Here is a 57,671-nt window from a genome sequence, read left to right on the forward strand (position 1 = left end):
ACAGGACTACGTAACGATGATGGTAGAAAAAATTTATTTTCATCAGAAAAAGATGAAAAGATAAAAAGTTTAATGCGATCAATTGATAATACTAATTATAGATATGGGAGATCCACATTAAGCCTTGCGAGTGCAGGTGTTCATAAAAAATGGAACATGAGAAGACAATACTCTTCTAAAATAGATACAGCAGATTTTTATTGCCTCCCGACAATTAGAGCTATTTAGTAAAATGACAATTAGGTTCAACAACTGTCCAAGAAGCTGAACCAAAAGGTCTTTTTCCAATTTTTAAATAATGATGAACTATATCCCACTGATAACTATTAAGATTACTTTTATCTTGAGACCATTTTTTTAGTCTTTGAACATTTTCGTGATCAGGAAATCTTGAAGCATAAGCGTATAACCATCCCCAGTTACTGCTCGACCTACTATTAAGATCTTGTCTCTTATAATTTTTAGCAGGTCCTGGATGCTTCATGCTTTTTGCATACTTGAAAACGATTTCATTATTTTCAGTAAAATCTATAAAAAATTTAACAATGTTATGATAATTTTTACCTTTATGCTCATAATTCCAAACATTGTAACCTTGATTTTCAGCTATTATAGCAATGACAGCTAATGCATTCATTGCTCTTGCTTGATAAAACATTGCCCTTCCACCCCTTCTTGTTTCTATAGGCATGCTTCCATCTTTTCTTTGGTATCTTATGGCTGCTTCAAAATTTTTAAATGCGGTTCTAAATAACTTACTATCATTTAACAAAATTCCTAATTGCATATGGCTCACTGCAGATGATAAAGCATGATTGTGGGCTCTTTTAGGAGTGCCATTTGCACCTGATCCAGTTTTATAATTAGAATATTCATACATTAAATGTTTATTTTTTCTGACAATTCTTTTAAACCAATCTTTAATTATTTTGTCTTCAGCTTTTGGAATATTTATTACTTGTTTAGCAAATGAGTAAGCTGCTATCATTGGTGAAGCTATATATAAATTTACGGTTAAGGTATCATTCCAATGTCTTCCTTCCCCATCAGAGGGGCCAGTTCTTTTTGCAGCATCGGCTTTTGCCCATTCTAAAATTACTCTTTTAACATTTTGACATGCCTCTACATTTCCACCACTACATGGAAAACTAAAATCCTCGAATTTACTTTTAGCATTATCGAATCTGTTATCGAGACCATATCCTGAAGGCGCTTCAACTTTTAATATGGGCTTAATGTAGTTAATATCAGGGCTGATATACATATCAGTAATACATTTTTTTTTATCTTTTTTAATTGGAAAAATAATTTCTGGTTTATTGACTGTTGCTTTTTTTTTTATTTCTTTAAAATCACCATAAGAAAAATTGGTAAAGATGAATGATAATGAAATAAAAAAAATAACTATTTTTAGTCTCATCCAGTATTTTTCATTGCTGCAGAAATTCCAGCTATAGAAGTCAACAATGCATCCTCTAAATCTTTTCTATTTTTTTTATTTTTATTTTTTTTAAGTTTAGAGATAACAATTGGTTGAATAATATTTAAAACTTCTGAATAAATATTTCTTACAATAGCTGCAGACCTAAATTGTTTTCTTATTTTAAGAATTTCTTTTGGTGCAATCTTTTTATTCAATTTTTTAATCGTATCAAATTGAAATCTTAGTTTTTTTCCAACTCTCTTAAGTTTTTTATCTGCAAGAAATTCTTCATAAATTTTTGATATCTCTGGATCTGCTTTTGATATTACCATATCTAACATGTCGAGCATGGAATTGAAAAAAGGCCAGTTTTTTTCCATATCATATAAAATCTTCCTAAATTTTTTAATATATGAATACCTCAAAGCCTCTGCACTTCCTAACCAAGCAGGAAGCATTAATCTAATTTGTGTCCAAGCAAAGACCCATGGAATAGCTCTTAGACTTTTGATGTTATCAACATTTTTTCTTTTTGACGGCCTTGAACCAATGAATAGTTTACCCAATGCTTTGTGTGGAGTAACAGTTTTGAAATATTCTATAAAATCAGAGCTTTGATTAATATTTTTTCGATAAGAATTTTTAGATATATCAGACATCTTTTCAATTAGATTTCTCCATTCTTTTTTTGGGATTGGTGGTGGGTTTAATGTGGCTTCAGTAACCGCACCTATATAACTACATAAATTATAATTAGCCAAAGGTTCATATCCATATTTTTGTTGAATTACTTCGCCTTGATCTGTAATTCTAATATTACCATTCACAGAATTTGGAGGTTGAGATCTTAAAGTAGCTTGTATTGGACCTCCTCCTCTACCAGCTGATCCTCCTCTGCCATGGAAAAATGTTATTTTGATTTTAAATTTTTTTGCTAGCTTTATAATTTCCTCTTGTGCTTTGTACTGATGCCAGCTTGCACATATTTTTCCTGCATCCTTACTCGAATCTGAGTATCCTATCATTACTTCCTGATTATGATTTATTAATTTTCTATACCAGCTCTGGGAGAATAAAGTTTGCATTATAGATTTTGCATTAATTAAATCATCCAAAGTTTCAAACAAAGGAACTACTCTTAATTTGTCTTTTATTTCTGCCTCTTTTTGTAAGAAAGAAACAGATAAGATATCAGAGGCAGATGTAGTCATCGAAATTACATATGCGCCTAAACACTCTGGTGGTTCTTTGGATAGAGTTTTAAATGTAGACCAAACTTCTTTATTTTCTTTATTTCTAAATTGAAAATTTCCTATTTTCTTAGATTTAGAAATAATTGATAATCTTAAAAAATTTAACTTTTCCTTCTCACTAAAACTTAAATAATTCTTTTTATACTTAGCTTTAACTAATTCAGAAATTAATTGCTTATGTCTTGATGACTCTTGTCTTATGTCTAGTCTTGCAAGGTTAATTCCAAAACATTTAGCTCGCCTCATTAAATCTAATAAATCCCCACTAGCTATATTTTCATTTTGATTTTCCTCTAAAGATTCTCTTACGACCCTAAGTGGTCTAAGTATTTCCTCTCGAGAGCTCAATAACTTTTTTTGATCCAATGGTTTTTTTTGAACTAGGTGTTGTTCTATCAACCTATGTGTTATTCGCATTTTATCTCTAAGAGGTCTTAAAAAAACTCTATAGGGCTCAAATGAATTTCCAACTTTATTCAAAATTTTTTTAGAGCACTTTTCCATAGAATAAGATCTTATTATTTTGGTTAAGGCTTTTTCATATAATTTTGCTGCTTCCCATCTAGATAATAAAATTACTTCTCTTGTTACTTCAGCAGTCACATTTGGATTTCCATCTCGATCCCCTCCCATCCATGAACCAAATACTATTGGATTAAAATTTTTAGGTAAATTCTTGTTCATATTTTTTACGAATATAGAATTTAATTTTCTATAAACTTTTGGAACAGTATCCCATAAACTATCTTCTATAATTGCAAGACCCCATCTTGCTTCATCAAAAGGAGATGGTTTTGTTCTTTTCAAATCATCCGTGTTCCAAATAATTGTTAATTCATCAAAAAGTTGTTTATTTAGAAGTTTTAGTTTTGAAGGAAAATTCTTTAGTAACTCCCTTTGTTCAAGTATCTCTATTATTTTGTGATATTTTTGAATTAAAGTTCTTCTTTTGACCTCCGTTGGATGAGCAGTCAAAACTATACCTATATTTAAGTTTTTAGCTAAATCATAAATCTTATTATTTGAAATATTTTTTTTTTTAAATAAATCCTCAAAAATTTCCTCAATAAATAAATTTTTTTTACTTATTTTTTTTTTATTGTTTTCGTATTCATTTAAACTTCTAGAAGCATCAACTAATTCAGCTAAATTCATAAAATTCATAAAATGGGAAAATGCTCTTGTAAGCTTAAATGTATTTTTAGGATCAAGACTTTTTATGGCCTTTAATACTTTGTTATTTAATTTCTTTTCATTTGGATTTTTTTTATTCGCTTTTGATAATTTTCGAATTTTTTCTACTAAAATGAAAAACTTTTCACTCTCTTGAGACTTAATAACTTTTCCAAGTATATTACCCAAATGTCTAACATCTTCCCTTAAAAGTTTTGTGGGAATTCTTTCATAATAAAGATCTTTTTTTTTCATTGAATTTCATCAATATTTTTAATTTGATTTAGTGAATTTTTAAACTCATCCATATTCTCTCTTAAAGCTAAATTTGAAACAGAATAAACGGCTATTAGTAATATTATTAAAGGTATAGAAGTAATTATAGAGGCATTATTTTTTATCATTAAGATATAAATAATTATAAAAAGTCCTGATCGAATTAAAAATGTTTTTCTAAAGACACTTATAATAGAAAGAGAATGTTTTATTAAATTAGTAAAACTCATTTGTGAAGGGCCGTAATATCTTGAACCTCTTCTAGAAGGTATAGAAATAAGATTATTTTCAGTTTTTTTTAAAGATCCTGAAAAACTATTCCAAGTGGCTTTTTCCTTAATCAATTTTTCTACAGTTAATTTTGGTAAACATGTATAGTTACCAAATTTAATTGATTTACCAGTAAAAACAAAAGTAATTATTTTATGTAATTGATAACAAATCTTAAAGATCATGTTTTCGGATCTTTTCAATCTTTCACCTACAATAGGTTTTTCATGAGAATCTTTTATTTTTTTTAAAAATTCTTTAATTTCGTCAGGGTTGTCTTCTCCATCTCCATCCATAGGAATAACATAATCAAATTGATCTTTCTCAAAAATATACTTTAGACCGGTTGCTATACACCTTGTATGACCAAGATTTTTTTCCATATTCAATATCTTAATTGAATTAATATTTTCAAAAGATTTTTCAATTTCCTGACGATCAAAATTTGATGCATCATTAACTATTATTACAGAAAGTTGAAACTCATCTTCCAAAGATAAATCATTTATCTCATCTAATAATTTGAAAACTGATTTCCAATCATTGTACACTGGGATTAAAACTATAATTTTCATAAAGTTTTTTAATTTAGTATCTTCCTAAACATACATCATTAATACAAATAAATTGTGAGGAGTTTTTCAATATATTATCGTTTGAGTAACCTTCCCATTTGGGTCTCGATTTTAAGTGATATGAAAGATTCCCTGCTTTCCACTCATCACCAGTCACAAACTGAATTTCTTCGTTAAAATCTTGATTCCAGATAGATTGAGTTTCTGAAGCAATTTCTTTTCCAGGATAATCTGTGCGTTTGTCTTTTTGAGTTAAAGACACATATGAATAAATCATTGGAGATAAAAAGAACAAGAATAAAAACCCCATTAAAAAAGATTTGATCTTTTTTAAATTTACTTGAGATTTAAAAAGATAAACTAATAATACTCCAAAAAATAAATAAAAGGGCGTCATCCACATTGTTCTAATTTTTGATCCAGTCATTATTGATGTTAATAGCATCAATAAAATTGGTAAGATATTTATTGCAATTAAAAAAATTAAATTTTTATCTTTAAAATTAAATTTAAATTTAAACTTTTTTATCAATAACCAAGTTAAAAAGAATAATGGAATTAATATCCCTATTTGTTTAATCAAAAATATTAATGGTTGATTTATGTGATTTAGTGTAATGCTATTTTCTAAACCTGTTCTTTTTAAACCATATAAAATCGAAATAAAATCATTGTTATAAAGCCAAACCAAATGAGGTATTAGTAAAACAATAAATACTTCTAAAGTAATCAGATATTTAAAATCAAATTTTTTTGATTTTTTATAAAAAATTAAATAAATAAAAAGCAAATCAATTGATATTAGCAAATATACGAATAGGTATTTTGATAGAAAGCCCAAGGCACCAAATAACCCAACTAAAACACAGTCTAAAAAACTGATTTTTTTGGAATTATATATTTTCCAAGAATAATAAACCACTAATGACCAGAAGGGTAATTGACAAACATTCACATTAAATTCTGGAGTTGTGAAATTATAAAAATAAATTGATACTAACAAGAGTACCGAAATCAAACTTAATTTTGTATCTCTTAAAATTTCGCTGGAAAACTTAAATACATAGTAAAAAGAAATCACAACAAAAATTTGGCTTAAAAGATAATATGACCAATCTTGTGGTCCAAAAATTTTAAAAAAAACTTCTGAAAAAAATGCACTCATTGGTGGATGTTTGTTAAATCCCCAATCTAAGTTACTACCCCATGCTAAAGCTTCGATTGTATCTAAAGGCAAATTATTATTGGTTAAAGAGGGTACCAATGTCCAAATTATTAAATGTGATAACGCAAAAATTAAAAATATATTATTTATATTTCTTTTTGAAACATTCATAAGTAAATAATTACAATAATTAACGTTACTTGACACCCATATTTTGCTGAATATACTCCCTCGAATTCAATTTGAAATTATGGCTAAAACTAGCAAAGTAAAAAAAAAAGTAATCAAATCCAAAAAAAAGTCTGCTCATAAAACAAAATCTAAAGCAGTAATCAAAACAAAAGAGATTAATAAAGGCCCAATAAAAATTTCAAAAACTTATATTCCAAAAGAGACTGAAAAATATATGTGCGAAAAGCACCGCGTTTTTTTTAGAATGAAATTACAAGAATGGAGAAAAGAATTAGTCAAAGCAAATAATGAAGCTCTTTACAATGGAAGTATGGACGATAATAGTATTTCTGCAGACATTGTAGATCAAGCAAGTTCATATACCGATAAAAATGTAGAAATGAAAGCGATCAATAGACAAATAAAATTAATATCTGAAATAGATAAAGCTTTAATGAGAATTAAAGATGACACTTATGGTTTCTGTCTTGATACTGCAGAGCCAATTGGGCTAAAAAGACTCATGGCAAGACCTGTCGCTAAGTATACAATTGCTGCTCAAGAAAAACATGAAAAGGATGAGAAAGTTCACGCAGATGACTAAAAAAAAGAAAAAAACTAAAAAAGTTCACAATCCAGTTACTTATTATTTTACTAAAAAGTATATATATTATTATTATGGTCTATTTTGGATAATTTTGTTATTTATTGTATTTAGTTAATGGATACAAAAATACTTTTGATAATCATCATTGTCCTTGCCATAGAAGTTTCAGGTCATGGAATTTTTGCTTCTTTGTTTAGATTGCTTAGCTCAATGAACTAATATGGTCCGGGAGGAAACTCATTTTTATCAATAAAAGCAAATCCTTTTTTTACACCATCTCTTTTTGAAATTTCCTCATACCATCTTGTAAGATTTTTAAAACTTTTAAGGCCAATATCATGCCATTCGTGTCTTGCTATCCAAGGGAATGTACCAATATCTGCAATTGTGTAATTATCACCTGATAAATATTTTGATTTAGATAATCTCTCGTCTAATTCCTTGTATATTCGTTTAGAAATTTTAAAATACCTTTCCTCACCAAATTTACTTTTTCCAGGATTATAATGATGGAATTGATGGTGTTGACCTAACATTGGACCAACATAACCCATTTGAGCCATCAACCACTGATTAATTTCTAATCTTTCTTCAGAATTATAAAATTTTCCACTTAACTCTGCCAAATAAATCAGGATTGCTCCAGATTCAAAAACAGTTTTTTTATTTTTATGATCAATAATTACTGGAATTTTACTTAATGGACTTATTTTTTTGAACTCATCTTTAAATTGTTCACCGTTATTAATATCAACTTTAATTACTTTATAATCAAATCCAATTTCCTCAAGCATAATACTAATTTTTTTGCCATTAGGTGTATTAGCTGAGTAAAGATCTATCACTCTTTTTTTCCAAGTCTTTTCAATAAGTTTGATGAGGTTGTAGTGAATTCAAATCTATATTTTTCGTTTGGTCTTGCTAATTTAAAGCATGCCCTTGCTGCTAAAGCTCCTTCATGGAAACCAGACAAAATCAGTTTTAATTTACCAGGATAAGTACAAATATCACCTACTGCATAAATCCCTTTTTGATTAGTTTCAAATTTTTCTGTATCAACTTCTATGGTTTTTTTATCTAAATTAAGTCCCCAATTAGCGATGGGTCCTAGCTGCATAATTAAGCCAAAAAACCCCAAAGCATAATCAGCTTTTATATTCTTAATTTCATCATCATCATTTTTTATTTCTATGCTTTCTAATTGACCATTGCCTTTGACCGATGTCATTTGATATTTTGTAAAAAGATTTATTTTACCTTCTTTTGCTAAAGTATGCATTTTGCTAACAGTAGCTTGTGCACCTCTAAATTCATCTCTTCTGTGTATCAAATTTACTTTAGACTTTTTCGATAATTCAACTGCCCAATCTAAAGCACTATCTCCACCACCAAAAATTGCTACTGTTTTTCCCTCAAAAATTTTTTTATCTTTTACTGAATAAAATATAGATTTATTTTCAAATTTTTCACATTCCTTTACAGGAAATTTTCTTGGTTCGAATGAACCAACTCCTCCTGCTATAATTACATTTGGAGTAGAAAATATTTTTCCGTTGTTTGTCTTTACAATCCAGTTAATATCATCTTTTTTTACTTCCTCTACTCTTTCACCTAAATGAAATTTGATATCAAAAGGTTTTAACTGATTAATTAAATTTTTTGTTAACTCCTCTCCTGTGCATTCAGGCACCGCAGGTATATCATATATTGGTTTATCAGGATAAAGCTCGATACATTGACCGCCAATCTTATCTAAGTTGTCAACTACTTCACAGCTTAGTCCAATCAAATTTAGTTGATGTGCAGTAAATAATCCTGTTGGACCTGCTCCAATAATTAATGCATCAGTTTTATTCATCTATGCTTGTTTTGTTGGAATGTTAACAACCAAGCCGTCTAATTCATCTGAAACAATTAGCTGACAACTTAATCTACTATTTTTTTTTGGTTCAAATGCCATATCCAACATATCTTCCTCTCCATCTTCTTTCTTAGGAATTTTATTAAACCAATCATCTTGGACATAAACATGGCAAGTCGCACATGCCATTCCACCTCCGCAGTCAGCATCTATACCAGGTATATTGTTTTGAACAGCGCCTTCCATAACAGTGAGACCATTTTGAACCTCAATTTCATGAACTTTAGCATCAGATGTTATGTATATGATTTTGGCCATCAAGTATATATAGACTTAAAAAAAAATAGGGCAAGTATGTAAAACATACTCGCCCTATAAATTTACTTTAAATAGTAATTATCTTGCTCTTGAGCCAGCTCCTGAACTCATTGCAGCAGCCCAGATTACTAGACCGAATGCAATTTTGTTAATGAAGTCAGCTAAGTTGTAAACAACGTTTAATGAGTTAGCATCTACACCACCTGTTAGGTAACCAAATACATAACCTAATGGATAAATAGCCCAACCTACAGTTACAATCATTCTCATTGCACCGAACGCAGTTACAAGAGCTTTGTTACCGCTTTTAGCAGCAGCTCTTCCAGCTTCACCAGAGAATATTTCATATAGAATGTAAATCCATCCAGCCATACCGATTACAAAACCAAGTGTAGCGTTGATGTATCCAGCTTCTCCTAAGTATCCTCCGATTAACATTACTAATGAACCGATTAACAATCTCCAGAACATTCCAGAGTTTGCTTTTCTTACTGCTACTAGAATTAAGTAGAATTCTACCATCTGTAATGGCACAGTAATTAACCAGTCGATATATCTGTATACTGTTGGTGAGTCACCTGTAGCAACCCATACTTCTCTCATGTACATGTAGTGAATGAAAGCAATACCAGTTACAAGACCTGCAACAGTTACTGATGTTTTCCACGCAGGGTTAACAGTGCCTCTCTCCATGAAGAAGAAAGCTGTAGCTGCTAACATACCCATTGAAATTATCCAAAAAGATATTCCAACAAAGTCATCCTGAGCTAACATCGTTGCGTCTGCTGCATTAGCAACACCTGCATAACCCACTAGGGCTAACGCTGCTAGAGCAAACAGTTTAAGTTTTTTCATAAAAAACTCCCTCTTTAGTTAGTTTTTACTTTAGTTTATATAAACTAAGCTTAGGCTTCCCTAAGCAAAAGTTGTGGTTAAATACCAAATAAAAACACTTAATAGAAGACCTAATTGTCATTAATTTACATTGATTTTACTCGTTTTTTAAAATTAAATACAATTTGTGATTTAAAAACCACAATAAATTAACTAACGAATCAAAAGAATTATGTCAGATAAATTTAAAGAAATTTATAAAAAATCAATCGAAGACCCTGAAAATTTCTGGAGAAAGGCATCTGACGATATTTTTTGGTTTAAAAAACCATCAAAAATTTTAAACAAATCTAACCCCCCTTTTTATAAATGGTTTGAAGATGGGGTAACAAATACTTGCTACAATGCATTGGATATTCATATAGATAACGGACAAGGTCAAAAAACTGCACTAATCTACGATAGTCCCATCACAGGTAAAAAAAGTAAACTTACATATGAAGAATTAAAATCAAAAGTCTCTAAATTTGCAGGGGCATTAACAAATCAAGGCGTCAATAAGGGCGACAGAGTAATAATTTATATGCCAATGATACCTGAAGCAGTCATTGCAATGCTTGCTTGTGGAAGAATTGGAGCGATACACTCCGTTGTTTTTGGTGGATTTGCATCAAATGAATTGGCCAGCAGAATAGATGACAGCAAAGCTAAAATTCTAGTAACTGCCTCGTGTGGTTTTGAGCCAGGTAGAACGGTTGAATACAAGCCATTGGTAGATGAAGCTGTTAAACTAGCAAGTCATAAGATTAGTAAGATGATTTTATTTCAAAGAAAAGGTCATGAGGCTAAATTAAATGGACCTAATGAAATTAGTTGGGATGAGGCACTTGCTGATGCAAAAGATACTGACTGTGTGGAGATGAATTCAAATGAGTTTGCTTACATACTCTATACCTCAGGCACCACAGGAACACCCAAAGGTATTGTAAGAGACATTGGAGGTCACATTGTAGCTTTAAAATGGACAATGAAAAATATCTATAACATAGATGAAGGAGATATCTGGTGGTCAGCAAGTGATATTGGCTGGATTGTTGGTCATTCTTACATAGTCTATGCCCCTTTATTTAAAGGATGCACAACAGTTTTGTTTGAAGGTAAACCTGTAGGCACACCTGATGCAGGGGCTTTCTGGAAAATCATATCTGATTATAAAGTGAAATCTTTATTTACAGCTCCCACTGCATTTAGAGCAATTAAAAAAGAAGATCCTGATGGAAAATTCTTCTCTAAATATGATCTTAGTGGTTTTGAAAGTTTATTTCTTGCTGGTGAGAGAGCAGATCCAGACACGATCAAATGGGCAGAAAATTTATTAAAAGTTCCAGTGATAGATCATTGGTGGCAAACTGAAACAAGTTGGGCAATAAGCTCAAATTGTACAGGAATAGAAATGATGAAAACAAAATATGGTTCAGCCTGTAAAGCAGTACCAGGTTATGATGTAAAAATTATTAAGTCAGATCAAACTTTAGCTAAACCAAACGAAATGGGAGATATTGTAGTAAAATTGCCTTTACCTCCTGGTACATTTCCAACTCTTTGGAATGCAGATCAAAGATATAAAGAAAATTATATGTCGAACTATGATGGTTACTATCAAACTTATGATGCAGGTCATATTGATGAGGATGGCTATATCTGGATCATGTCTAGGACTGACGACATCATAAATGTTGCTGGCCATAGACTATCAACTGGTGCCATTGAAGAGGTTTTATCTGAACATCAATCTGTAGCTGAGTGTGCAGTTCTTGGTATTGCAGATAAATTGAAGGGACAATTACCAATAGGATTAATAGTTTTAAAAGCTGGGGTTGATAAAGATAACGAGACAATTTCCAAAGAATGTATTCAAATGGTTAGAGATAAAATTGGTCCTGTGGCCGCATTTAAAGTTGCAATTGTTATCAAAAGGCTTCCAAAAACAAGATCTGGAAAAATTTTAAGAGGAACAATTAGAAAAATTGCTGATAATGTTGAATATAAAATGCCTCCAACAATTGATGATCCAGCAATTCTTGATGAGATTAAACAAGACTTGATTGATAATAAAATACTTAATAATGGTTAAAACATACTCTTTTCTACTTATCGCCATATTTTGTGAGGTAGCTGGAACAATGTTGTTGCCAGTTTCACAAAATTTTACCAAGATTATTCCAACAGTTTGTCTAACAATATTCTATTTAGTGTCTTTCTATTTGATGACTTTTGTAATGGATAAACTCCCAATAGCAATTGTTTATGCCACTTGGAGTGGACTTGGAGTTTTTACAATAGCATTACTTGGATATTTCTTTTTTAAACAAACTTTAGCTTGGCAAGCTATTGCAGGTCTGTTTCTTATTGTTGTTGGTGTGATACTGGTTAATAGTTTTACTGTAAAAATTAATTAAATTTTAAAGGTGTGCCCTCAGGTTCACCTAAAATCTTTCCATCCTTCATCTTTATTTTACCAGAGATTATTGTCGCTACGGGTGTTCCTTTAAATTCAACATCATTAAAAGGTGACCATCCACATTTACTCTCTATATTCTCATTTTTGATTGTTATTTTCTTATTCATATCAACAATAGTAAAGTCGGCGTCATATCCTTCTTTAATAAATCCTTTGTTTTTTATCCCAAATATTTTTATTGGATTTTCACACACCAGATTTATTAGTTGGGTGAGTGATAATTTTCCATGATTAACATGATCTAACATTACTGGCATAAGTGTTTGTACACCAGGCATGCCTGATGGAGAATTAGGATATTCTTTATCTTTATTTACTTTTAGATGTGGTGCATGATCCGAGCCAATTGTATCATTAAAATTATTTCTTACTGCATACCACAATCGATCATAGTGAGATTTGTCTCTTATAGGTGGATTCATTTGTGCGTAAGTTCCAAGTTTATCATAACAATCAGGTGCATAAATTGTTAAATGTTGTGGTGTTATTTCAAAAGTAATATTACCTTTATGTTGAGATAAAAAATCTACTTCTTGTTTAGTAGTAATATGAAGCACATGCGCTTTCTTATTATATTTTTTTGCAAGTCTAACTATTCTTCTAGTCGAGGAAATCGCACATTCCTCACTTCTCCAAATAGGATGGGAATGCACATCACCATTTTTAATTAATTTTTTATTCTTATTCAAGATTTCTTCATCCTCAGAGTGGACTGCTACTACCTTTGAACTATTTTGAAAAACTTTATCAATATCTTCCTCAAGTGCCACTAAAAGATTACCTGTTGAGGATCCTACAAACAATTTTATACCACAACAGCCCTCTAAATTTTTTAACTCCGCTAACTGATTAACGTTTCCTGCTGTTGCACCAAAATAAAAAGCGTAATTGCAATACATTCTGTTTTTTGCAAGATCCAATTTTCTTTGAAATTCTTTTAAGTTTGAGGTTGGAGGGTTGGTATTTGGCATTTCAAATACCGCTGTAATTCCACCGGCTACCGCTGCTCTACTTCCAGAGTGAAGATCTTCTGTGTCTGTAGAACCCGGTTCTCTGAAATGGGTTTGAGTATCTATACAGCCAGGTAAGGTAATTTTATTTTTAGCATCATAGACCTCTTTTGCATCTTCTGATATTTGACCAATTTTTAATATTTTACCATCTTTAACGGCAATATCCTTATCCTCTAGTTTTCCATTGATATAACATTGCCCATTTTTGATTATTAGATCTAACATTTGTGAAAAAAGTTATTATATTAAATTTAACGATCAATCAAATATGAATAATAGTGTTTATATATTAAAAGATAGAGCCATACTTTATGTAAATGGCCAGGACGCTAGAGACTTCTTGCAAAATTTGATTAGCAATGACATTAATAAGGTCACAGATCATTCAAGTTGTTTTGCCTCATTATTAACCCCTCAAGGCAAGTTTCTTTATGAATTTATAGTTGTTAAGCATAAATTAGGTTTTTTTATTGATTGTGAAAAGTCTCAATCTGAAGAAATATTAAAACAATTAAATTTATATAAAATAAGATCAAAAGTAGAAATCCTTAATCTTAGCAATGAATTTGTTGTTGCAAGTTTTGGTTATGAAAAATATTTATCAATAGATGGCTCAAAAGATATTCTTGGTTTTACTATGAGATATAGAGAAGATCCAATAGTTCTTGATCCAAGAAATAAAAATTTGGGTGCTAGATTAATTATTAATTTAGAAAAGCTTTATTTGTCTCTAAAAAAACTTGAATTAAAAGATGATAGAATTGAGGACTATTATCATCAAAGTCATAAACTTGGGATTGTTCCAAAGAATTTAAATAAACTAAAAAATAAATTATTCGGTATTGAGTGTAATTTTGAAGAACTAAATGGTATTGATTTTAGAAAAGGATGTTACGTAGGACAAGAAAATACTGCTAGAATTAAACTTAAAAATAAACTTTCTAAGAGGTTATTGCCGGTTGAGATAATTGATGGAAAGCTTGATGAAGATGAAACGGTATATTGTAATAAGGTTGAAATTGGAAAAATTTTGATAAATGAAGAGTATCCCTTTGCTTTGGTAAAATTTTCAAATGAAAATTTCAATAAAAATCTTACTTTAAAAAGTAAAAATGGATCATTTAAAATATTTATACCTGAATGGCTAAAGATTTAATTTTTTGGTGCGGCCAGAGAGACTCGAACTCTCATGGACTAGGTCCACACGGCCCTCAACCGTGCCTGTCTACCAATTTCAGCATGGCCGCAAATATGACCCACATTAAATCAATGACAAGTAGGTTTCAAATTGATAAATTTGTTTATGGATTTTAATCAAGAAGTAAGATTGGCAACTGATCCGATTTATAAGAAGATTTCAAAGGTTATGCCTGAGATTGAGTGGGCAGTTCATGCTCCTTATATTCATAAAATTAATAAATTAAAAAAAGAGAAGAATGCAGTAATACTTGCTCATAACTATCAAACTCCAGAAATTTATCACGGTATTGCAGATTTTTCTGCAGACTCTTTGGCTCTTGCTGTTGAAGCATCAAAAACCTCAGCCGATATAATTATTATGGCAGGAGTTCACTTTATGGCTGAGACTGCAAAATTAATGAGTCCAAATAAAAAGGTTTTATTACCCGATATGAAAGCAGGTTGTTCATTATCCTCTTCAATTACAGGTAAAGATGTAAGATTGTTAAAAGAAAAGTATCCAGGAGTTCCTGTTGTCTCATATGTAAATACATCTGCTGATGTAAAAGCAGAGACAGATGTGTGTTGCACTTCTGCTAACGCAGTCAAGATTGTAAAATCCTTAGGAGTTAAAAAAGTTATTTTTTTACCTGATGACTATTTAGCTAAATACGTTGCTTCACAAACCGACGTTGAAATTATCTCATGGAAAGGAATTTGTATTGTTCATGATCAATTTAATGAAAATGAAATTAACAATATAAGAAAAAATAATCCTGGAATTAAAATAATTGCACATCCGGAATGTCCACCAGAAGTGATTAAAGCAAGCGATTTTGCAGGATCAACATCGGGAATGATTAACTATGTTAAAGATAATCAGCCAAAAAAAGTAATGATGGTAACTGAGTGTTCTATGAGTGATAATATTCAAGTGGAAAATCCAAATGTTGAATTTATAAAACCATGTAATATGTGTCCACATATGAAAAAAATTACTTTACCAAAAATATTAGACTGTTTAGAAAATGAAACTGGTGAAATTATCATTGACCAAGAAACAATTGATAGAGCTAGATTGTCAGTAGAAAAAATGGTTGCTATCGGTAGATAACACTTCGTGTCAAAAATTAGATTAAGTGAAACTTTTATTAAAGATAGAGTAAATCTTGCTCTCACGGAGGATTTGTATCCTTACGGAGACATAACGTCTAATCTCCTAAATGATAACAAAATTATTGAAGCAAAAATAATTTCTAATCAAAAAGCAGTTGTTGCAGGTTTGTTATTTGTAAAACAGTCTTTTAAACAAGTTGACAAAAAAATTAAGTTTATATTAAAAAAAAAAGATGGGTCCACAGTCAAAAAAAATTCTGTAATAGCGGTAATAAGAGGTAAAGCTAATTCTATAATGATTGCAGAAAGGGTTGCATTAAATTTTTTATCTCATATTTCTGGAATAGCTACAAAAACAAATCAATTTGTAAAACTAGCTGGAAAAAAGTGCAAAATTTGCTGTACCAGAAAAACTTTACCAAATTATAGGGTTATTCAAAAATATGCAGTTAAATTAGGAGGCGGTACAAATCATAGATTTAATTTAAGTGATGAATTTTTGATTAAAGATAATCATATCGCTAGCTCTGATTTAAAAGAATTAGTTTCATTAGCAATAAAAAATAAAAAAGGAAAAAAAATTACTGTTGAAGTGGATAATTTAAAGCAACTGAAAAAAATTATTGGTCTTAAATTTAATACTATTTTATTTGATAATATGAGTATTAAAAATCTTAGAGCAGGTGTAAAACTTGTTAAAAAAAATTATGAGACAGAAGCTTCGGGGAATATAAATCTTCAAACTGTAAAATCTATCGCTATGACTGGCGTTGATAGAATTTCAATCGGGAGCATTACTCATAGTGCCCCAGCTATAGATTTCAAACTAGAAATCTAGATTATTTGATTTTTTTTAATTTTTATTTTTCGTAAGCTCAGCCTGTGCCGCTGCTAATCTAGCTATAGGAACTCTGTAAGGTGAACAGGAAACATAATTAAGCCCGGCTTTTGAACAAAATTTAATACTCTTTGGATCACCACCATGTTCACCACATATACCTAGCTTAATTTTTTTATTTTGTTTTTTTCCTTTATAAACCGCTATTTCGACTAAATCTTTCACTCCGTCATCAATGGATACAAACGGATCAATAGTAAAAATCTTATTATCTATATAATCATTTAAAAATTTTCCACTATCGTCTCTACTTATTCCAAAAGTCGTTTGTGTTAAATCATTAGTGCCAAAACTAAAAAATTCAGCATGTTTTGCAATATCATCAGCCTTAATTGCTGCTCTAGGTAACTCAATCATTGTGCCCACAAGAAATTCAATTTTTGTTTTATTTTCTTTTTGAACTTTTCTTGCAGTATTGATTACTAAATCTTTCATTATTTTAATCTCGGCTTCGGTTGAAACCAAAGGAATCATTATCTCCGGAAAAGCAAATTTTTGTTTGTTTTTTTTTAAGTCTGCGAGAGCCTCGAATATCGCTCTACATTGCATCTCATAAATTTCAGGAAATGAAATGCCAAGTCTACAACCTCTATGTCCTAACATTGGATTTTGTTCATGAAGTTCTTCTATTCTGCTTTCAATATCTTTTTTGTCTGATCCAACAACATTAGCTACTTCAGAAATTTCTTTGTCAGATTTTGGTAAAAATTCATGTAATGGTGGATCCAATAATCTTACAGTAACTGGAAGACCATGCATAATCTTAAATATCTCAATAAAATCTTTTTTTTGGTGCGGTAGAATCTTTTTTAAAGCATTAGATCTATCATCTACCGTTTTTGATAAAATCATTTCTCGTACTGATAAAATTCTTTCCTCGTCAAAAAACATATGTTCGGTCCTACAAAGTCCAATTCCCTCCGCACCAAAATCTCTGGCTGTTTTAGTATCTAGAGGAGTCTCAGAGTTAGTCCGTACTTTAAGTTTTCTAATTTTATCAGCCCAGCTCATCAATTTTGAAAAATCTCCTGAAATCTCAGGTTTTATAGTTGGAACTGTACCTAAAATTATCCTTCCTGTAGAGCCGTCAATAGTAATTGTTTCACCTTCTTTGATCTCAGCCGAAGATGTTTTAAAGACTTTTTTATCGTAATTAATTTCAATTTCACTTGAACCAGAAACACAAGGTCTTCCCATTCCCCTAGCTACAACTGCAGCATGACTAGTCATACCTCCTCTTGAAGTTAAAATTCCCTTTGCAGCATGCATTCCTTGAATATCTTCTGGAGAAGTTTCAACTCTAACTAAAATTGTATCTTGCATCATATCATTTAATCTTTCAGCCTCCTCTGAGCTGAAAACTACTTTTCCACTTACTGCACCAGGAGACGCTGGAAGACCGTTTGCTATAACTTTGATTGAACTTCTCTCATCTAAAGTAGGATGCAAAAGCGTATCTAAAGAGTTGGGATCAACTCTTAAAACAGCATCATTTTTATTGATTAACTTTTCTCTAACCATATCAACAGCAATTTTTACTGCAGATTTTGATGTCCTTTTTCCAGATCGAGTTTGTAATATCCAAAGTTTATCACTTTCAACAGTGAACTCCACATCTTGCATATCCTTATAATGTTTCTCTAGTTTTTTTAAAATTTTATATAATTCGTGATATACTTCTGGCATCGACTCTTCCATAGATGCATCACCAACTTTTGCTTCTTTTCTTGCCTTCTTTGTAATGTACTGTGGAGTTCTTGTTCCAGCCACAACATCTTCTCCCTGAGCATTAATCAAATATTCTCCATAAATATCATTTGACCCATCTGAAGGGTTTCTAGTGAAGACAACTCCTGTTGCACAATCATTACCCATATTTCCAAAAACCATAGATTGAACATTAACAGCTGTTCCCCACTCAGAAGGAATTTGATTCAACTTTCTGTAAACTTTCGCTCTTTTGCTCTCCCAAGATAAAAATACAGCACTTATTGCACCGAATAATTGATGATAAACATCTTGAGGAAAATCTTTACCAGTCTTTTCTTTAACTACATTCTTAAAATCATTTATTAAACCATCCCAATCCTCTTCATCGAGATCCGTATCAAGCAATACACCTTTTGTTAACTTATAATTTTCAATCAATTCCTCAAAATTGTAACTTTCAACACCCATGACTACATTTCCATACATCTGGATGAATCTTCTATAGCTATCTTTCGCAAATCTTCCGTTAGATGTTTTGTTAGCCAAAGCAACAACTGTTTTGTCATTTAGTCCCAAATTCAAAATTGTATCCATCATACCTGGCATTGAAACTCTTGCTCCAGATCGAACTGATAAAAGAAGAGGATTTTTTAAATCTCCAAATTTTTTTGATACATCTTTTTCTATTGTTTTAATTTCTTTTTTTATTTGGCTAATTAATTTGGAATTTAATTTTTTTTTATCCTTATAAAAAATTTCACACACTTTTGTTGAGATAGTAAAACCAGGAGGTACTGGTAAACCCATTCTTCCCATTTCAGATAAATTTGCTCCCTTACCACCTAAAAAATTTTTTGGATCTTTTATTTTTTTTGAATCTTTAGACTTAAAATTAAGAATTAACTTATTCATTATGAGCTTTTAAAAATTGAAAATTTATATAATTTTGAAACGTTTTACATAACATATTAATAAGTTCCAAACGATTTTTTCTTAAAGTTTCATTATCTTCATTAACTTTTACATTATCAAAAAATTCGAAAACTTCTTTTTTAGTTTCAGCTAAAATTGATAATGATTTTTCACAATTTTCATCACTGTTTATGGTAGAATAATATTTTTTAATATCATTAATTTTTTTATATAAGTTTTTTTCAAAGTCACTTTTAAAAATACCAGGATCAGTTGTATCATTTATTTCAATCTCGTTATTTTTCATCTCATGATCTAAAATGTTTGATGCTCTTTTATAACTTGAATTGATGTCTATACCAATTTGGGTGTTAATTACCTTGTTAAGACATTTTGCTTTTTCAAAAGACGAAAATAAATTATTTAATGAGAATGATGATAAAGTGGCTTCAATTATATCGTAACGTATTTCTTTGTCTTTAAGGTAGTATCTAAACCTATCTTTTAAAAAATCCTGTAATTCTTTTTGTAAATCTTTGTTTTCAAGATTGTATCCCTGGTCATCGTAAAGGCGTGAGGAATAATTCAAAAGATCATTTATTTTCAAATTCTTTCTATTTTCTATAATGGTTCTTATTATACCTAGAGCAACTCTCCTCAATGCTAATGGATCCTTTGAACTTGTAGGTTTCTCGTTAATACCAAAAAAACCCACTAAAGTATCAATCTTATCTGTAATTGATAACGTGACACTGAATGGTTTTTTTGGAACTATTGAATTGAGTCCAATTGGTAAATATTGCTCAGAAATAGCTAAAGAAATATCTTTATCAAATCCTTGGTATTCAGAAAAGTACCCTCCCATAAGTCCCTGAAGTTCAGGAAATTCACCAACGAGATCAGAAGTAAGATCAGTCTTACAAATTGATGCTAACAATTCTACTTTCTCTTTACTAATTAACAATTCATCTGAAATCATTCCACCAATTTTTCTCATTCGTTGAACTTTGTCGAAATAAGATCCAAGCCCCTTAAAAAAATTCATTGATTTTAATTCTGACACTTTTTTTACTAAATTTTGAGCTTTATCTTTATTCCAAAAAAACTCTGCATCACTTAATCTTGCATCAACTACCCTTTCATTACCTATTTTAATGAGACCATTTTTGTCTTTTTTATTCGTTACAATTAAAAATTCATTTGTAATTTCATTTTTATCATTAAATGTTGGAAAATATTTCTGGTGAGACTCCATTGTTAAAGTCAAAATCTCTTTAGGAACTGATAAAAATTTTTTATCAAATTTGCACAATAAAACATTTGGGCTATCTACTAAATTTACAACCTCATCCATTAATTTAGGATTTTCATTAATTTTTAACCCTTTTTTTCCTAATATCTTTAAAAAAGATTTATTGATTATTTTTAATCTTTTATTTTGATTAACGATAACTCCATTATCTTCAAAAAATTTTTCATATTTCTTAAAATTTTCAAAAGATCTTTTTTTTTCCTCAAAATCTTTATCTAAAAAAGTCAAATTAGAGGAAGCTAAATGATGAAATTTAAAACTTAAAATTTTTTTATCAAATATTGATAAAATTGATTTTAATGGTCTTCCCCAATTTAAATCAAATTCACCCCATTTCATTGATTTTTTCCATTGATAGTTGCTCAAAATTTTTGGAATGAATTCAGTGAGTAAATCATGTGTTTTTAATGAGGTTGCTACAGTTTTGTAAAAATAAAACTCATCCTTTTCAGTTTTTTTTTTAAATAAATCGCTTTTGTTAATTTTGTTTGATCTCAAAAAACCCTCCAACGCTTGTTCAGGAGCGCTAGTTTTAGGGCCTCTAATCTCTTTAGATTTAATTTTAATTTGTTTATCTAGGCCTTCAAAAACTAGAACTAACCTATTTGGAGTTGAAAAAGAAAAATTTTTTTTTGATCTTATTGATTTTTTCTCAAATAAATTTTTAAAATCTTCTAAAATTTTTTCTCTTAAATTTTTTTGAAGCCCAGCAGGAATTTCTTCACTAAATAGCTCTAAAAAAAATTCTGACATTCTATGTTTGCGACTGTACCCAAATTGTAGCAGCTTGTTTTGTGATTTCTCTTATTCGACCAATATATTCTGCTCTTTGCGCAACACTAATTGCTCCACGAGCATCTAATACATTAAATATATGACTAGCTTTCAAACATTGATCGTATGCAGGTAAAGATATATTTTTTTCAACTAATGATTTTGCTTCACTCTCATGCATATCAAATATTTTAAATAAATTTTCTGTATTAGCATGCTCAAAGTTATAAGCTGAAAATTCTTTTTCTGATTGATGAAAAACTTCCCTGTAATCAATACCTTCACCATTCCAAACTAAATCATAAACGTTTTTTTTCTGCTGGGTAAACATACAAATTCTTTCAAGGCCGTAGGTTATCTCCACTGACACTGGTTTACATTCAAAACCTGCCATTTGTTGAAAATATGTAAATTGAGATATTTCCATGCCATCACACCAAACTTCCCATCCAAGACCTGCGGCACCTAAAGTTGGGCTTTCCCAGTCATCTTCAACAAATCTAATATCGTGTTCTTTATGATTAATTCCTATTACTGACAAACTATTTAAATAAAGTTTTTTAATATTTAGTGGTGAGGGTTTTATTATAACTTGAAATTGATAATAATGCTGAAGTCTATTTGGATTATCTCCATATCTTCCATCGGTAGGTCTTCGTGAAGGTTGGACATAAGCTGCTTTCCATGGCTTGGGCCCAAGTGATCTTAAAGTAGTGGCTGGGTGAAATGTTCCAGCTCCAACCTCCATATCATAAGGTTGTAAAATTACACATCCATTTTTACTCCAAAACTTTTGAAGATTTATAATTGTATCTTGGAAAGTTTGAAATTTAGGTTTTTTTTTATTCTTTTTAGAGGCCATATTTTTGCCAAACTGATTTTTCCTCTAATATATTTGCTAATTGATCGACATGGTCATTTGAAGACGATAATTTTTTACTAAGCCAACTTTTTGATTTTTCGAATTTTTTAATAACAACATCCTCCCCAAATTTTTCTCTCAATATCTGATTTGCATTTCCTATATCATCTATCAAACCAAGATCTTTGGCTTTTCTACCTGACCAAAATTCACCTGAAAATAACTCTACTTCAGATTTTTTAAGTTTTGATGACCTGCTTTTTTCGACTACCTCTATGAAATCTTTATGTAAATCTAATTGGATATTTTTTAATCTTTCGATGTCTTCCTTTTTTTCATCTAGAAATGGGTCTAACGTACTTTTATTTTTTCCAGCAGTATGTACTCTTCTCTCAACACCTATTTTTTTTATCAATTCTGTGAAACCAAAAGAAGAGTAGATTACTCCTATCGAGCCTATTATTGAACTTGAGTTTGCATAAATTTCATCTCCAGCACATGCTATTAGATATCCACCTGAAGCTGCTACATCTTCGGCAAAAACTATTACTTTTTTTTTATTTTTTTTTGCCTGTTGTCTAATTAAGCTGTAAATTAGATGTGATTGAACAGGAGAACCTCCAGGAGAGTTTATTGTTATAGCAACACATGGTGCTTTTTTTAGAGAAAAAGCTTTTATAATAATGTCTTCTTGGCCAGAAAAATCTATACCTTGTTTAAATTTCCCTACATTCCCAATAACTCCACTTAGCTTAATATGTGGAATAATTTTTTTCTTTTTAAAAAAAGAGAGCATTTTTAATATTTATAGAATTTTTTTATGAATATAAAGACACCTTATAATTGAAGATTCAGGTGCGTCAATTGATAAGTATAAAAAGCAACCTATTATACTAATTTGCTTAATTAATGGGAAGTGTCATACAATTAAAAAACAAAATTAATAATTCATATTTTCAACTAAAAAATTCAGTTGAAGATAGATTGATGTTAGTTGAAGAAAAAATAAAGTCTAAATTAGAGAGCAAAGTAGACTTAGTTCAGAAAATGACAAACTATCACCTTGATACAGGCGGAAAGAGATTAAGAGCCTTACTAACTTTAGGTTCTGCCAAATTATGTGGATATGCAAAAGGAACTAGAGATATTAATTTGGCTGCTTGTGTAGAACTTATTCACTCAGCAACTTTAATGCATGATGATGTAATAGATAATGGATCTATTAGAAGGGGGAGAAGAACTTTAAACAAAGTTTGGGATAATCACTCTTCTGTTTTAGTTGGAGATTATTTACTTAGTAGATGTTTTGAAATGATGGTAGATGACGGAAATATTGAGGTTTTAAAATTATTATCTTCAACTTCCTCTAAAATTGCACAAGGAGAAGTTCTTCAATTACAACATAGAGGAGAGGTAGATATGTTGGAGGAAACTTATTTAAGAATTATTTCTGCGAAAACTGCTGAATTATTTGCAGCAGCTACCAAAGTTGGTGCAATTTTGTCAGATGTGTCATCAAAAGAAAAAGAGGCTTTAGAATTTTACGGAAGGAATTTGGGATTAACTTTTCAAATAGCTGATGATACTTTAGATTACAATTCTGAGTCAAAATTATTTGGAAAAAAAATTGGCAAAGATTTTTATGAAGGGAAAATTACTCTGCCAATAATCTTATTATTTCAAAAAGCAAATCTTAAAGAAAAGGAAAGTCTGAAAGGTATTTTTTTAAAAGATAGAAGAGATGAAAATGATTTTAATTATACATTATCTTTAATCAAACAATATGAAATTATTAAAGAATGTTATCTAAAAGCAAATCATTACATAAATTTAGCGTCAAACTCATTATCGATATTTAAAGACTGTAATGAAAGAAATATTTTTGAAAATTTAACTTCATTTAGTTTGTCTAGAGATTTTTAAGGACTTAAAAGACTTTTTGTCCAACTACCATTTTTATCTAAAGAATACTTTAATCTTTCATGTATTCTGTTATCTCCATCTAACCAAAATTCAATTGTGGAAGGTGTTAAATTCCAGCCAGACCAATGGCTTGGCCTAGGTACATTATCTTTGTCATTATATTTTTTTTTATAATTCTCTAAAGCATCTAAAAGTTCATCTCTATTTTGGAGAATACTACTTTGTTTTGAGGCCCAAGCACCTATTCTGCTATCATATGCTCTCGAGTTATAGTATTCATCAGCAGTTTGATCATCTACTTGTTTCAATGTTCCAACTATCCTTATTTGTCTTAGTAAACTTTTCCAATGAAAGCACATTGTAGCATTCGGGTTTTCTTTAATTTCATTACCTTTCTGACTGTTTAAATTTGTATAAAAAACAAATCCTTTTTCACTATGACCTTTAAGCAGAACCATTCTTACCGAGGGAATACCCTCTTTATTTGCTGTACCAAGTGCTAAAGCATTAGGATCATTAATTTCTTTTTTTTTAGCCTCCTCAAACCATCTTTGAAATAGTTCAAATGGATTATCAAGATCTAAGAAGCATTTATTAAGCCCAAGTGAGTTTTTTTGATTCATAATTTTAACAAAATAATCTATACAATATAAATAATGTCATTTAATACTTTTGGAAAGTCTTTTCGTTTTACAACTTGGGGGGAATCTCATGGTCCAGCTATAGGGTGTATTATAGATGGGTGTCCACCATTAATACCATTAAAAGAAGCGGATATTCAAAAAGAATTAAACAAACGAAAACCTGGGCAATCAAAGTTTACTACTCAAAGGAGGGAAAGTGACAAAGTTCAAATTCTTTCAGGAGTTTTTGAGGGAAAAACAACTGGGACACCAATATCATTGATAATTTACAATGAGGATATGCGTTCAAAGGATTATAATGATATCAAAGATAAATTTAGACCAGGACATGCTGATTTCACATATTTTAAAAAGTATGGAATAAGAGACTACAGAGGTGGTGGTAGATCATCTGCAAGAGAAACAGCTGCAAGAGTTGCAGCAGGTGCTGTGGCAAAAAAAGTTTTAGAAAATAAATTAGGAAAAAAATTCAAAATCACTGGAGCTGTAACCCAACTTGGAATATTAGGATGTGATACTAATAAATGGGATGATAAAATAATTTCTAAAAATCCATTTTTTTGCCCAGATAAATCAATGTTAAAAATTTGGGAAAAATACTTATTAAGTATTAGAAAAGCTGGATCGTCATGTGGAGCGATAATCGAAGTAAGAGCGAACGGTATTCCTGCTGGATTAGGAGCACCTATATACTCAAAATTAGACTCTGACATAGCATCAGCTATGATGAGTATAAATGCTGTAAAAGGAGTTAATATTGGCTCAGGTATGAACTCAGCACAATTGTCAGGTGAGGAAAATTCAGATGAAATTTCTCAAAAAAGAAAGAAAACAAAATTTAAATCTAATAACGCTGGAGGAATTCTAGGAGGCATTTCTTCGGGCCAAGAAATAATTGTTTCTTTTGCTGTAAAGCCAACTTCTTCAATTTTAAAAAGTAGAAAAACAATCAATAAATTTGGAAAGAATACAAGTATATCAGTAAAAGGTAGACATGATCCCTGCGTAGGTATTAGAGCAGTACCTGTGGGTGAAGCAATGTTATCTTGCGTTTTATTAGATCATTATCTTCTACATAAAGCTCAGTGTAGTTAATTCTGTTTTTTCAAAACTATATTAGAATTTAGTAAATCTAAAACTTTTTCCTCGATTGAAACTGAGTCAAGATTTGCAACTTTATACATTTTATCTGGAGTATCTTGATCAATAAAAATATCTGGTAATGTTAACGCTCTAAATTTTAAATTAGTGTCCATTAAACCTTTTTTTGTCAAAAAATTTACCACATGAGATCCAAAACCACCAATTGAACCCTCTTCAATTGTCATGATTGCTTCATGAGTTGTAGCTAATTGCCAAATGAGATTTTCATCTAAAGGTTTTGCAAATCTGGCATCAACAACTGTTATTGGTACACCTTTTTTTGATAAATTTTCTGCAGCCTTCAAAGTCTCGCTCAATCTTGCTCCAAAATTTAGGATCGCTAATTTTTTTCCCTCTTTGATAATTTTTGATTTCCCTATCTCAATTTTTTCATTTATTGAGGGTAGAGTTGAACCTAATCCTGTTCCTCTTGGATACCTAAATGCGCAAGGTCTATCGTTTATCTCGGTTGAGGTATTTATCATTCTTACAAGTTCGGCTTCATCACTTGCTGCCATGACAATAAAATTTGGTAGAGTTGTTAAATATGTTGTATCAAAACTTCCAGCATGTGTTGGTCCATCAGCCCCAACGAGTCCCGCTCTATCAATCGCGAATCTGACTGGTAAACTTTGAATTGCTACGTCATGAACTACTTGATCATAAGCTCTTTGAAGAAAAGTAGAGTAAATAGCAGCATAGGGTTTAAAATTTTCGGTAGCTAAACCTGCAGCAAATGTAACAGCGTGTTGCTCAGCAATCCCAACATCAAAAGTTCTGTCAGGAAATTCTTTACGAAAATTATTAAGTCCAGTCCCATCCGGCATAGCTGCAGTTATTGCTACAATTTTACTATCTTTTTTAGCATGTTGAATTAAAGTATCAGCAAAAACCTTTGTGTATGAGGGTAATTTACTCGTTCCTTTTAATTGTTCACCAGTTTTAACATTAAATTTTGATACTCCATGATAATTATCCTTTGCCTCCTCAGCAAATGTATAACCTTTTCCTTTTTTTGTTTTAATGTGTATTAAAATTGGTCCCTCGTGTTTGGAGTCTCTAGCATTCTTTAAAATAGGAATTAACGAATTCAAATCATGACCATCAATTGGACCAATATAATAAAATCCGAGTGAACTAAACAAGGTTCCACCAGTCACAGCTGATCTTAATAAATCTTCTGCTTTACCAGCCTTAGCACTAAATCTTTTTGAAAAAGCTGACATAATTAATTTAATAGTCTCTCTAAGACTAAAATAAATCTTTCCTGAAAAAATTTTTGCTAAATAAGTGCTCATAGCTCCAACTGGTCTAGCGATTGACATATCATTATCATTTAAAATTACGATCATCTTAGTTTTTGAAGCACCAGCATTATTCATAGCTTCATAAGCCATTCCTGCACTGATTGCCCCGTCTCCAATTACTGCAATTACATTGTCTGATTTATTAGACAGTTTGTTTGCTTCTGCTATACCTAAAGCTGATGAAATTGATGTTGAGCTGTGTGCAGCACCAAAGGGATCGTATTCACTCTCTGATCTTTTTGTAAAACCAGAAAGACCATTTCCTTGTCTAAGAGTTCTTATTCTATCTTTTCTTCCGGTTAAAATTTTATGTGGATAGCACTGATGACCCACATCCCAGATTAACTTATCATTGGGTGTATTAAAAATATAATGTAAAGCTACAGTTAATTCTACAACTCCAAGACTAGCTCCAAGATGACCACCGGTCACCGAGACAGCATCAATCATTTCCTCTCTTAATTCATCAGCAACTTTTTGTAATTTTGACTCAGGTAATTTTTTTAAATCTGATGGAAAATTAATTTCATCTAATAGTTCGTATTTTTTTTTCATTTATTTCTATTCAAAATATAATTTAATGTTTCTGACAAATTTCTTGATTTAGATCCATATTTTTTTAATTTAATTTTTATTTTTAAGATTAAATTATTAGCATATTTAATAGTATTTTTGTATCCTAGTAAACTAATTAGAGTTGCTTTTCCTTTTTTTTTATCCTTACCAGTTTTTTTTCCTGCAACAATCAAACTTCCTTTATAATCAATCAAATCATCTGCGACCTGAAATAACAAACCTATATCAGCACCAATATTTTCAAATTTTTTTATATCATTCTTGTTTTTTTTCTTAATTATCAATGGTGCAGCACAACAAAAACTAAAAAGTTTTCCAGTTTTTTTAATTTCCATCTCTTCAATCTTTTTTTTAGAAATTTTCTTACGTTCATAATTTAAATCTAAATATTGTCCCCCTGCTATTCCAAGATGACCTGAGCTTTCAGAAATTTTATTTATTAAATCAATTTTAGTTTTTTCACTAATTCTTAAGTCTTTATGGCTCAAAATTTCAAAAGCCATTGTTAAAAGTGAATTTCCAGCTAAAACTGCAGTAGCCTCTCCAAATTTAACATGTGCTGATGGTTTGCCTCTTCTTATAGAGTCATCATCCATACATGGTAAATCGTCATGTATTAATGAATACGCATGAATACATTCAACCGCAGCACCAATAACGATAAGAGTTTTATAATCTAACTTAAATAGAGACCCAACATCAATTAAAATTTTGGATCTTATTTTTTTTCCTCCAGAAAAAAGACCGTATTTCATTGCAACTATTAAATTTGATTTTTTTTGTTTGGCAATAAATCTTCTTAAAAACAAATTTGTATCTTTTGCAATTTTATTTAATTTTCTTTGCATTATTTTTTTTGATTAATCTTGGATATTTTTTCTTTTGTTTTCTCACTTATTTCTTTGGTATTTTTTTGAAATTTTTTCTCAATTATATTATTGAGTTTAATTAAATCTTGATACTTATCTAAAGAGTTTCCTAAATCCTTTTGATTTTCCAATTCTTCAATCATCTTATTTGCCTCAGTGGTTAATTCTTCAAGAGATAATGAATTATAATCATTTGGTAAATTTTTATCTTTCATATAATACTCTCAAATAATACATGAAAATTAATCTTGCAAATATTAAAAAAGCGAGGAATCTCTTAAATAAAAGAGAGTGTGTTGCTATACCAACTGAAACTGTTTATGGAATAGCTGGGAATGCATATTCTGATACAGCGTGTAAAAAAATATTTAGATTAAAAAAAAGACCAATGAATAACCCTCTGATTATTCATTATTATGATTTAAAAAAATTGAAAAATGATTGTGATCTAAACGCTGATTTTTTAAAATTATATAAAAGATTTTGTCCTGGGCCAATAACATTTATCTTAAATCAAAAAAAAAAATCAAAAATTTCAAAAGTAGCAACTAATAAAAAAAATACTCTTGCTGTGAGATTTCCAAAACATCCAGTAGCAAGAATTCTGTTGAAATATTTGAAATTTCCTATCGCAGCACCTAGTGCAAATATATCTTCAAGAGTTAGTGCAGTAACTTCTTCAGATGTAATAGACGATTTTGGAAAAAAAATTAAGTATGTACTTGAAGGTGGAAGATCTTCAGTTGGGGTTGAGTCTACAATTATTGATCTAAGAAAAAAACCAAAAATTTTAAGATTAGGTGGTTTAGAAGTTGGAAATATCCAAAAAATATTAAAGAAGAAAATTTCAATAAATACAAATCCTTCAAAGATTTCAGCTCCTGGCCAATTAAAAATTCATTATTCACCTGGAATCCCAATCAGACTCAATGTTAAAAAAATAAAAAAGGATGAGGCTTTTTTACTAATTAAGAAAAATAAGATTAATAAAACGAACTATTATTTTTTATCAAAAAAGGGCAATTTAAAAGAAGCTGCAAAAAATCTGTATACCATTTTGAGAAAGATAAAAAAAGATAATTACAAATCTATAGCTGTAGACAAAATCCCAAATATAGGAATCGGCAAAACTATTAATGATAGATTAATAAGGGCTTCAAAATTTTAATGACTATTCCTCTTGAAATAATTGATTTATCAAAAACTTATGACACAAAAGAAGCTGTTCGAGATATTTCTTTTAAAGTAAATGAAAATGAAATCATTGGAATTCTTGGACCTAACGGATGCGGTAAAACTACAACAATAGGTATGATACTAGGATTACTAAAGCCTACTAAAGGGAAGGTTCTTATAAATGGTATTGAAATTGAAAAACAAAGAGTTGAATTATTGAATAAATTAAATTTTATTTCACCATATATTGAGTTACCAAAAAAATTAACTGTAAAGCAAAATCTTGAGGTTTATGGAAGACTTTATGATGTTAAAGAACTTGGAATTAAAATTGATTATCTTTGTGAAAAATTAAGGCTTAATGAATTTATTAATAAAATAACAGGAGAACTTTCCTCTGGTCAAAAAAATAGGGTCAGTCTAGCTAAATCAATAATTAATGATCCATCAGTTCTTCTTCTTGATGAACCAACTGCATCTCTAGATCCTGAAACAGGAGATTTTGTTAGGAGTTTTTTAGAGGAATACCAAAAAGAAAAAAAAACCTCTATTCTGCTTGCTTCGCATAACATGGCAGAAGTTGAGAGATTATGTTCTTCAGTTCTAATGATGAATAAAGGATCTATTATTGATCAAGGAACTCCTGGTGAATTAATTAAGAAACATGGAAGGAGAAATATGGAGGAAGTTTTTTTAAAACTTACAAGAGATTTAATATGAATCTAAATAAAATGTATGGACTTTTTTTGAGACATTTTTATCTCATCAAAAGTTCTTTACCAAGAGTTTTGGATTTAATTTATTGGCCAACAATACAAATTATTCTTTGGGGATTTATTTCTAAATTTTTTTCAATTTATAGTGATTATTACAATAATACACTTGGAATAATTCTTACATGCGCAATTCTTTACGACATTCTTTTTAGATCTAGCATAAGCTTTAATATGCTTTTTTTAGAGGAAATCTGGAGTAGAAATTTTACGAATTTATTTATTGCTCCATTGAAGCTGAAAGAAATAATTATATCTTTAATTTTTACTGCTTTGATAAGGACATTAATCGGTCTAGTGCCCGCAATTATTTTAACTTCTCCACTATTTGGAGTTTCAATTTTAAAATTAGGTTTTCCACTCTTTATATTATTTTTAAGTTTGTACATATTTGGGATTACACTAGGTTTATTTGTGAGCTCAGGTTTAATGAGATACGGACCATCCTTTGAAAATATAGCTTGGTCATCATTATTTTTACTTGCTCCCTTAGGCTGTATCTACTATCCAATAGAAATCCTTCCTGAATTTTTCCAAGTAATTGCAAAAGGCTTACCATTAGTTTACATTTTTGATGAAACCAGAAATATTTTAATAAATGGTCTTGTAGATTACGAAAATATAAAACAAGCTTATTTATTAAATTTAGTTTATTTAATTTTTGGAATAGGACTGTTTTATCTATCTTTTTTAAGAGCGAGAGTAAAAGGGACTTTAATAAATATGGGTGAATAATTGGTGCGCCTGCTAGGAGTCGAACCCAGAACCTCCTGATCCGAAGTCAGGCGCTCTATCCAGTTGAGCTACAAGCGCATATCATATTAATATATCATTTTATGGAAAAAAAAATAAATTTGACAGTTGATAAGACCGAAAATGAACTCCGTGTTGATATTTTCATTAAAAAGAGAGAGGATATTATCAGTCGAACAAGAATAAAAAATCTTATTTTAGATAACAAGTTAAGAATAAATAATAAGGTAATAAATGATCCATCGAAAAAAATTTTTTTTAATGATGAAATAAAATTGGTCATACCTGAACCAAAAAAAGCTTCCTTGAAACCTTATGAGTTTAATTTAGATATAATATTTGAGGATAAAGATTTAATTGTTTTAAATAAACCGTCTGGAATAGTAATACATCCTGGTGCGGGTAATTTTGATAACACAATCGTAAATGCACTTATGAATTATAGTAAAAATTCTTTTTCTAACATAGGAGGTGAACTAAGACCTGGAATAGTACATAGAATTGATAAAAATACATCTGGGTTAATTGTTATCGCAAAAAATAATCAAACTCACGAACACCTCTCTAATCAGTTTAATCAACATACCATCCAAAGAGTTTACCAATTATTAATCTGGGGTAAAATTAGACCATCTAAAGGTAAAATAGAAACCTTTATTACAAGAAGCTCAAAAAATAGACAAATGATGGAGGTTAGTAAAAGTAAAGGAAAAAAAGCAATTACAAATTACAAAACTTTAGAAATTTTTGAAAATAAAAATATTCCAACTTTTAGTTTATTGGAGTGTAAATTAGAAACAGGCCGAACTCATCAAATAAGAGTTCACATGAATTATTTAGGTAACAGTATAGTTGGCGATGATAAATATAAAAAAAAGTTTAAAAAACTTAAAGATATTGAACCATCATTAGAAAAAATTTTAACAAAATTAAACAGACAATTTTTGCACGCTAAAACATTGGGCTTTATACATCCAAGAAAAAATAAGCAGATGATTTTTAATTCAATTTTACCGAATGAGCTTGAAATAATACTAAAAACACTAAGAAATATAGGTAAATAAAACATTGAAAAATTTTTAATATTAATTAGATAAACTGTCTATGAGCACAACTATGAATAACAATCTACCCATTTTAAGTAATGAAGGTGGCCTGTCTGCATATCTAGAGCAAATAAAAAAATTTCCAATGCTTGATGCAGAAGAGGAGTACATGCTCGCTAAAAATTGGAAAACGACAGGAAATATTAAGTCAGCAGAAAAACTTGTAACAAGTCATTTGAGATTAGTGGCGAAAATTGCAATGGGTTATAAAGGTTATGGTCTCCCAATTAACGAGATGATCTCTGAGGGCAATATTGGACTGATGCAAGCTGTCAAAAAATTTGAGCCAGAAAAAGGTTTTAGATTAGCAACTTATGCGATGTGGTGGATAAAAGCTTCTATTCAAGAATATATCTTAAAATCTTGGAGCTTAGTAAAAATTGGTACAACTACTGCACAAAAAAAATTATTTTTTAATCTTAAAAAATTAAAAAATCAAATTGCACCACAGGCTGAAGGTGATTTAAGAAATGAGCATGTAAACGAAATCGCTGAAAAATTAGATGTGAGTAAAGAAGAGGTTGTCTCAATGAATCGTAGGCTATCTGGAAAAGAATTTTCTCTTAATGCCCAAGTCGGTGAGGATGGTGATGAATGGCAAGATTGGTTAGTAGATAAAGAATTAGATCACGATCTTAAGTTTGCTCATCAAGAGGAAATGAAACAAAGAAAAGATCTATTAAAAGATTCAATTAAAGTTTTGAATGATAGAGAAAAGGAAATATTATATTCAAGAAGATTGAGTGATGATCCAACTACTTTAGAGGATTTAAGCAAAAAATATAAGATTAGTCGTGAAAGAGTAAGACAAATTGAAAATAAAGCATTTGAGAAACTACAAAAGCACATGCTTTTGCTTGCTAAATCAAAAAATCTTTTACCTGTAAATTAAATCTCAAAAGGATTTTCAACTAAGATTGTGTCATCCCGTTCAGGACTAGTTGATATACTTGATATTTTTGCTCCAATAAAGTCTTCAATTGCAAATAGATATTTTTTTGCATTCTCTGGTAGGTCGTTAATATTTTTGACCCCATTGGTTGAAGTTTTCCATCCATCAAAAGTCTTATATATAGGTTTAATTTTAAGTTGATCTTCAACTGCTGCTGGAAGGTAGTCTATTTTTTTTCCATTAAGATCATATTCGACACACATCTTAATTTCATCTAGTTCATCCAAAACATCTAGTTTTGTGAGTGCAATTCCATCAATTCCAGAAATTTTTATTGTCTGTCTCACCAAAACACCATCAAACCATCCACATCTTCTTTTTCGACTTGTAACGGTTCCAAATTCTTTGCCTCTTGTACCTAATAACTCACCTATTTTATCTACCAACTCTGTTGGAAAAGGTCCTTCACCTACTCTTGTCGTGTAAGCTTTGGTTATTCCTAATACATAATGAATTGAGTTAGGCCCACATCCGGTTCCTGTTGCAGCACTTGAGGCCACAGTATTGGAAGAAGTTACAAAAGGATATGTTCCATGGTCAACGTCTAGTAGAATTCCTTGTGCACCCTCAAATAATATTTTTTTCTTTTGTTTCTTAAATTGATCAATCTTAAGCCATACTGGTGCTGAAAATTTAAGAATTTCAGGAGCGATTTTTAAAAGATCATCTTTAAGCTGATTTTTCTCAAATATCTTTTTACCTAAACCTTTTCTAATAGCGTTATGATGTAATAAAACTGTTTCTAATCGTTGGTTCAAATTTTTTTCTGATCTAAGATCCATTACTCGAATTGAACGTCTTCCAACTTTATCTTCATAAGCAGGTCCAATACCTCTTCTTGTCGTTCCAATTTTGCTTTTACCTGCTGCATCTTCTCTTATTTCATCCATTTCTCGGTGAAATGGTAAAATTAGATTTGCAGCCTCAGAAATCATGAAATTTTCTGAATTTACATCTACACCCTTTTCTCCAATTTCTTTAATTTCATCCAATAATGCCCAAGGGTCGACAACAACACCATTTCCAATAATAGAAACTTTATTTTTTCTGACTATTCCTGAAGGAAGCAATCGAAGTTTGTAAGTTACTCCATCTATAACTAAGGTATGTCCAGCATTATGACCACCTTGAAATCTAATTACAACATCAGCTTGTTCTGATAGCCAATCCACAATTTTTCCTTTTCCTTCATCTCCCCACTGTGAACCAACTACTGCAACATTTTTCATTATTTATATATTTTTTTTAACTCAATAGAATTTAAATGATTTATCGGACCATGACCTGTACCAATTTTAGGGTTTGTTAATATAGCAGAATTTACATATTTAACTCCTAACTCACAAGATCTCTTTAGAGTTTTTCCACATGAAAAAAAAGAAGTGATCGCAGTTGATAGTGTACAACCTGTGCCATGAGTATTTTTAGTGTTAAATCTTCTATTTGAAAATACTTTAATCTCTTTTTTGTTAACAAATATATCGTGTACCTTTTTTGATTTTAAATGACCTCCTTTCACTAATACATTTGGTGTACCCATTTTTATGAATTCATTTGCAGCAAGAATCATATCATTTTTATTTTTTATTTTAATGCCAGTTAGGATTTCAGCTTCAGGAATATTAGGTGTAATTAAAGATACTTTATTTAATAATTTTTTTTTCATTAATTGTACAGCGGAGTCTGTGATGAGCTTTGAACCACCTTTAGCAATCATTACTGGGTCTAAGATAATCTTTTTAACTTTTATTTCGTTCAGTGATCTTAATACCTTATCTATTACTCTTGTAGAATGAAGCATTCCAATTTTTATAGCATTGGGCCTTATATCTTTAATTGTATGAATTATTTGATTATAAATTTCATTTGGTGGAATAGGTATTACTGATTTCACACTTTTTGTATTTTGGACTGTGACTGCAGTTACTGCTGTCATAGAATACACACCTAGACTAGTAGCAGTTTTAATGTCTGCTTGAATGCCTGCACCACCTGATGAGTCAGATCCTGCTATGATTAAAATTTTTGATTTTATTTTCAAATTATCTAATTTTTTTCAAAATAATATTAACACATTTTACAAGAAGTCTTTTATTTTCACTTTCTCCCATAATTCTTATTTTTGATTCTGTTCCCGATTTTCTTACAAGAATTCTGCCACTACCTTTTATTAATTTTGAAGCTAGTCTAATAGATTTTTTAATTTCAGGCTTGTTGATTATATTTTTATTTTTTACTTCAATATTTTTAAGTAATTGTGGGGTTTTCTTAAATTTTTCAAAAAATTCGCTGGCTCTTTTTCCTTTTCTAAGAGCAAATAAAGACTCCAGTGCTACAAGTAAGCCATCTCCTGTAGTTGCAAATTTACCTAGAATAATATGTCCTGATTGTTCTCCACCTAAATTAAACTTATTTTTTTGCATTACCTCTTTTACGTATCTATCACCAACATTAGCACGTATAAATTTTATTCTTTTTTTTTTGAAATACTTTTCAAGGCCATAATTTGACATTAATGTTCCAACAACCCCGCCTTTTAACATCTTTTTATTTTTCCACCTTGTTGCTAACGCAGCAATAATTTGGTCACCATCTATAATATTACTTTTTTCGTCACACATAATTATCCTATCTGCATCACCATCTAGTGAAATACCCATGTGGGCCTTATACTTTTTAACTGCAGATTTTATTTTTTCAGGAAATGTGGAACCACAGTTTTTGTTAATATTTAATCCATTAGGATTAACTCCTATTGCAATCACCTTTGCTCCCAAAGATTTTAATAATTCTGGTCCAGCTTTGTACCCTGCTCCATTTGCACAATCAATTACAATTCTAAGTCCTCTTAAATTGAATTCTTTGGTAAAATTTTTTTTTAATATTTTGATGTAATCATTTGTACCTGTCTCTAATCTTTTTACTCTACCTAATTTTTCTGGCTTAGAGAGATTTTTGATGATCTTTTTATCTATTAAACTCTCAATTTTTTTTTCTATTTTATCTGATAGTTTCATACCATCAGGTCCAAATAGTTTTAATCCATTATCATTGTGAGGATTATGAGAAGCTGTAATCATAATTCCCATATTTGCTCTCATAGCTTTTGTGAGCATCGCTAAACCATTAGTGGGTAATGGTCCCAAAGTATATACATGCATACCTGCTGATGCTAGTCCTGATACAAGTGCTGGTTCTAAAGTGTATCCAGATAATCTAGTATCTTTTGCAATTATTGCGGTTTGTTTTCTTTTTTTTTGAGATTTAAAATATGTTCCACTAGCTAAGCCAAATTTAAAAAACATGTCTCCATTAATATTTTCACTATTAATAGCTCCCCTAATACCATCGGTACCAAAATATTTTTTTGTCATTAATTATTTATTATATTCTTAAAGATCTTTAAGCCTTGTATTGTTTCATTAACATCGTGAATTCTTAAAATTTGAACACCTTGCATCATAAGATATATTGATGAAGCTATTGTTCCCCCATTTCTGAATTTACTATCATTTTTTCCAGATATCTCCTTAATAAATCTTTTTCTTGAGTTACCTACAAGTATAGGAAAACCAAGAGAATGGAAAATAGAAATATTGCGTATCAAACTCATATTATGTTTCAAATTTTTTCCAAAACCTATGCCGGGATCTAGAATAATTTTATTATGCTTAATACCTTTCAATCTTAGAAGTTTTATTTTTTTTTCAAAAAAATCATATATATCTAGCAACTCATTTTTATATCTAGGATTTTTTTGCATATTTTCGGGAGTTCCTTGTGAATGCTGAATTACAAATGGTACTTTATATTTCTTTAATATATTTAAAGTTTGATTGTCAAATTCTAATCCTGAGACATCATTAATTAATTTTACTCCTAAATTTATTCCTTTGCTCATAATTTTAGACTTTCTGGTATCTAAGGAAATTGGTATTTTTTTCTTAATTAATGAATTTAAAATTTTTTCAATTCTTTGCCATTCTAAATTTTCTCTAATCACTTTTGATCCTGGCCGTGTTGACTCACCACCAATATCAATCAAATTGGCGCCACAGTTGAGTAAATTAATCGCGTGATTAATTCCTTTTTTTTTTGAATTAAATTTTCCGCCGTCTGAAAAGCTATCAGGTGTTAAATTTAATACACCCATTATATTAGGTATCTTTGCAAAATTTAAACTTGAAAAATTTTTTTTTTTTGATTTAATTTTTTTTAAATCGGAATTTATTTTTTTCCTAATTAATTTAGGCAAATATTTTATTTGATTAACAAATATCTTTTTTTTTGAATTTCTTGTTAATATCTCTATTTGATCAAATGAAATTTCTTTTATTCCGTTAAGTGGTATAGCTTTATTTCTTTTAACTAATTTTTTTGAGTTATTTCCATAGTAGAAATTACACAATCTTGTGTAATGTCTAGACATTAAGATTAATGAACAATTTTAGGTTTAAGTCCCATTGCACCTAAAGCTGAGCTCTTATCATCATCGACTTTTAGATCTTGTTTATCAGCAGGGTATATATTTTTAGTAATTATATTTTCGATTTCTTCACCTGTTAATGTTTCATATGTCATGAGAGCTTTTGCAATTTTATGCAAATCATCAATTTTTTCGGTTAAAATTTCTTTAGCTTTGTTATAGCCCTCATCAACTAATTTTCTGATTTCTTTATCAATCTTTTGAGCTACTTCCTCAGAAACTGATTGTGTTTGAGTCACAGATCTTCCTAGGAAAACTTCCTCTTGATTTTCACCATACTCAACTGGACCCATTTCTTCACTCATGCCGTATTTTGTGACCATGGCTCTTGCAAGTTGAGTTGCTTGATTTATATCTGAACCACTTCCTCCACCTGCACCCGTTGAAATATTATCTTTTCCGAAAATTACTTCCTCTGCCACTCTTCCTCCAAAACAGACTGCTAATCTTGCTTTCAAGTATTTGATTGAATGACCATGTTTGTCTCTTTCAGGTAAATTCATTACCATTCCTAAAGCTCGACCTCTTGGTATAATTGTTGCTTTATGTATTGGATCGTAGCTAGGCATATTAAAAGAAACTAAAGCGTGTCCACCCTCATGATATGCTGTTAATTTCTTCTCATCCTCAGTCATAACCATTGATCGTCTCTCAGCTCCCATCATTACTTTATCCTTTGCTTCTTCAAATTCATTTAAAGTAACAATTCTTTTATTTTTTCTAGCTGCTAATAATGCCGACTCATTAACTAAATTAGCAAGATCAGCACCTGAAAATCCAGGAGTTCCTCTTGCTATAGTTCTCAAATTTACATCAGGAGCCATCTTGATCTTTTTAACATGCACTTTAAGGATTTTTTCTCTTCCAATTATATCTGGATTAGAAACTACAACTTGTCTATCAAATCTACCAGGTCTTAATAATGCAGGATCAAGAACATCAGGCCTGTTTGTTGCTGCAATTATAATGACACCTTCATTAGTGTCGAAACCATCCATCTCAACAAGAAGCTGATTAAGGGTTTGTTCTCTCTCATCATTACCTCCACCTAGACCTGCGCCTCGACTTCTTCCTACAGCGTCAATTTCATCAATAAAAATTATACAAGGCGAATTTTTTTTTCCTTGCTCGAACATATCTCTCACCCTTGAAGCTCCCACGCCAACGAACATTTCTACGAAATCTGATCCAGATATAGTAAAGAAAGGAACGCCTGCTTCACCAGCAATCGCTCTAGCTAGTAAAGTTTTACCTGTACCTGGCGGACCGACAAGAAGTGCACCTCTAGGTATTTTTCCACCTAACCTACTAAATTTTTTTGGATCTTTCAAAAACTCAACAATTTCTTCGACTTCCTCTTTTGCTTCTTCTACTCCAGCAACATCATTAAAGGTCACTTTGCCTTTCATTTCATTCATCATTTTTGCTTTAGATCTTCCAAAGCCCATCGCTCCACCTTTTCCACCTTGCATTTGTCTCATAAAGAAAATCCAAACTGCTATTAACAATAACATTGGAAACCATGAAAGTAGGACACCAAATAATGAAGGCATCTTTTCTTCTATAGGTGCCGCGGATATACTCACACCCTTCTCAGAGAGTTTTTCTATTAAATTAGGATCATTTGGTGAATAAGTTTTAAAGCTTTTACCATTAGCATACACACCATTTATGTTGTTTCCTTGAATCTCAACTTTTAATACCTCTCCTTCTTCTACAGACTCCAAAAATTCTGAGAAAATTACCTCATTAGAACTTCTAATGTTTGATTGAGGATTCTTAAACATATTGTAAAGACCAATCGTTAAAAAAACGATTATTGCCCACATTGCTAAGTTTTTAAGATTCATGGCTATAAGATAAGAATTATTATTAATTAAACAAGCCTATTTTTAGCCTTCTTTTGTCAAAATCACAGTATGATTTACCATCTTAATGACGCATCCTCCTAATGTTTCTTTTCTTAGGTTTCGCTCTTTAATTTTATTCAAAATATTCTCTATTTTTTTACCTCTCACAAAATTAGGCTTTTTTCCAACTAAATGAATTAAATCAGACAAAGATCTAAAAATGATCTCGTGTGAATTGTCAAAAAAATTTTCTTTTAATATAAGTTGATTTTTTTCATAGTTAAAAATCGAGTTCACTCTCTTATTCTTTTCAACATAAAACTTTATTGATTGGTCCGACTTTTTTAAATTTTCTATTGTTAATTGAAATTTTTTCTTATCAAGGCCAAAACCATCAAATTCCTTAATTAAGTTTCTTATTCTAATTCTATTGAATTTAATATCATCATTGGTTGGATCATCCACGTAGAAATTAAATATAAATTTCGATAAAAATATTAAATCTTTTTTGTCAAATTTTATCAAAGGTCTAATTAAATTTATATTTTTTATTTGAGTGTTTGTCCCAAGTGACACAAGTCCTTTTAGACCACTCCCTCTAGCCATTCTTAGAAAAAAGTTTTCAATTAAATCGTCCATGTGATGACCTAAAATTAGGTTATTAATTTTAAGTTTTTTGCATTTAGAAAATAAAAGCTCATATCTTTTACTCCTGGCTAAGGATTGGATATTGCTCATAGGTTTTTTCCCCTTCCAAGTAAGAACTTGAGAATTGATATTTAAAAATTTAAGAATTCCTTTTACTTTATGAGCCTCATAAGTAGACTCTTTTCTAAGCTTATGATCTACAATAAAATACTTTGGATTTAGGTTCTTTTTTAAAGAGTATATTTTTGTTAAAAAGGCTAAAGCCAAACTATCTGGTCCTCCAGATACTGCAACTATAAAATTAGTATCTATTTTGAATGACCTTTCAAATTTTTTAAAAATTTTATTTACTTTTTGATTTAAAAGTTTTGATTTATAGATTTTAGGAATTTTTTTTCTTACACTCAAATTTTTGAGACTCATACTTTGCTTTTTGAATAACAGACTGGTTTGCGTCTGGATATTGTTTTTCAACACCACTTATCATTTTACAGCCTTGATCTTTTTCTCCAATCTGTATCATTGATACACCCAGCTTTAATAAATTAATAGGAGCTTTTTCTCCTTTAGGGTATTTTTGATAACCTTCTAAATAAGCTGAAGCAGCATCAGTATATAATTGTCTTATTCTAAATGTTTCAGCATACCAATATTGTGCGTTACCTGCCAATTTATGATCAGGATTAGAAATTACAAATTCTCTAAATGCTCTTTCAGCAGTAGGGTAATCTCCAACTTTTAAGAAACTCGTCGCAAATTCATATTGCTCAGGCGCTGGAACATCTGGTAAAATTTTTTCTTCTGCTTGAAATGTCTCAGTAACGATTGTTGCTGTCGTTTCAACTGATTGTATTTTTTGAGTTGTATCGCTTGTAGAATTATCTTTATAAGATATTGAACCTAAATCTTGTGGTTGAGATGAGCCTGGTAAAATTTCTGTATCTGTTTCTGAACTTTTTTTTGAGGTCAAATTTATAGTTTCACCATTTGATAAAGCGGTTTCTAAATCTTGAAATCTAAGTTGATTATCTGATTGAACTTTAGAAAGTCTATTTGATAACTTATCTAGCTTAAAATTTATTTCTTCAAATTTATTAGTGAGTTCCTGAAACTGATTTTCAATTTCAGATAATTTCAACAAATGTCTTGTAAGTACATCCTCAGAGTTATTATCAACGTTTGATAAAGCTGAATTGGTGTTATTGAATTCGCTTGAATTTGAATAAACAGCTTTTTCAAGAGTTTTTAAATCTTTTTTAATCAGCTCTAGGGTATCGTATATATTATGATTGTCAGCGAAAGAGGGGAAACAAACTAAAAAATTAAATAAAAAAAAAATTTTGAATTTTAATAATTCTTTAAAGTATTTCATTCAATTAGGTTATGTCTAAAATAATGGCAAAAAAAAGACCTCTTAAATCATTATAATTTAAGAGGTCTTAAATATTAATTGAATATTTAATTTGCTTTAACGGTCACAGATCTTCTATTTTTTGACCAAGCTAATGGGTTAGACCCAGAGTCTACAGGTCTTTCTTTACCATAACTTAAAACTGAAATTCTGTCAGAAGATATTCCGTAAGTCATTAAATAATCTTTAGCTGCATTAGCTCTTCTCTCACCTAATGCTAAATTATATTCTCTTGTTCCTCTTTCATCAGCATGTCCTTCTAAAACAATTGTAATTTTAGAATTTTTTCTTAACCATGCAGCTTGCTTTCTAAGAGTTTCTCTTGAAGCTGTAGTTAGAACTGACTCGTTAGTTGCAAAAAATACCCTATCAGGAACACCTGAGGCTAAGTACTCAACTGTATCTGTTCCAGTATAAACATCACCTTGCATTTGCCCTGTAGATTTTTTTGATGTAGCACATGCAGAAAGTGCTAAACACGCAACTACTATTAAAAATCCGTTTTTTAGAATTTTGCTTAATTTCATTATTACTCCTTGATCAATATTTCTTTAATCTTAGTTTTTCACAACTAATTAGATCTTTCAAGGCTAAAAATCAAGCGAATTAATTATTAATTACTTAATAAAGATGACCATGATGGGTCTGATCCATCAGTTGGAGTAGGAACTTGTCTCTCATTATACCCCGTTAAATCTATGGACCATAATTTTGCAGAAAAACCCTTTCCTTTAGAATCTGTTTTTGTCTCCCTATAAAAAATCAGAACTCTCCCATTGGGTGACCAGGATGGAGCTTCTTGATAAAAATTTTCAGTTAATAATCTTTCACCACTTCCATCAGTTCTCATTACTCCTATATAAAATTTTCCTTTATGCAATTTTGTAAATGCGATTAGATCACCTCTTGGAGACCAAACTGGAGTACCATAAATTCCTTTACCAAAAGATATTCTTTTAACATTACTTCCGTCACTCTTCATTACGTAAATTTGTTGATAACCACTTCTGTCAGAGTTGAAAGAAATAAATTTTCCATCTGGAGAATATGAAGGTGATGTATCTATAGATGGATGATTGGTAATTTTTTCAACTATTCTATTTTCTAAATCCATTGTGTAAATTTCAGAATTACCATCCTTAGCAAAACTCATAATTATTTTTTTTCCATCTGGGGAAAATCTTGGTGCAAAAGTCATACCAGGAAAATCTCCTACAACTTCTTGGGTTCCTGTTTCAATGTCCAGCAAATAAACTCTTGGTAAATTTCTAAAATATGAAAGATAAGTTACCATTTGGCTAGTTGGATTAAATCTTGGAGTTAAAACAAGTTCATTTCCTAATGTTAAAAATTTATTGTTAGCACCATCTTGATCCATGATAGCTAATTTTTTTACTCTTTGAGTTTTAGGTCCCTCTTCTGCAACATATATTATTCTTGTATCAAAATAACCCTTTTCACCAGTTAATCTCTCATAAACTTTATCTGTAATTATATGACCAACACGTCTCCAATTATTTGGAACAGTTGTAAAAGCTAGCGCCATCATTTCTTTACCTGCAAGCACATCCCACAATCTAAATTCTACTCTTAGTTTTTCCTCCACATAACTAACTTTTCCAGTGATCAAAGCCTGAGCTTTAATTAAGTTCCAATCTTCAAATCTTGGTTTTAAATTTGCAATATCTGGTTCTTGCAAAAAAGCATCTTTATTCAATGGATTAAATAATCCTGATACCTTTAAATTATTTTCTACAATGGAAGATATTTCAGAACCGATATTTTTCTTTTTTAAAATACTCTCAAAATTTTTTCTTGATTCCTCATCTATAGACAGTGGAGAAACTGCAATAGGTAATGGATTTAGATTACCCCTTGTTATATCAACCTCAATTAAACCAAACGATTTTACTGGTATTAAAATTATAATTAAAGTTATTAAAACATTTTTCATTTTTTTATAGATTATATTAACCTTCTAACATTTCTCTTGCATCAAAATTTAACTGTAATTCTTTCCATCTTTCATAACCAGTGCTAGGAACTCTTAAAGGCTGACACAATTTAACAGCTCTTAAAGCACTTTCTGCTAATACTTTATAGAATCCTTGTCCTGGCTTATTCATTCTAGCATGATCTAAAATTTCTGACTTAATTACTGACCCATCTGGTTTTAATTCAAGTTTTATTCTGACAAGTAAATTTTCATTATATGGTAGTCCAAGTGGAATACTCCAACAACCAAAAATTTGTGCTTTTAATGCATCTTCCTCACTTAATGATAGCCCTGTATTCTCAAAATTTTTATTTTGGTCTTGGCTTAAATCTGGATTTTTCTTTAAAGTCTCTGCTTTGCTTTCTTTAGATTTATCAATCAAAGCGGCAATATTATTTGGATCAAATAATTCCTCTTTTTCAAATTCAGAAACTTGCTTTACTTCATTGTCAACTTTTTCAGGGTTTTGTTTATCCTCTTTTATTTTTTCAACTTTCTTTACTTTGTCATCTGGCATTGGGACAGCATCGGGCTTGATTTTCTTAACTTTTTTAGGTGGAGCTTGTTCTGATACTAATTTTTTTTCTTTTTCTTTTACTTTTTCAATTATTTTTTTTGCTTTGGGTGCAAATGGAATATTTGTTTTTTCCGTTATTTGAATTAATTCTACTGAAACGATTGGAGGAAGATCAATTGGTTTTTTTGCTAAAAAAGGAAGACTCATTGCCGTTAAAACAATAACAAATAGGTGTAAAACAGATGAAATTACAATACTCCTATTCACAAAAAAATTACCTTTCTTTGTATGGTTCTGAAATTAAAGCTACTTTTGTAAATCCTGAACCTGAAAGTAACCCCATAATTTCAAGGACTCTACCGTAATTAATAGTTTTATCCCCTCTTACATAAATTCTTGTATCAGTCCGATTTTTTGAGACCGCTAACACTTTTGCAATGATTTTTTCATATTCAACTTTTGACTCTTGAATAAAAATTTCACCTTTTGAATTTATAGTTAAAGTAAGAGGCTCTTGCTCTTCCGGGAGCGAGTCAGCTGAACTTTCTGGTAAATCAACCTGAACTCCTACTGTTAATAAAGGTGCAGTTACCATGAAAATAATTAGTAAGACCAACATTACATCTACAAATGGTGTCACATTAATTTCACTCATTGGTTCTTTTGATGAGCGATTAAACTTGAATGCCATTCTAGATAATAGTTAAAAATCTTTTAGAAAAGTTTTCTAGCTTTTGCGAATATTTTAAAGAGTCATTATTAAATTTATTGTATGCGATTACCGCGGGAATAGCTGCCAATAAACCTAATGCAGTAGCAAAAAGAGCTTCTGCAATTCCAGGTGCTACAATTGCTAAACTTGTATTCCTTGAAATTGCAATAGATTGAAAAGAATTCATTATACCCCAAACAGTCCCAAATAATCCTATAAAGGGTGCTGTTGATCCAACAGTTGCTAAAAAGGTAAATCCCTTTGTAATTTTAGACATTTGTTTTTCTATCCCAGTTTCTAACATTGAAGTCATTCTAGCATTCAAATCTGTTTTAGATCTTCTTTTAAGAAGATTTTGCATTGCGTCTTTAAAAATAAGTGCCATTGGGTCATTTATATTTCCCGGAAGATTGTTATAAAAAGACTCTGCAGATTTTGAATTCCAAAACTTAGTTTCGAATTCTTCTGAACTTTGATTTATTTTTTTAAATAATTTAAATTTTTCAAAGATTACCGCCCATGAATAAACTGAGCATGCAATTAGAATAATAATGACTGATTTTACAATTATATCAGCTCTTATAAATAAGTTCATAAGCGAAAAGTCAGCGCTTGATGCAAGTCCGACTGCTTGGGATGAAATATCAGCTTCCATAAGGACTTCTCACACTTAAATGTGTCATGAATTTGACTTCAAAAGTCAAAGATTAATCCTCTTTTTGGTGAGTTTCATAGTAAAAACTCGCAATTAGAATGGCATCAGCTTTGTTAGAGTCTTTTTTTTTTGAAAGTTGTGTTGAGAAATAAGGAAATATTTCAATTGCTCTTGTTCTACTAGCATCTTTTTGAGAATTAATTAAATTAAAATATTTTTTCCATTTAGCTGGTCTTACAAAAAACATTGGTAATCGCATTGCAGAACATATCCCTTTTAAAATCCCAAAAGACTGACCAAAATTAAACATACTAGTTACGCCTTGTCCTGGCATTGCAGAAACTTGTTCTATCACAACTCTAATTTCATCCTCTTTTTTATTAATTCTTTTTAAAAATTCGTTATAAATTTGGGCACCATTAACTTGTTTTTTATTTTTTTTACCCTCTGTCATGACTGGCATTTCAATTACTTCAAGAATTCTTCCATCTTTAAAAAAACAAATTGAGCCCGAAATACCTGGATCTATACCAATTATAAGCATATTCTATATTTAGTTTAAAAATTTAGCATTTGAATAAATATTTTGCACGTCATCATCATCTTCCAATATTTCAAAAAAACTAATTAGCTCCTTTTTTTTTTCTTCTGAAATTTCAACTGCGTTTAGAGGCACCCACTCTATTCCTGTCGAAATAAAATTACTTATTTTTTTCTCCAGCTCTTTTTTAACATTGTAAATATCATTTATTGAACACTGTATCTCATGAAATTCTCTATCCGATTTACACTCATTTGCACCAGCCTCAATAGCAAGTTCTAATATATCTTCATCCGAAATTTCATTTTTATCAATTTTAATTACTCCTAATTGAGAAAAATTATGTGATGCTGAGCCTTGAGTTCCCAAACTTCCTCCTGATTTTTGAAAAATTGTTCTTATATTAGAAGCAGTTCTATTTTTATTATCAGTTAAAGTCTCAACTATAACAGCAACTCTTTCGGGTCCAAAACCTTCATATCTCAAATTTTCAAAATTTGACTGATTGCTAATTGAGGACTTATCTATAGCTCTCGCTATATTGTCTTTAGGCATATTTGCAGACCTCGCAGCTTGCACAGCAGAACGTAATCTCGGGTTCATAGCTGGATCTTTATCACCTAACTTAGCTGCAACGGTAATCTCTTTAGATAGCTTAGAAAAGATTTTCGATCTTTCTTTATCAGCTTTACCTTTTTTGTGTTTTATACCTGCCCAATGAGAATGTCCTGCCATAAAAAATTAAGTATTTTTTAAAAGACCTCCAAATATATAACTATCGATACTATCTGCTAAGCCAGTTTCTAAATTACAATTTACTATAACTCCGCTCAATGAAGCTTCTCCATCAGCTGGAAAATGTTTAGTTGAATCCTTTTTCATGAATCTATTTATAGAATTATCTTTATTCATACCTATAACTGAGTCATAATCTCCACACATTCCAGCATCTGTTTGGTAAGCAGTGCCATTTTTTAAAATTCTTGCATCATTAGTAGGTATGTGGGTATGAGTTCCAATAACGAGTGTTGCTTTTCCATCAAAATAATGACCGATAGCATTTTTTTCACTTGTTATTTCTCCATGGAAATCAACAATCAAGAAATCATAATCTTTTTTTAAATTATATTTTTCTAAAAAATCTTTTGAAATTTTAAAAACATCATCACACTTTTTCATAAAAACATTTCCCATTAAATTTAAAACTCCCACCTTGTAATTTTTTTTTGATTTATAAATCTCAAATCCTCTACCAGGAGCAGGTTCAAATAAATTTTTGGGTCTTAATAATCTATTCTCCTTATCAATAAAATTCATTATGTCTTTTTGATCCCAAACATGGTTTCCAGTTGTAATAACATCAACTCCATTTTCAAAGAAATTTTGACAAATTTCTTTTGTTAAACCAACGCCGGTATCATCAGCATTCTCAGCATTAATAATTACAAAATCGATATTATTTTTTTGAATTTGATCTAATAAATCATTAGTTATCTTTCTACATCCTGACAATCCAACAACATCACCTAAAAATAAAATTTTCATAAAAAATTATTCATTTGTTATAATAAAATCTAACCCAATATCATAAATATTAGTTGGTATTTTTTTTACTTTTTGAAAAGAGTAGGCAAATCCAATTGTTAGAACTTTTTTTCGTTTTCTAACTTTCTTAATATACCTATCATAAAATCCTCCACCGTAGCCAATCCTATTAAAGTTTTTATCAAACGCTACAATGGGCACTAACAAAATATCGGGATATTTTACCATTTTTGAAATTGGTTCTGGTATTCCAAATTTATTTATAGCTAAGGGATCATTTGTTGACCATTGAAAGAAGTTCATTTGTGAATTTTTTTTTATTTTTGGCAATGTTATAATAAATTTTTTCTTCTCAAATTTTTCTAAGATTTGCAAAATATCTAATTCATAATTATACGGGTAATAACCACCAATTATCTTACCTAAAACCTTTTTTCTTTTTAAAATATTCAAAATTAAATCAAAATTAAAAGTGAATTTTTTAATTTTTTTTTGTTTCCTTATTTTTAATATTTTTTTTCTAATTTGAGATTTATTCACAAAGTTCTATTAAGATATTTTATCTATATTTGCTTTTTCAACAAAATTTGAAATCTCATCAGCAGCTGCATCAATTAACTTTTCATAGTGTTTTTGATTCTGCTCAATTTCATCTTTTAATTCTACTTGATTTTTACTCAAATTTTTAATTTCTTCCTCTTTTCTATCTTTATATTCATAAACTAATGATTTTAACTCTCTAAATTTATTTGAGAGCTCTTTTAATTCTGTCTTTTTCTGCTCAACTTTTTTTTTGGTTTCATGGTATTCATCCATTACTTTTACTGCAGTAATCAATAAAAGTTTATTTTCACCAATATTTCCTAAATCATTTTTTAAATCATTAAACTTTTGATTGATTTGTATTAATAATTCTTCAAGATGTTCTTCTTGTCCATCGTCACATGACAACAAAAACTCTTTGCCATTGAATTTTATAGTTACGTTTGCCATTTATCGATTTCATCCATTAAAGTATTAGTTTCTTGATTTAATTCATCTATTTTTTCTGAAAATTCTAATCTTTTTTTTTCTTCAATTTTTTCTCTATTTTGCAATTCTTCTAACTTTCTCGATAAATTTTCATGCTCATTTACTAAAGTTTGGTATTTTTTCTCTATTTCAGATTTTTCAATTTCTAATTGATTTTTTTGTTCTCCAAGAATTTCAATATTTTTTTTTATGTCTGGATTTTCTAGGTTTAAATTTTTTAGTTTCGTTAATGCTAAATTTAGCTTTTTTTCTTTTTCAAGAATAGAATTCATATATATATATTTATATTATTAAATAGAATCTTCTAAGTCTAGACAGGATAAATTTGAGTAAATTTTATAAAGAATTAGCTAATTGTATTAGATTTCTCTCAATTGATGCTGTTCAAAAAGCGAACTCAGGTCACCCTGGAATGCCGATGGGAATGGCAGATGTTGCTACAGTGCTTTTTAAAGATTTTTTAAAATTTAATCCAAAAAATCCTAGCTGGATTAATAGAGATAGATTTGTTCTTTCTGCTGGGCATGGATCAATGTTACTTTACTCTCTTCTTTATTTGACTGGTTACAAAAGTGTTTCTTTAAATAATATTAAAAATTTTAGACAATTGGAATCTATATGCGCCGGACATCCTGAATATCATCCAAATACTGGTATTGAAACCACTACAGGTCCATTGGGACAAGGAATCTCAAATGCAGTTGGGTTTGCAATATCAGAAGAAATTTTAAAAAAACAATTAGGGAAAAAAAAGATCAATCATAAAACTTACGTTCTCGCTGGAGACGGATGCTTAATGGAGGGTATTAGTCACGAGTCATTGAGCTTAGCTGGACATCTAAAATTAAAGAATCTTATTTTATTATTTGATAATAATTCTATATCAATCGATGGTCCCACTAACTTAGCTGTTTCAGATGATCACGAAAAAAGATTTAAGAGCTACGGATGGGACTTCTTAAGAATTAATGGTCATGATTTTAAAGAAATATCTAAAGCTTTAAAAAAAGCACAGAAATCAAAAAAACCTATCGCAATTTCGTGTAAAACAACAATCGGTTATGGATCTCCAAACAAAGGGGGTAAGGCTTCATCTCATGGAAGTCCATTAGGTGATGAGGAAATAAAACTGGTTAGAAAAAAACTAAAATGGAAATATGAGCCATTCAAGATTCCGACTGAATTATTAAGTGAATGGAGAAAAATTGGAGAAAAAGCCTCACAAAAAGCTCAGAAAAATAAAGTAAACTTTTCAAATTTTAAAAGTTTAAATTCATTTAAGAAATTAATTGAAAAAGTAAAAATTGAGTATACTAAAAATACTAAACTAATTGCTACAAGAAAATCATCTGAAATATTTTTAAACATTATAGCAAAGTTTCCTTACTTAATTGGAGGCTCGGCTGATTTAGCTGGATCAAATAATACTAAAACTAAAGATCATAAAATAATCAAACCAGGAGATTTTTCAGGAAATTATATTCATTATGGAGTTAGAGAGCACGCGATGTGTGGAATAATGAATGGTATAGCATTACACAGTAGCTTAATTCCTTATGGCGGAACGTTTCTAATATTCAGTGATTATTGTAAACCATCTATCAGACTAGCAGCGATGATGAAACAACAAGTTATATATGTTTTTACTCATGACTCTATTGGCTTGGGTGAAGATGGCCCAACTCATCAGCCAATAGAACAATTAACAAGTTTAAGATCTATTCCCAATTTAAACGTTTTTAGACCTTCAGACACCATTGAAACTTTTGAGTGTTGGGAATTAGCTCTTGAAAGTAAAAATACTCCAAGTGTAATTTCACTAACCAGACAAAGTGTCAATCCTGTTAGACTTGAAAATTCTCTTAAAAATAAATCATCTTTGGGTGCTTATGAAGTTTTGAGAACTGGGGATAATATAAGTGTAACAATTTTAGCAACTGGGTCTGAAACGAGTTTAGCAAATGATGTGGGTCATAAATTAGCCACAGATGGTATTTATTCCAAAATCATATCAATGCCTTGTCAAAAAATTTTTGATGATCAAAAAGAAGAATACAAAAAAAAAATATTAGGCGAAACTGAATTAATTGTATCTATAGAGGCCTCTGAAACGAATTATTGGAAAAAATATACTGGTACAAATGGATTAAATTTTGGAATTAACGACTTTGGAAAAAGCGCACCTTATAAAGAAATTTATGACCACTTTGATTTAGATTCTGAAAGTATTGTAAAAAAAATTAAAGAAAAATTATGAAAATTAAAATTGGTATCAATGGAATGGGAAGAATAGGGAGAATGATTCTTCGCTCTATTTATGAAGGAAACAAAAAAATAGAGATTATGCATATTAATAATAGAACAAATTCTGAGACTTGCTCAACTCTTTTAAGATATGATTCAATCCATGGAAAATTTAAAGCTGACATAAGCTATGATGAAAATAATCTTATTGTAAATAAAGACAAAATTTCTTTTGGTCAAGAAACTGATCTAAATAAGATTGATTGGAAGAAATATAGTGTTGATTATGTTTTTGAGTGTACTGGAAAATTTAATTCTAAAGATAAATTGCAACCACATCTAAATAATGGGGCAAAAAAAGTAATTGTTTCAGCTCCGTGTAAAAATGCAGATAAAACTGTTGTCTTTGGAGTAAATGAGTCTGAATTAAGTAAAGAAGATGAAATTATTTCTGCTGCTTCGTGCACAACAAATTGTCTGGCGCCAGTGGCTCATGTTTTAAATGAAAATTTTGGGATTGAGAAAGGTTTTATGACAACCATACATGCATTTACAAGTGATCAAAGAATTTTAGATAATTCACATAAAGATCCTAGAAGAGCTAGATCTGCTAGTCAATCAATTGTACCAACTTCGACTGGTGCATCTAAAGCAATAGGTGAAATAATTCCATCTCTTAAAGGTAAACTAGAGGGTGTCGCAATGAGAGTGCCAACCCCAAATGTTTCATTAATTGAACTTGTCTTTTGTACAAAAAAAGATGTGAACATAGAAAAAATTAATTCAGCGTTTGAGGATTTTAGTAAAAAAAGTAAAATTATTGAAATCACGAAAGAAAAACTTGTCTCTATTGATTTTAATCATAATCCTGCATCATCTATTATTGATACAAGTTTAACAAATGTGGTTGGTAAAAATATGGGAAAGATCTCAGCATGGTATGATAATGAATGGGGTTTTTCAAATAGGATGTGTGATATAGCTGAATACCTTCATAAGATTTCTTAATGAATAGTATAAAAGATCAAAAAAATCTTAATAAAAAAAAAGTTTTGTTAAGATTGGATTTAAATGTCCCATTAAAAAATGGTTCAATTACTGACGAAACAAGAATAAATAAGATTATCCCAATCATAGATTTTTTAATAAAAGAACAATCAAAGATCATAATAATTTCTCACGTAGGACGGCCAAAAGGTAAGGTAATTTCAGATCTCTCATTAAAACCAATTTGTGAAAATATTGAAAAAAAAATAAATAGAAAAATTAGATTAGTAAAAGAAGATATTTTTAAATTAAAAAAAGAGGATTTATTTAAAGATCCAAACGATCAAATAGTTTTTTTAGAGAACATTAGATTTTACAAAGAGGAAGAAAAAAATGACACTAATTTTGCACAACATTTAGCTAAACTCGCTGATTTATATGTAAACGATGCTTTTTCTTGCTCTCATAGAGCGCACGCTTCTGTGAGTAAAATTACTGAATTTCTTCCCTCTTTTGCTGGATTACAGTTGGAAACAGAAATTAGTGCCTTAAAAAAAGTTACAACAGAAATCAAAAAACCAATCACTTGTATTATTGGGGGATCAAAAATTTCGACAAAAATTGGAATAATCAAAAATTTAATATCTAAATTTGATAATATTATCATTGTTGGTGGAATGGCTAATAACATTATTAAATACAAAGGGAATCAAATAGGTAAATCAATTAAAGAGGAAAATTGTGATCTAATGATTAAAGAGATTTTTGAAACTTTAAAAAGTCATTCTTGTAAAATTATTTTTCCAGAGGACGTTTTGATTGGAAAAAATTTAGATGATGAACCTCAAATTAAAGAACTAGATAATATCAAAGATGATGATATCATTTTGGATATTGGTCCAAAGACATTAGATAAGATAAAAAGTATAATTAAAAATAGCGAAACAGTTCTTTGGAATGGACCAGCAGGTTATTTTGAAAATCCAAATTTTGCTAACGGTAGTTACAATATTGCAAAAGCTATAACAAAGAAAAATAAAAATAATTCAATTTACTCAGTTGTAGGAGGTGGAGATACGATAGCTCTAATCAATAAAATTAAAATGATAGAAAGTTTTAATTTTGTTTCAACTGCCGGTGGAGCATTTTTAGAATATCTTGAAGGAAAAGAGTTACCTGGTATAAAAGCTTTAAACTAATATGTCTGAATTAAATAACATAGCACTAAAAATACTTAATAATGGAAAAGGGATTCTTGCAGCTGACGAGAGTACTGCAACAATGACTAAAAGATTAGAGTCGGTTAAAGTTCAATCAACAGCTGAAAACCGTTTATTATTTAGAGAAACGTTGTTTAGCGCGTCTGGTATGACTGAATATATCGGAGGTGTAATTTTATACGATGAAACAATAAAACAAATAACCTCAAAAAAAAATAAAATCCCAGAATTAATTTCTGCTATGGGCAGTGTACCAGGTATTAAAGTTGATACTGGAGCAAAAGTTTTGGCTGGTTCACCAAATGAAAAAATTACTGAGGGTTTGGATGGATTAAGAGAAAGATTAAAGGATTATTATAAATTAGGAGCCAAGTTTACAAAATGGAGAGGTGTTTATAACATATCAAAAGAGCATCCAAGTAAACTCTCAATACAATCTAATGCACATGCCTTAGCTAGATACTCTGCATTAGTTCAAGAATGTAATATGGTTCCAATTGTTGAACCTGAAGTCTTAATGGATGGCGAGCATTCAGCAAAAGAATGTTATGAAAAAACTTCTGAAATAATAAAAAAATGTTTTGAAGAATTAATCTTGCATAAAGTTGATTTGAGAGGAGTTATATTAAAGCCAAATATGATTTTAGCTGGTAATAAATGTAAAAACAAAATATCAAATGAAGAGGTGGCAAAGTTAACTCTTAAATGTTTAAAAGACTCTGTTCCATCGGAGGTACCGGGAATAGCATTTTTATCTGGTGGTCAATCAGAAATAGAGGCTACGGAAAATTTAAATTTGATTAATAAATACAATGATACCAACTTTATAATGAGTTACTCTTATGGACGAGCCCTTCAACAAAGTGCATTAAAATTTTGGTCTCAAGACACAAATAATATTGAGGGAACTCAAAAAATTTTTAACCAAAGAGCAAAAATGAATACACTAGCTGCTCAGGGTAAATGGTCTAAAGAACTTGAGAATTAAAAAAAAAAAATTTATTTATCTCATTTCGCCAACAAAAATTAATAAGTCTTTCTATCAAGATTTAACTAAGGTTCTTCAGCAAAAAAAAGTGAGTTTTTTTCAATTAAGACTTAAAAAGGAAACTCTTAGAAAAAAAATAATCATTGGTGAAAAAATTAAGAAAATTTGCAAAAAATTTAATGTCAAATTTCTTATTAATGATGATGTTTTCATTGCTAAGAAATTAAATGCTGATGGTTGTCATTTAGGTCAAAAAGATATGAATATTACTAAGGCAAGAAAATTGATTGGCAACAAGATAATAGGTGTTACTTGTCATAACTCTATAAAATTATCAAAAATTGCTTTAAAAAATAAAGCTGACTATATAGCGCTAGGAGCTTTTAGTAATTCAAAAACTAAAAAAATAAAATACAGAGCCTCAATTAATTTGCTCAGAAAAGTCAAAAAAATCACCAAAACCCCTGTGGTTGCTATTGGTGGTATTAATTCTAGCAATTATAAAAATCTTTTATTGAATAAAGCAAACTTTTTAGCTATTTCAGGCTACATTTGGGATAACAAAAATCTAAAACCAATTGAGGCAATAAAAAAATTAAAATGAAAATTAGCGCAGGTGAAATAAGAGTTGGTATGCTACTGGAGTATAAAAATGATTTATGGCAGGTACTTAAAACTCAGCATGTAAAACCTGGAAAAGGTGGTGCATTTGCACAAGTTGAAATGAAAAGTGTGAATAAAAATACCAAGCTGAATGAAAGATTTAGATCTAGTGAAACTGTGGAAAAAGCATCTGTTGAGGAAAACTTATATAATTATCTATATGAGAATGATCATAATTATTTCTTTATTGAGCCAAAAACTTTTGAGCAATTAGAGATAAAAAAAAATATTATAGGAGAAAAAGGGAAACTTCTCACTGAAAATTTGGAAGTCTCAATTAATTTTTTTAATGACTCTCCAATTTCAGTTGAATTACCTAATCAGGTAAAATGTATAATAGAAAATACTGACGTTGCTTTAAAAGGTCAAACTGTATCTTCATCATATAAACCAGCTATTTTAGTAAATGGTCTCAACATTCAAGTTCCACCATTTATTGAGGCCGGCGATGAAATTATCGTAGATACAAGAAACTTAGAGTACATCAAAAAAGTTTAAGATTATGAATTCGATTTCAGCAAACTTGAATATAATGATTAAAGCAAGTGAAAAAGCTTCAAAAATTTTAATTAAAGATTTTGGTGAAATAGAAAAATTACAAGTATCAAAAAAAGGACCAAATGACTTTGTCACAAATTCAGATTTAAAAACCGAAAAGATAATTATTGACGAACTTAAAAAAGCTAAACCAAATTATTCAATATTAAGTGAAGAGAAAGGAGTCGAAAATAATAATGACAAAAATAATACTTGGATAATAGATCCAATCGACGGAACAATTAATTATTTACATGGTGTTCCACATTTTGCAATTTCCATAGCACTAAAATCTTATGACAAAATTATTGCTGGATTAATTTATGATCCTATAAAAAATGAAATGTTTTATGCTGAAAAAAATAATGGTGCATACTTTAATAATCAAAGAATAAAAGTTTCCAAAAAAAATAAAATTGAAGATTGTTTGTTTGTAGCAGGAAATAAAATTGATTATGATAGCGAATTATTACTAAGAAAGTCTGGTTGTGCTGCATTAGATATGGCATACGTAGCTGCAGGTAGATATGATGGATATTTTCAAAAAAATTTAAATCTCTGGGATATAGCTGCTGGAATTATCATAGTTGAAGAAGCAGGTGGAGTTTTAAATGAGATTGATTTATCGACTATTAATAATTTAAAAATTATTGCCTCAAATAACAGTATAAACAATAAATTATTTGAAAAATTGAAAAACTTTTAATTGTTTTAAATAAATCTTTTGTTATAAGTCTCGACATGAAAAAAAAAATTCATCCAGATTACCATCCTATTAAAGTTGAAATGACTGATGGTTCAATATTTGAAACAAGGTCTACTTGGGGTAAAGATGGCGAAACAATTAAACTTGAAATTGATCCAAAGTCCCACTCTGCTTGGACTGGAGGAAAACAAAAATTAATGGATAAAGGTAGAATAAGTAAATTTAACAAAAAATTTCAAAACTTTAAATCAGAAAAAAAAAAATAAATGACTAATGCTCCTTTAATGCCAATGGCAACTGCTGTTTGGTTAGTTGAAAATACAACTCTAACATTTAAACAAATTGCAAATTTTTGTAATCTCCATGAGGTTGAGATACAAGGTATTGCCGATGGTGAGGTAGCAAAGGGCATCAAGGCTTACAACCCAATTATTTCAGGTCAATTATCAAGGGAAGAAATTGAATTATCATCTAAAGATGAGAATAGACCACTTAAAATAAACAACTTTGATATTAAAATATCTAATGATGAAAAAAAAATAAAAAGATATGTTCCATTATCAAAACGACAAGATAAACCAGACTCAGCTTTGTGGTTGATAAAACAACATAATATTTTAAAGGACTCTCAAGTCGCAAGGTTAGTTGGAATAACAAAAAATTCTGTAACATCAATCAGAAATAAAAGTCATTGGAATTATAATAATTTAAATCCTAAAGATCCTGTTGCATTAAATTTGATTACTCAAAAAGATCTAGTTGAAGCAATTGAGAAAGCAGAAAGAAGAATTAAAAGAGAAAAAAGAGAGAAAGAAAAACAAAATAAGGAGAATAAGAACTAAAATATGATTAATTTAGTTAGACATAAAAAAATAAAAATGATAACTAAAGTCTCTTTTGGAGGTTTTTATTAAGATCGAAGTTAAAGATAACAATGTTGAACAAGCTCTGAGAGTTTTAAAGAGAAAACTTCAGAGAGATGGTTTTTTTAAAGTTATAAAACTTAAAAACACATATGAAAAACCGTCTGAAAAAAAGAAAAGAATTCTTCAAGAAAATATTAAAAGAGTTAAAAAGCTTAATAAACTTAAAAATAGAATTTAAATTTATCGCGGGGTGGAGCAGTCTGGTAGCTCGTCAGGCTCATAACCTGAAGGTCGGCGGTTCAAATCCGTCCCCCGCAACCAATTTCTATTAATTCAAATATTTTTTAAAAACTTTTTCTAAATTTATAGTTTTTGGATTAAATGACTTGTCATCAACAAAAAAATCATACTTTGGTTTCCCCATCAAAAGTTTATCAAACGTTAAACCGATTTTTAGTAAGTAGTTGTAAGTTTTTTTATAATATTTTTTTTTTATTTTTTCTTTGTTACCTTTGTAACTATTCATATACCTTGCTGTATAAATTATTACCTCGTGCTGATTTTTTTTTAATTTATTTATCAAGTTAATTGTTTTTTTGATTGGTTTAGAATTTTTATAGTC

60 protein-coding genes and 3 tRNA genes (2 of these 63 only partly in view) are annotated in these 57,671 nt (G+C 29.9%); 25 read left to right on the plus strand and 38 right to left on the minus strand.

Going from position 1 to position 57,671, the window contains the following annotated elements; genetic code table 11:
• A protein-coding gene (locus ACTT9C_RS05990) for a Y-family DNA polymerase (RefSeq protein WP_440923585.1) crosses the window boundary here: on the plus strand, positions 1-228 show its end. It extends 1,053 nt beyond the left edge of the window; 228 of the gene's 1,281 nt are visible here — the last part of the coding sequence; the start codon falls outside the window, past its left edge; the stop codon is at positions 226-228.
• Here the strand turns inward: ACTT9C_RS05990 and ACTT9C_RS05995 are convergent.
• The 4 genes from ACTT9C_RS05995 to ACTT9C_RS06010 are packed head-to-tail and all read right to left on the minus strand — an operon-like array spanning position 221 to position 6,306.
• A complete protein-coding gene (locus ACTT9C_RS05995) occupies positions 221-1,420 on the minus strand; it encodes an alginate lyase family protein (protein ID WP_440923586.1) in 1,200 nt (399 codons plus the stop codon). The two genes, ACTT9C_RS05990 and ACTT9C_RS05995, sit on opposite strands and share 8 nt — an antisense overlap.
• Positions 1,417-4,104: a phosphoenolpyruvate carboxylase gene (ppc, locus tag ACTT9C_RS06000; protein WP_440923587.1), complete on the minus strand. Its 2,688-nt coding sequence runs from the start codon at positions 4,102-4,104 to the stop codon at positions 1,417-1,419. The genes ACTT9C_RS05995 and ppc overlap by 4 nt, the downstream gene beginning before the upstream one ends.
• Positions 4,101-4,970 carry a glycosyltransferase gene (locus ACTT9C_RS06005; protein WP_440923588.1) on the minus strand — a complete coding sequence of 290 codons (870 nt, stop codon included), beginning with the start codon at positions 4,968-4,970 and terminating at the stop codon, positions 4,101-4,103. The genes ppc and ACTT9C_RS06005 overlap by 4 nt, the downstream gene beginning before the upstream one ends.
• 13 nt (positions 4,971-4,983) lie before the next feature.
• Positions 4,984-6,306, minus strand: a complete 1,323-nt coding sequence (locus ACTT9C_RS06010) for a glycosyltransferase family 39 protein (protein WP_440923589.1) — start codon at positions 6,304-6,306, stop codon at positions 4,984-4,986.
• 79 nt (positions 6,307-6,385) lie between these two features.
• Between ACTT9C_RS06010 and ACTT9C_RS06015 the strand changes: the two genes are divergently transcribed.
• A complete protein-coding gene (locus ACTT9C_RS06015; protein WP_440923590.1) occupies positions 6,386-6,910 on the plus strand; it encodes a TraR/DksA family transcriptional regulator in 525 nt (174 codons plus the stop codon).
• A gap of 218 nt (positions 6,911-7,128) precedes the next feature.
• Here ACTT9C_RS06015 and ACTT9C_RS06020 read toward each other — a convergent pair whose 3' ends face one another.
• The 4 genes from ACTT9C_RS06020 to ACTT9C_RS06035 form a co-directional block, all read right to left on the minus strand.
• On the minus strand, positions 7,129-7,758 hold the full coding sequence (locus ACTT9C_RS06020; protein WP_440923591.1) for a glutathione S-transferase family protein: 630 nt from the start codon (positions 7,756-7,758) through the stop codon (positions 7,129-7,131).
• A complete protein-coding gene (locus tag ACTT9C_RS06025) occupies positions 7,755-8,771 on the minus strand; it encodes an NAD(P)/FAD-dependent oxidoreductase (RefSeq protein ID WP_440923592.1) in 1,017 nt (338 codons plus the stop codon). The genes ACTT9C_RS06020 and ACTT9C_RS06025 overlap by 4 nt, the downstream gene beginning before the upstream one ends.
• On the minus strand, positions 8,772-9,092 hold the full coding sequence (locus tag ACTT9C_RS06030) for a 2Fe-2S iron-sulfur cluster-binding protein (RefSeq protein ID WP_440923593.1): 321 nt from the start codon (positions 9,090-9,092) through the stop codon (positions 8,772-8,774).
• Positions 9,093-9,170: 78 nt separating this feature from the next.
• A complete protein-coding gene (locus tag ACTT9C_RS06035; RefSeq protein ID WP_440923594.1) occupies positions 9,171-9,947 on the minus strand; it encodes a bacteriorhodopsin-like in 777 nt (258 codons plus the stop codon).
• 211 nt (positions 9,948-10,158) lie between these two features.
• On the opposite strand from ACTT9C_RS06035, the gene ACTT9C_RS06040 reads away from it, so the two are divergent.
• Together ACTT9C_RS06040 and ACTT9C_RS06045 are read left to right on the plus strand one after the other, a co-directional pair.
• Entirely contained in the window at positions 10,159-12,060 is a 1,902-nt protein-coding gene (locus ACTT9C_RS06040) for a propionyl-CoA synthetase (protein WP_440923595.1), read from the plus strand.
• The gene (locus ACTT9C_RS06045) at positions 12,053-12,385 is read left to right on the plus strand and encodes a DMT family transporter (protein ID WP_440923596.1); all 333 of its coding nucleotides are present in this window, start codon (positions 12,053-12,055) and stop codon (positions 12,383-12,385) included. Before ACTT9C_RS06040 ends, ACTT9C_RS06045 begins: the two co-directional genes overlap by 8 nt.
• Here the strand turns inward: ACTT9C_RS06045 and ACTT9C_RS06050 are convergent.
• Positions 12,378-13,685, minus strand: coding sequence for a dihydroorotase (locus tag ACTT9C_RS06050; RefSeq protein ID WP_440923597.1), 1,308 nt, complete (start codon positions 13,683-13,685; stop codon positions 12,378-12,380). The two genes, ACTT9C_RS06045 and ACTT9C_RS06050, sit on opposite strands and share 8 nt — an antisense overlap.
• 43 nt (positions 13,686-13,728) lie before the next feature.
• On the opposite strand from ACTT9C_RS06050, the gene ygfZ reads away from it, so the two are divergent.
• Positions 13,729-14,616 carry a CAF17-like 4Fe-4S cluster assembly/insertion protein YgfZ gene (gene ygfZ, locus ACTT9C_RS06055; protein WP_440923598.1) on the plus strand — a complete coding sequence of 296 codons (888 nt, stop codon included), beginning with the start codon at positions 13,729-13,731 and terminating at the stop codon, positions 14,614-14,616.
• Between the two features lie 5 nt (positions 14,617-14,621).
• On the opposite strand, the gene ACTT9C_RS06060 is transcribed toward ygfZ, so the two are convergent.
• A tRNA-Leu gene (locus ACTT9C_RS06060) sits at positions 14,622-14,707 on the minus strand.
• Positions 14,708-14,763: 56 nt separating this feature from the next.
• Here ACTT9C_RS06060 and nadA point away from each other — a divergent pair.
• Both nadA and nadC read left to right on the plus strand, forming a co-directional pair.
• Positions 14,764-15,753 carry a quinolinate synthase NadA gene (gene nadA / locus ACTT9C_RS06065; RefSeq protein WP_440923599.1) on the plus strand — a complete coding sequence of 330 codons (990 nt, stop codon included), beginning with the start codon at positions 14,764-14,766 and terminating at the stop codon, positions 15,751-15,753.
• A gap of 6 nt (positions 15,754-15,759) precedes the next feature.
• Positions 15,760-16,593, plus strand: coding sequence for a carboxylating nicotinate-nucleotide diphosphorylase (nadC, locus tag ACTT9C_RS06070; RefSeq protein ID WP_440923600.1), 834 nt, complete (start codon positions 15,760-15,762; stop codon positions 16,591-16,593).
• 15 nt (positions 16,594-16,608) lie between these two features.
• Here nadC and ppdK read toward each other — a convergent pair whose 3' ends face one another.
• The 4 genes from ppdK to ACTT9C_RS06090 are packed head-to-tail and all read right to left on the minus strand — an operon-like array spanning position 16,609 to position 23,019.
• Entirely contained in the window at positions 16,609-19,275 is a 2,667-nt protein-coding gene (gene ppdK, locus ACTT9C_RS06075) for a pyruvate, phosphate dikinase (RefSeq protein WP_440923601.1), read from the minus strand.
• On the minus strand, positions 19,268-21,340 hold the full coding sequence (gene glyS / locus ACTT9C_RS06080; protein ID WP_440923602.1) for a glycine--tRNA ligase subunit beta: 2,073 nt from the start codon (positions 21,338-21,340) through the stop codon (positions 19,268-19,270). Before glyS ends, ppdK begins: the two co-directional genes overlap by 8 nt.
• A gap of 1 nt (position 21,341) precedes the next feature.
• Positions 21,342-22,223, minus strand: coding sequence for a glycine--tRNA ligase subunit alpha (locus ACTT9C_RS06085; RefSeq protein WP_440923603.1), 882 nt, complete (start codon positions 22,221-22,223; stop codon positions 21,342-21,344).
• Positions 22,213-23,019 carry a S49 family peptidase gene (locus ACTT9C_RS06090; protein WP_440923604.1) on the minus strand — a complete coding sequence of 269 codons (807 nt, stop codon included), beginning with the start codon at positions 23,017-23,019 and terminating at the stop codon, positions 22,213-22,215. Before ACTT9C_RS06090 ends, ACTT9C_RS06085 begins: the two co-directional genes overlap by 11 nt.
• Before the next feature lie 113 nt (positions 23,020-23,132).
• Between ACTT9C_RS06090 and ACTT9C_RS06095 the strand changes: the two genes are divergently transcribed.
• Positions 23,133-24,146 carry a polyprenyl synthetase family protein gene (locus ACTT9C_RS06095; RefSeq protein ID WP_440923605.1) on the plus strand — a complete coding sequence of 338 codons (1,014 nt, stop codon included), beginning with the start codon at positions 23,133-23,135 and terminating at the stop codon, positions 24,144-24,146.
• Here ACTT9C_RS06095 and pdxH read toward each other — a convergent pair.
• Positions 24,143-24,769: a pyridoxamine 5'-phosphate oxidase gene (gene pdxH, locus ACTT9C_RS06100; protein WP_440923606.1), complete on the minus strand. Its 627-nt coding sequence runs from the start codon at positions 24,767-24,769 to the stop codon at positions 24,143-24,145. The two genes, ACTT9C_RS06095 and pdxH, sit on opposite strands and share 4 nt — an antisense overlap.
• 33 nt (positions 24,770-24,802) lie before the next feature.
• Between pdxH and aroC the strand changes: the two genes are divergently transcribed.
• On the plus strand, positions 24,803-25,885 hold the full coding sequence (gene aroC, locus ACTT9C_RS06105; RefSeq protein WP_440923607.1) for a chorismate synthase: 1,083 nt from the start codon (positions 24,803-24,805) through the stop codon (positions 25,883-25,885).
• Here aroC and dxs read toward each other — a convergent pair.
• From dxs to ACTT9C_RS06120, 3 genes are read right to left on the minus strand one after another with little or no spacing between them, the layout of a single operon-like run.
• Positions 25,882-27,795: a 1-deoxy-D-xylulose-5-phosphate synthase gene (gene dxs / locus ACTT9C_RS06110; RefSeq protein ID WP_440923608.1), complete on the minus strand. Its 1,914-nt coding sequence runs from the start codon at positions 27,793-27,795 to the stop codon at positions 25,882-25,884. The genes aroC and dxs overlap by 4 nt on opposite strands.
• On the minus strand, positions 27,792-28,664 hold the full coding sequence (locus ACTT9C_RS06115) for a polyprenyl synthetase family protein (RefSeq protein WP_440923609.1): 873 nt from the start codon (positions 28,662-28,664) through the stop codon (positions 27,792-27,794). Before ACTT9C_RS06115 ends, dxs begins: the two co-directional genes overlap by 4 nt.
• Positions 28,664-28,900, minus strand: a complete 237-nt coding sequence (locus ACTT9C_RS06120) for an exonuclease VII small subunit (RefSeq protein ID WP_440923610.1) — start codon at positions 28,898-28,900, stop codon at positions 28,664-28,666. Before ACTT9C_RS06120 ends, ACTT9C_RS06115 begins: the two co-directional genes overlap by 1 nt.
• Positions 28,901-28,920: 20 nt before the next feature.
• On the opposite strand from ACTT9C_RS06120, the gene ACTT9C_RS06125 reads away from it, so the two are divergent.
• From ACTT9C_RS06125 to ACTT9C_RS06135, 3 genes are read left to right on the plus strand one after another with little or no spacing between them, the layout of a single operon-like run.
• Positions 28,921-29,853: an L-threonylcarbamoyladenylate synthase gene (locus tag ACTT9C_RS06125; RefSeq protein WP_440923611.1), complete on the plus strand. Its 933-nt coding sequence runs from the start codon at positions 28,921-28,923 to the stop codon at positions 29,851-29,853.
• Positions 29,853-30,581 (plus strand): ABC transporter ATP-binding protein, encoded by a 729-nt coding sequence (locus tag ACTT9C_RS06130; RefSeq protein WP_440923612.1) that lies wholly within the window; start codon positions 29,853-29,855, stop codon positions 30,579-30,581. The genes ACTT9C_RS06125 and ACTT9C_RS06130 overlap by 1 nt, the downstream gene beginning before the upstream one ends.
• On the plus strand, positions 30,578-31,369 hold the full coding sequence (locus tag ACTT9C_RS06135) for an ABC transporter permease (RefSeq protein ID WP_440923613.1): 792 nt from the start codon (positions 30,578-30,580) through the stop codon (positions 31,367-31,369). Before ACTT9C_RS06130 ends, ACTT9C_RS06135 begins: the two co-directional genes overlap by 4 nt.
• Position 31,370: 1 nt before the next feature.
• Here ACTT9C_RS06135 and ACTT9C_RS06140 read toward each other — a convergent pair.
• A tRNA-Arg gene (locus ACTT9C_RS06140) sits at positions 31,371-31,447 on the minus strand.
• A 23-nt stretch (positions 31,448-31,470) separates the two neighbouring features.
• Here ACTT9C_RS06140 and ACTT9C_RS06145 point away from each other — a divergent pair.
• Together ACTT9C_RS06145 and rpoH are read left to right on the plus strand one after the other, a co-directional pair.
• Complete coding sequence (locus ACTT9C_RS06145; RefSeq protein WP_440923614.1) at positions 31,471-32,451, plus strand: RluA family pseudouridine synthase; 981 nt, start codon at positions 31,471-31,473, stop codon at positions 32,449-32,451.
• Positions 32,452-32,503: 52 nt separating this feature from the next.
• Entirely contained in the window at positions 32,504-33,385 is an 882-nt protein-coding gene (gene rpoH, locus ACTT9C_RS06150; RefSeq protein WP_440923615.1) for an RNA polymerase sigma factor RpoH, read from the plus strand.
• Here the strand turns inward: rpoH and ACTT9C_RS06155 are convergent.
• The 18 genes from ACTT9C_RS06155 to ACTT9C_RS06240 all read right to left on the minus strand — a co-directional run bounded on the left by ACTT9C_RS06155 (position 33,382) and on the right by ACTT9C_RS06240 (position 49,110).
• Positions 33,382-34,674, minus strand: coding sequence for an adenylosuccinate synthase (locus ACTT9C_RS06155; RefSeq protein WP_440923616.1), 1,293 nt, complete (start codon positions 34,672-34,674; stop codon positions 33,382-33,384). The two genes, rpoH and ACTT9C_RS06155, sit on opposite strands and share 4 nt — an antisense overlap.
• Positions 34,674-35,486, minus strand: a complete 813-nt coding sequence (gene thiD / locus ACTT9C_RS06160; RefSeq protein WP_440923617.1) for a bifunctional hydroxymethylpyrimidine kinase/phosphomethylpyrimidine kinase — start codon at positions 35,484-35,486, stop codon at positions 34,674-34,676. Before thiD ends, ACTT9C_RS06155 begins: the two co-directional genes overlap by 1 nt.
• Position 35,487: 1 nt before the next feature.
• Positions 35,488-36,819 (minus strand): phosphoglucosamine mutase, encoded by a 1,332-nt coding sequence (glmM, locus tag ACTT9C_RS06165; RefSeq protein ID WP_440923618.1) that lies wholly within the window; start codon positions 36,817-36,819, stop codon positions 35,488-35,490.
• The gene (folP, locus tag ACTT9C_RS06170) at positions 36,819-37,874 is read right to left on the minus strand and encodes a dihydropteroate synthase (RefSeq protein ID WP_440923619.1); all 1,056 of its coding nucleotides are present in this window, start codon (positions 37,872-37,874) and stop codon (positions 36,819-36,821) included. Before folP ends, glmM begins: the two co-directional genes overlap by 1 nt.
• Before the next feature lie 5 nt (positions 37,875-37,879).
• A complete protein-coding gene (gene ftsH / locus ACTT9C_RS06175) occupies positions 37,880-39,781 on the minus strand; it encodes an ATP-dependent zinc metalloprotease FtsH (protein WP_440923620.1) in 1,902 nt (633 codons plus the stop codon).
• Between the two features lie 42 nt (positions 39,782-39,823).
• Positions 39,824-40,852 carry a tRNA lysidine(34) synthetase TilS gene (gene tilS / locus ACTT9C_RS06180; protein ID WP_440923621.1) on the minus strand — a complete coding sequence of 343 codons (1,029 nt, stop codon included), beginning with the start codon at positions 40,850-40,852 and terminating at the stop codon, positions 39,824-39,826.
• Positions 40,812-41,801 (minus strand): tol-pal system protein YbgF, encoded by a 990-nt coding sequence (gene ybgF, locus ACTT9C_RS06185; RefSeq protein WP_440923622.1) that lies wholly within the window; start codon positions 41,799-41,801, stop codon positions 40,812-40,814. The genes tilS and ybgF overlap by 41 nt, the downstream gene beginning before the upstream one ends.
• An 86-nt stretch (positions 41,802-41,887) precedes the next feature.
• Positions 41,888-42,367, minus strand: a complete 480-nt coding sequence (gene pal, locus ACTT9C_RS06190; RefSeq protein WP_440923623.1) for a peptidoglycan-associated lipoprotein Pal — start codon at positions 42,365-42,367, stop codon at positions 41,888-41,890.
• An 86-nt stretch (positions 42,368-42,453) separates the two neighbouring features.
• Positions 42,454-43,794, minus strand: a complete 1,341-nt coding sequence (gene tolB, locus ACTT9C_RS06195; protein ID WP_440923624.1) for a Tol-Pal system beta propeller repeat protein TolB — start codon at positions 43,792-43,794, stop codon at positions 42,454-42,456.
• A gap of 16 nt (positions 43,795-43,810) precedes the next feature.
• A complete protein-coding gene (locus tag ACTT9C_RS06200) occupies positions 43,811-44,620 on the minus strand; it encodes a cell envelope biogenesis protein TolA (protein ID WP_440923625.1) in 810 nt (269 codons plus the stop codon).
• A gap of 7 nt (positions 44,621-44,627) precedes the next feature.
• A complete protein-coding gene (gene tolR, locus ACTT9C_RS06205) occupies positions 44,628-45,044 on the minus strand; it encodes a protein TolR (RefSeq protein WP_085114691.1) in 417 nt (138 codons plus the stop codon).
• Between the two features lies 1 nt (position 45,045).
• A complete protein-coding gene (gene tolQ / locus ACTT9C_RS06210; RefSeq protein WP_440923626.1) occupies positions 45,046-45,720 on the minus strand; it encodes a protein TolQ in 675 nt (224 codons plus the stop codon).
• A 52-nt stretch (positions 45,721-45,772) separates the two neighbouring features.
• Positions 45,773-46,264 carry a crossover junction endodeoxyribonuclease gene (locus tag ACTT9C_RS06215; protein WP_440923627.1) on the minus strand — a complete coding sequence of 164 codons (492 nt, stop codon included), beginning with the start codon at positions 46,262-46,264 and terminating at the stop codon, positions 45,773-45,775.
• A gap of 9 nt (positions 46,265-46,273) precedes the next feature.
• Positions 46,274-46,996, minus strand: coding sequence for a YebC/PmpR family DNA-binding transcriptional regulator (locus ACTT9C_RS06220; RefSeq protein WP_440923628.1), 723 nt, complete (start codon positions 46,994-46,996; stop codon positions 46,274-46,276).
• A gap of 6 nt (positions 46,997-47,002) precedes the next feature.
• On the minus strand, positions 47,003-47,806 hold the full coding sequence (locus ACTT9C_RS06225; RefSeq protein ID WP_440923629.1) for a TIGR00282 family metallophosphoesterase: 804 nt from the start codon (positions 47,804-47,806) through the stop codon (positions 47,003-47,005).
• Between the two features lie 6 nt (positions 47,807-47,812).
• On the minus strand, positions 47,813-48,346 hold the full coding sequence (locus ACTT9C_RS06230; RefSeq protein WP_440923630.1) for a 5-formyltetrahydrofolate cyclo-ligase: 534 nt from the start codon (positions 48,344-48,346) through the stop codon (positions 47,813-47,815).
• A 9-nt stretch (positions 48,347-48,355) separates the two neighbouring features.
• Positions 48,356-48,799, minus strand: a complete 444-nt coding sequence (zapA, locus tag ACTT9C_RS06235; protein WP_440923631.1) for a cell division protein ZapA — start codon at positions 48,797-48,799, stop codon at positions 48,356-48,358.
• Complete coding sequence (locus ACTT9C_RS06240; protein WP_440923632.1) at positions 48,787-49,110, minus strand: 5-formyltetrahydrofolate cyclo-ligase; 324 nt, start codon at positions 49,108-49,110, stop codon at positions 48,787-48,789. The genes zapA and ACTT9C_RS06240 overlap by 13 nt, the downstream gene beginning before the upstream one ends.
• 53 nt (positions 49,111-49,163) lie before the next feature.
• On the opposite strand from ACTT9C_RS06240, the gene tkt reads away from it, so the two are divergent.
• From tkt to ACTT9C_RS06295, 11 genes are all read left to right on the plus strand, one after another.
• Positions 49,164-51,095, plus strand: coding sequence for a transketolase (gene tkt / locus ACTT9C_RS06245; RefSeq protein ID WP_440923633.1), 1,932 nt, complete (start codon positions 49,164-49,166; stop codon positions 51,093-51,095).
• Entirely contained in the window at positions 51,092-52,090 is a 999-nt protein-coding gene (gene gap, locus ACTT9C_RS06250; RefSeq protein ID WP_440923634.1) for a type I glyceraldehyde-3-phosphate dehydrogenase, read from the plus strand. The genes tkt and gap overlap by 4 nt, the downstream gene beginning before the upstream one ends.
• Positions 52,090-53,268, plus strand: a complete 1,179-nt coding sequence (locus ACTT9C_RS06255; RefSeq protein WP_440923635.1) for a phosphoglycerate kinase — start codon at positions 52,090-52,092, stop codon at positions 53,266-53,268. Before gap ends, ACTT9C_RS06255 begins: the two co-directional genes overlap by 1 nt.
• A 1-nt stretch (position 53,269) precedes the next feature.
• Positions 53,270-54,277, plus strand: a complete 1,008-nt coding sequence (locus ACTT9C_RS06260) for a class I fructose-bisphosphate aldolase (protein WP_440923636.1) — start codon at positions 53,270-53,272, stop codon at positions 54,275-54,277.
• The gene (thiE, locus tag ACTT9C_RS06265; RefSeq protein WP_440923637.1) at positions 54,267-54,881 is read left to right on the plus strand and encodes a thiamine phosphate synthase; all 615 of its coding nucleotides are present in this window, start codon (positions 54,267-54,269) and stop codon (positions 54,879-54,881) included. The genes ACTT9C_RS06260 and thiE overlap by 11 nt, the downstream gene beginning before the upstream one ends.
• Positions 54,878-55,438 (plus strand): elongation factor P, encoded by a 561-nt coding sequence (gene efp / locus ACTT9C_RS06270; RefSeq protein ID WP_440923638.1) that lies wholly within the window; start codon positions 54,878-54,880, stop codon positions 55,436-55,438. The genes thiE and efp overlap by 4 nt, the downstream gene beginning before the upstream one ends.
• Before the next feature lie 4 nt (positions 55,439-55,442).
• On the plus strand, positions 55,443-56,183 hold the full coding sequence (locus ACTT9C_RS06275; RefSeq protein WP_440923639.1) for an inositol monophosphatase family protein: 741 nt from the start codon (positions 55,443-55,445) through the stop codon (positions 56,181-56,183).
• 35 nt (positions 56,184-56,218) lie between these two features.
• Positions 56,219-56,449 carry a 50S ribosomal protein L31 gene (gene rpmE, locus ACTT9C_RS06280; RefSeq protein ID WP_440923640.1) on the plus strand — a complete coding sequence of 77 codons (231 nt, stop codon included), beginning with the start codon at positions 56,219-56,221 and terminating at the stop codon, positions 56,447-56,449.
• Positions 56,450-57,025, plus strand: coding sequence for a cell cycle transcriptional regulator TrcR (locus ACTT9C_RS06285; RefSeq protein ID WP_440923641.1), 576 nt, complete (start codon positions 56,450-56,452; stop codon positions 57,023-57,025).
• A gap of 67 nt (positions 57,026-57,092) precedes the next feature.
• Positions 57,093-57,287, plus strand: a complete 195-nt coding sequence (gene rpsU / locus ACTT9C_RS06290; protein WP_075484443.1) for a 30S ribosomal protein S21 — start codon at positions 57,093-57,095, stop codon at positions 57,285-57,287.
• Between the two features lie 6 nt (positions 57,288-57,293).
• Positions 57,294-57,370: transfer RNA gene (locus ACTT9C_RS06295), tRNA-Met, on the plus strand.
• 7 nt (positions 57,371-57,377) lie between these two features.
• Here ACTT9C_RS06295 and ACTT9C_RS06300 read toward each other — a convergent pair.
• Positions 57,378-57,671, minus strand: the 3' portion of a protein-coding gene (locus tag ACTT9C_RS06300) for an HAD hydrolase family protein (protein ID WP_440923642.1). Its footprint extends 60 nt past the window's final position; only the last 294 of its 354 coding nucleotides appear in the window; the start codon falls outside the window, past its right edge; its stop codon occupies positions 57,378-57,380.

The organism is Candidatus Pelagibacter sp., assembly GCF_052049575.1.
In the GTDB taxonomy this organism is placed as follows: Bacteria; Pseudomonadota; Alphaproteobacteria; order Pelagibacterales; family Pelagibacteraceae; genus Pelagibacter.

Coding starts and splice junctions, on each gene's coding strand:
- ACTT9C_RS05995 (WP_440923586.1), bottom strand. CDS start 1,420: ATGAGACTAAAAATAGTTATTTTTTTTATTTCATTATCATTCATCTTT.
- ppc (WP_440923587.1), bottom strand. CDS start 4,104: ATGAAAAAAAAAGATCTTTATTATGAAAGAATTCCCACAAAACTTTTA.
- ACTT9C_RS06005 (WP_440923588.1), bottom strand. CDS start 4,970: ATGAAAATTATAGTTTTAATCCCAGTGTACAATGATTGGAAATCAGTT.
- ACTT9C_RS06010 (WP_440923589.1), bottom strand. CDS start 6,306: ATGAATGTTTCAAAAAGAAATATAAATAATATATTTTTAATTTTTGCG.
- ACTT9C_RS06015 (WP_440923590.1), top strand. CDS start 6,386: ATGGCTAAAACTAGCAAAGTAAAAAAAAAAGTAATCAAATCCAAAAAA.
- ACTT9C_RS06025 (WP_440923592.1), bottom strand. CDS start 8,771: ATGAATAAAACTGATGCATTAATTATTGGAGCAGGTCCAACAGGATTA.
- ACTT9C_RS06030 (WP_440923593.1), bottom strand. CDS start 9,092: ATGGCCAAAATCATATACATAACATCTGATGCTAAAGTTCATGAAATT.
- ACTT9C_RS06035 (WP_440923594.1), bottom strand. CDS start 9,947: ATGAAAAAACTTAAACTGTTTGCTCTAGCAGCGTTAGCCCTAGTGGGT.
- ACTT9C_RS06040 (WP_440923595.1), top strand. CDS start 10,159: ATGTCAGATAAATTTAAAGAAATTTATAAAAAATCAATCGAAGACCCT.
- ACTT9C_RS06045 (WP_440923596.1), top strand. CDS start 12,053: ATGGTTAAAACATACTCTTTTCTACTTATCGCCATATTTTGTGAGGTA.
- ACTT9C_RS06050 (WP_440923597.1), bottom strand. CDS start 13,685: ATGTTAGATCTAATAATCAAAAATGGGCAATGTTATATCAATGGAAAA.
- ygfZ (WP_440923598.1), top strand. CDS start 13,729: ATGAATAATAGTGTTTATATATTAAAAGATAGAGCCATACTTTATGTA.
- nadA (WP_440923599.1), top strand. CDS start 14,764: ATGGATTTTAATCAAGAAGTAAGATTGGCAACTGATCCGATTTATAAG.
- ppdK (WP_440923601.1), bottom strand. CDS start 19,275: ATGAATAAGTTAATTCTTAATTTTAAGTCTAAAGATTCAAAAAAAATA.
- glyS (WP_440923602.1), bottom strand. CDS start 21,340: ATGTCAGAATTTTTTTTAGAGCTATTTAGTGAAGAAATTCCTGCTGGG.
- ACTT9C_RS06085 (WP_440923603.1), bottom strand. CDS start 22,223: ATGGCCTCTAAAAAGAATAAAAAAAAACCTAAATTTCAAACTTTCCAA.
- ACTT9C_RS06090 (WP_440923604.1), bottom strand. CDS start 23,019: ATGCTCTCTTTTTTTAAAAAGAAAAAAATTATTCCACATATTAAGCTA.
- ACTT9C_RS06095 (WP_440923605.1), top strand. CDS start 23,133: ATGGGAAGTGTCATACAATTAAAAAACAAAATTAATAATTCATATTTT.
- pdxH (WP_440923606.1), bottom strand. CDS start 24,769: ATGAATCAAAAAAACTCACTTGGGCTTAATAAATGCTTCTTAGATCTT.
- aroC (WP_440923607.1), top strand. CDS start 24,803: ATGTCATTTAATACTTTTGGAAAGTCTTTTCGTTTTACAACTTGGGGG.
- dxs (WP_440923608.1), bottom strand. CDS start 27,795: ATGAAAAAAAAATACGAACTATTAGATGAAATTAATTTTCCATCAGAT.
- ACTT9C_RS06115 (WP_440923609.1), bottom strand. CDS start 28,664: ATGCAAAGAAAATTAAATAAAATTGCAAAAGATACAAATTTGTTTTTA.
- ACTT9C_RS06120 (WP_440923610.1), bottom strand. CDS start 28,900: ATGAAAGATAAAAATTTACCAAATGATTATAATTCATTATCTCTTGAA.
- ACTT9C_RS06125 (WP_440923611.1), top strand. CDS start 28,921: ATGAAAATTAATCTTGCAAATATTAAAAAAGCGAGGAATCTCTTAAAT.
- ACTT9C_RS06130 (WP_440923612.1), top strand. CDS start 29,853: ATGACTATTCCTCTTGAAATAATTGATTTATCAAAAACTTATGACACA.
- ACTT9C_RS06135 (WP_440923613.1), top strand. CDS start 30,578: ATGAATCTAAATAAAATGTATGGACTTTTTTTGAGACATTTTTATCTC.
- ACTT9C_RS06145 (WP_440923614.1), top strand. CDS start 31,471: ATGGAAAAAAAAATAAATTTGACAGTTGATAAGACCGAAAATGAACTC.
- rpoH (WP_440923615.1), top strand. CDS start 32,504: ATGAATAACAATCTACCCATTTTAAGTAATGAAGGTGGCCTGTCTGCA.
- ACTT9C_RS06155 (WP_440923616.1), bottom strand. CDS start 34,674: ATGAAAAATGTTGCAGTAGTTGGTTCACAGTGGGGAGATGAAGGAAAA.
- glmM (WP_440923618.1), bottom strand. CDS start 36,819: ATGACAAAAAAATATTTTGGTACCGATGGTATTAGGGGAGCTATTAAT.
- folP (WP_440923619.1), bottom strand. CDS start 37,874: ATGTCTAGACATTACACAAGATTGTGTAATTTCTACTATGGAAATAAC.
- ftsH (WP_440923620.1), bottom strand. CDS start 39,781: ATGAATCTTAAAAACTTAGCAATGTGGGCAATAATCGTTTTTTTAACG.
- tilS (WP_440923621.1), bottom strand. CDS start 40,852: ATGAGTCTCAAAAATTTGAGTGTAAGAAAAAAAATTCCTAAAATCTAT.
- ybgF (WP_440923622.1), bottom strand. CDS start 41,801: ATGAAATACTTTAAAGAATTATTAAAATTCAAAATTTTTTTTTTATTT.
- pal (WP_440923623.1), bottom strand. CDS start 42,367: ATGAAATTAAGCAAAATTCTAAAAAACGGATTTTTAATAGTAGTTGCG.
- tolB (WP_440923624.1), bottom strand. CDS start 43,794: ATGAAAAATGTTTTAATAACTTTAATTATAATTTTAATACCAGTAAAA.
- tolR (WP_085114691.1), bottom strand. CDS start 45,044: ATGGCATTCAAGTTTAATCGCTCATCAAAAGAACCAATGAGTGAAATT.
- tolQ (WP_440923626.1), bottom strand. CDS start 45,720: ATGGAAGCTGATATTTCATCCCAAGCAGTCGGACTTGCATCAAGCGCT.
- ACTT9C_RS06215 (WP_440923627.1), bottom strand. CDS start 46,264: ATGCTTATAATTGGTATAGATCCAGGTATTTCGGGCTCAATTTGTTTT.
- ACTT9C_RS06220 (WP_440923628.1), bottom strand. CDS start 46,996: ATGGCAGGACATTCTCATTGGGCAGGTATAAAACACAAAAAAGGTAAA.
- ACTT9C_RS06225 (WP_440923629.1), bottom strand. CDS start 47,806: ATGAAAATTTTATTTTTAGGTGATGTTGTTGGATTGTCAGGATGTAGA.
- zapA (WP_440923631.1), bottom strand. CDS start 48,799: ATGGCAAACGTAACTATAAAATTCAATGGCAAAGAGTTTTTGTTGTCA.
- ACTT9C_RS06240 (WP_440923632.1), bottom strand. CDS start 49,110: ATGAATTCTATTCTTGAAAAAGAAAAAAAGCTAAATTTAGCATTAACG.
- gap (WP_440923634.1), top strand. CDS start 51,092: ATGAAAATTAAAATTGGTATCAATGGAATGGGAAGAATAGGGAGAATG.
- ACTT9C_RS06255 (WP_440923635.1), top strand. CDS start 52,090: ATGAATAGTATAAAAGATCAAAAAAATCTTAATAAAAAAAAAGTTTTG.
- ACTT9C_RS06260 (WP_440923636.1), top strand. CDS start 53,270: ATGTCTGAATTAAATAACATAGCACTAAAAATACTTAATAATGGAAAA.
- efp (WP_440923638.1), top strand. CDS start 54,878: ATGAAAATTAGCGCAGGTGAAATAAGAGTTGGTATGCTACTGGAGTAT.
- ACTT9C_RS06275 (WP_440923639.1), top strand. CDS start 55,443: ATGAATTCGATTTCAGCAAACTTGAATATAATGATTAAAGCAAGTGAA.
- rpmE (WP_440923640.1), top strand. CDS start 56,219: ATGAAAAAAAAAATTCATCCAGATTACCATCCTATTAAAGTTGAAATG.
- ACTT9C_RS06285 (WP_440923641.1), top strand. CDS start 56,450: ATGACTAATGCTCCTTTAATGCCAATGGCAACTGCTGTTTGGTTAGTT.